Annotated in this window: 56 protein-coding genes (2 of these 56 cut by a window edge); 32 read left to right on the top strand and 24 right to left on the bottom strand. The window is 71.5% G+C overall.

Annotated elements, in window-relative coordinates; translation table 11 throughout:
* A protein-coding gene (locus HNR40_RS55060; protein WP_246509574.1) for a hypothetical protein crosses the window boundary here: on the bottom strand, positions 1 to 765 show its 5' portion. Its footprint begins 129 nt before the window's first position; 765 of the gene's 894 nt are visible here — the first part of the coding sequence; it begins with the start codon at positions 763 to 765; its stop codon lies beyond the left edge, outside the window.
* A 143-nt stretch (positions 766 to 908) separates the two neighbouring features.
* On the opposite strand from HNR40_RS55060, the gene hrcA reads away from it, so the two are divergent.
* Genes hrcA through HNR40_RS28365 form a run of 3 tightly spaced genes read left to right on the top strand, consistent with a single transcriptional unit; the run spans position 909 to position 3833 of the window.
* A complete protein-coding gene (gene hrcA, locus HNR40_RS28375; RefSeq protein WP_184966599.1) occupies positions 909 to 1922 on the top strand; it encodes a heat-inducible transcriptional repressor HrcA in 1014 nt (337 codons plus the stop codon).
* An 11-nt stretch (positions 1923 to 1933) separates the two neighbouring features.
* A complete protein-coding gene (gene dnaJ / locus HNR40_RS28370) occupies positions 1934 to 3073 on the top strand; it encodes a molecular chaperone DnaJ (protein ID WP_184966597.1) in 1140 nt (379 codons plus the stop codon).
* Between the two features lie 28 nt (positions 3074 to 3101).
* The gene (locus HNR40_RS28365; RefSeq protein ID WP_184966595.1) at positions 3102 to 3833 is read left to right on the top strand and encodes a 16S rRNA (uracil(1498)-N(3))-methyltransferase; all 732 of its coding nucleotides are present in this window, start codon (positions 3102 to 3104) and stop codon (positions 3831 to 3833) included.
* A 4-nt stretch (positions 3834 to 3837) separates the two neighbouring features.
* Here the strand turns inward: HNR40_RS28365 and HNR40_RS28360 are convergent, their stop codons facing one another.
* Both HNR40_RS28360 and HNR40_RS28355 read right to left on the bottom strand, forming a co-directional pair.
* Positions 3838 to 4482 carry a hypothetical protein gene (locus tag HNR40_RS28360; protein WP_184966594.1) on the bottom strand — a complete coding sequence of 215 codons (645 nt, stop codon included), beginning with the start codon at positions 4480 to 4482 and terminating at the stop codon, positions 3838 to 3840.
* Positions 4479 to 5024, bottom strand: a complete 546-nt coding sequence (locus HNR40_RS28355) for a SigE family RNA polymerase sigma factor (protein ID WP_184967323.1) — start codon at positions 5022 to 5024, stop codon at positions 4479 to 4481. The genes HNR40_RS28360 and HNR40_RS28355 overlap by 4 nt, the downstream gene beginning before the upstream one ends.
* 241 nt (positions 5025 to 5265) lie before the next feature.
* Here HNR40_RS28355 and HNR40_RS28350 point away from each other — a divergent pair, with 241 nt between their 5' ends.
* The 9 genes from HNR40_RS28350 (at position 5266) to HNR40_RS28310 (ending at position 12128) form a co-directional block, all read left to right on the top strand.
* The gene (locus HNR40_RS28350; RefSeq protein ID WP_184966593.1) at positions 5266 to 5610 is read left to right on the top strand and encodes a histidine triad nucleotide-binding protein; all 345 of its coding nucleotides are present in this window, start codon (positions 5266 to 5268) and stop codon (positions 5608 to 5610) included.
* 97 nt (positions 5611 to 5707) lie between these two features.
* On the top strand, positions 5708 to 6748 hold the full coding sequence (locus tag HNR40_RS28345) for a PhoH family protein (protein WP_184966592.1): 1041 nt from the start codon (positions 5708 to 5710) through the stop codon (positions 6746 to 6748).
* Between the two features lie 46 nt (positions 6749 to 6794).
* Complete coding sequence (ybeY, locus tag HNR40_RS28340; RefSeq protein ID WP_184966590.1) at positions 6795 to 7271, top strand: rRNA maturation RNase YbeY; 477 nt, start codon at positions 6795 to 6797, stop codon at positions 7269 to 7271.
* On the top strand, positions 7268 to 8557 hold the full coding sequence (locus tag HNR40_RS28335) for a hemolysin family protein (protein ID WP_184966588.1): 1290 nt from the start codon (positions 7268 to 7270) through the stop codon (positions 8555 to 8557). Before ybeY ends, HNR40_RS28335 begins: the two co-directional genes overlap by 4 nt.
* A 663-nt stretch (positions 8558 to 9220) precedes the next feature.
* Positions 9221 to 9853, top strand: a complete 633-nt coding sequence (locus HNR40_RS28330) for a hypothetical protein (protein WP_184966585.1) — start codon at positions 9221 to 9223, stop codon at positions 9851 to 9853.
* Positions 9854 to 9864: 11 nt separating this feature from the next.
* Entirely contained in the window at positions 9865 to 10182 is a 318-nt protein-coding gene (locus HNR40_RS28325; RefSeq protein ID WP_184966584.1) for a cytidine deaminase-like protein, read from the top strand.
* 1 nt (position 10183) lies between these two features.
* A complete protein-coding gene (locus HNR40_RS28320) occupies positions 10184 to 10663 on the top strand; it encodes an NUDIX domain-containing protein (RefSeq protein WP_184966582.1) in 480 nt (159 codons plus the stop codon).
* 18 nt (positions 10664 to 10681) lie between these two features.
* The gene (era, locus tag HNR40_RS28315) at positions 10682 to 11590 is read left to right on the top strand and encodes a GTPase Era (protein WP_312896539.1); all 909 of its coding nucleotides are present in this window, start codon (positions 10682 to 10684) and stop codon (positions 11588 to 11590) included.
* Between the two features lie 52 nt (positions 11591 to 11642).
* The gene (locus HNR40_RS28310; protein ID WP_184966581.1) at positions 11643 to 12128 is read left to right on the top strand and encodes a hypothetical protein; all 486 of its coding nucleotides are present in this window, start codon (positions 11643 to 11645) and stop codon (positions 12126 to 12128) included.
* A gap of 101 nt (positions 12129 to 12229) precedes the next feature.
* On the opposite strand, the gene HNR40_RS28305 is transcribed toward HNR40_RS28310, so the two are convergent.
* Together HNR40_RS28305 and HNR40_RS28300 are read right to left on the bottom strand one after the other, a co-directional pair.
* The gene (locus tag HNR40_RS28305) at positions 12230 to 13774 is read right to left on the bottom strand and encodes an endonuclease/exonuclease/phosphatase family protein (protein ID WP_184966580.1); all 1545 of its coding nucleotides are present in this window, start codon (positions 13772 to 13774) and stop codon (positions 12230 to 12232) included.
* Positions 13775 to 13863: 89 nt separating this feature from the next.
* Positions 13864 to 16413: an AfsR/SARP family transcriptional regulator gene (locus HNR40_RS28300; protein WP_184966578.1), complete on the bottom strand. Its 2550-nt coding sequence runs from the start codon at positions 16411 to 16413 to the stop codon at positions 13864 to 13866.
* Between the two features lie 58 nt (positions 16414 to 16471).
* Between HNR40_RS28300 and HNR40_RS28295 the strand changes: the two genes are divergently transcribed.
* A complete protein-coding gene (locus HNR40_RS28295) occupies positions 16472 to 19936 on the top strand; it encodes a serine/threonine-protein kinase (protein ID WP_184966577.1) in 3465 nt (1154 codons plus the stop codon).
* On the opposite strand, the gene HNR40_RS28290 is transcribed toward HNR40_RS28295, so the two are convergent.
* The gene (locus tag HNR40_RS28290; protein WP_184966574.1) at positions 19892 to 20644 is read right to left on the bottom strand and encodes a Mut7-C RNAse domain-containing protein; all 753 of its coding nucleotides are present in this window, start codon (positions 20642 to 20644) and stop codon (positions 19892 to 19894) included. The genes HNR40_RS28295 and HNR40_RS28290 overlap by 45 nt on opposite strands.
* Before the next feature lie 68 nt (positions 20645 to 20712).
* Between HNR40_RS28290 and HNR40_RS28285 the strand changes: the two genes are divergently transcribed.
* Positions 20713 to 21618: a TAXI family TRAP transporter solute-binding subunit gene (locus HNR40_RS28285; protein ID WP_312896538.1), complete on the top strand. Its 906-nt coding sequence runs from the start codon at positions 20713 to 20715 to the stop codon at positions 21616 to 21618.
* On the opposite strand, the gene HNR40_RS28280 is transcribed toward HNR40_RS28285, so the two are convergent.
* Positions 21615 to 21887: a TetR family transcriptional regulator C-terminal domain-containing protein gene (locus HNR40_RS28280; RefSeq protein WP_312896537.1), complete on the bottom strand. Its 273-nt coding sequence runs from the start codon at positions 21885 to 21887 to the stop codon at positions 21615 to 21617. The two genes, HNR40_RS28285 and HNR40_RS28280, sit on opposite strands and share 4 nt — an antisense overlap.
* On the opposite strand from HNR40_RS28280, the gene HNR40_RS28275 reads away from it, so the two are divergent.
* The gene (locus HNR40_RS28275; protein WP_184966572.1) at positions 21862 to 22194 is read left to right on the top strand and encodes a carboxylesterase family protein; all 333 of its coding nucleotides are present in this window, start codon (positions 21862 to 21864) and stop codon (positions 22192 to 22194) included. The genes HNR40_RS28280 and HNR40_RS28275 overlap by 26 nt on opposite strands.
* Positions 22195 to 22204: 10 nt before the next feature.
* Here HNR40_RS28275 and HNR40_RS28270 read toward each other — a convergent pair whose 3' ends face one another.
* From HNR40_RS28270 to HNR40_RS28250, 5 genes are all read right to left on the bottom strand, one after another.
* Positions 22205 to 23551 carry a sensor histidine kinase gene (locus HNR40_RS28270; protein WP_184966570.1) on the bottom strand — a complete coding sequence of 449 codons (1347 nt, stop codon included), beginning with the start codon at positions 23549 to 23551 and terminating at the stop codon, positions 22205 to 22207.
* Positions 23548 to 24213, bottom strand: coding sequence for a response regulator transcription factor (locus HNR40_RS28265; protein ID WP_184966568.1), 666 nt, complete (start codon positions 24211 to 24213; stop codon positions 23548 to 23550). The genes HNR40_RS28270 and HNR40_RS28265 overlap by 4 nt, the downstream gene beginning before the upstream one ends.
* 10 nt (positions 24214 to 24223) lie before the next feature.
* The gene (locus HNR40_RS28260) at positions 24224 to 25540 is read right to left on the bottom strand and encodes an MFS transporter (protein WP_221340943.1); all 1317 of its coding nucleotides are present in this window, start codon (positions 25538 to 25540) and stop codon (positions 24224 to 24226) included.
* A gap of 109 nt (positions 25541 to 25649) precedes the next feature.
* Positions 25650 to 26615: a GNAT family N-acetyltransferase gene (locus HNR40_RS28255; RefSeq protein WP_184966565.1), complete on the bottom strand. Its 966-nt coding sequence runs from the start codon at positions 26613 to 26615 to the stop codon at positions 25650 to 25652.
* Positions 26616 to 26657: 42 nt separating this feature from the next.
* The gene (locus HNR40_RS28250) at positions 26658 to 26903 is read right to left on the bottom strand and encodes a DUF2630 family protein (RefSeq protein WP_184966563.1); all 246 of its coding nucleotides are present in this window, start codon (positions 26901 to 26903) and stop codon (positions 26658 to 26660) included.
* 38 nt (positions 26904 to 26941) lie between these two features.
* On the opposite strand from HNR40_RS28250, the gene ddaH (HNR40_RS28245) reads away from it, so the two are divergent.
* From ddaH (HNR40_RS28245) to HNR40_RS28230, 4 genes are all read left to right on the top strand, one after another.
* A complete protein-coding gene (ddaH, locus tag HNR40_RS28245; protein ID WP_184966561.1) occupies positions 26942 to 27685 on the top strand; it encodes a dimethylargininase in 744 nt (247 codons plus the stop codon).
* 162 nt (positions 27686 to 27847) lie between these two features.
* Positions 27848 to 29554 (top strand): 2-isopropylmalate synthase, encoded by a 1707-nt coding sequence (leuA, locus tag HNR40_RS28240; RefSeq protein WP_184966559.1) that lies wholly within the window; start codon positions 27848 to 27850, stop codon positions 29552 to 29554.
* 109 nt (positions 29555 to 29663) lie between these two features.
* Positions 29664 to 31046 (top strand): MFS transporter, encoded by a 1383-nt coding sequence (locus HNR40_RS28235; protein ID WP_184966556.1) that lies wholly within the window; start codon positions 29664 to 29666, stop codon positions 31044 to 31046.
* A 9-nt stretch (positions 31047 to 31055) separates the two neighbouring features.
* Positions 31056 to 31652 (top strand): TetR/AcrR family transcriptional regulator, encoded by a 597-nt coding sequence (locus HNR40_RS28230; protein ID WP_184966555.1) that lies wholly within the window; start codon positions 31056 to 31058, stop codon positions 31650 to 31652.
* Here the strand turns inward: HNR40_RS28230 and HNR40_RS28225 are convergent.
* Positions 31618 to 32331, bottom strand: a complete 714-nt coding sequence (locus HNR40_RS28225; RefSeq protein WP_184966554.1) for a TetR/AcrR family transcriptional regulator — start codon at positions 32329 to 32331, stop codon at positions 31618 to 31620. The genes HNR40_RS28230 and HNR40_RS28225 overlap by 35 nt on opposite strands.
* Positions 32332 to 32470: 139 nt before the next feature.
* On the opposite strand from HNR40_RS28225, the gene HNR40_RS28220 reads away from it, so the two are divergent.
* The 3 genes from HNR40_RS28220 to HNR40_RS28210 are packed head-to-tail and all read left to right on the top strand — an operon-like array spanning position 32471 to position 34598.
* Positions 32471 to 32797, top strand: a complete 327-nt coding sequence (locus HNR40_RS28220) for a YrdB family protein (RefSeq protein ID WP_246509573.1) — start codon at positions 32471 to 32473, stop codon at positions 32795 to 32797.
* A gap of 2 nt (positions 32798 to 32799) precedes the next feature.
* Positions 32800 to 33711, top strand: coding sequence for an NAD-dependent epimerase/dehydratase family protein (locus tag HNR40_RS28215; protein ID WP_184966552.1), 912 nt, complete (start codon positions 32800 to 32802; stop codon positions 33709 to 33711).
* Positions 33708 to 34598, top strand: coding sequence for a Gfo/Idh/MocA family protein (locus HNR40_RS28210; RefSeq protein WP_184966551.1), 891 nt, complete (start codon positions 33708 to 33710; stop codon positions 34596 to 34598). The genes HNR40_RS28215 and HNR40_RS28210 overlap by 4 nt, the downstream gene beginning before the upstream one ends.
* On the opposite strand, the gene HNR40_RS28205 is transcribed toward HNR40_RS28210, so the two are convergent.
* From HNR40_RS28205 to HNR40_RS28195, 3 genes are read right to left on the bottom strand one after another with little or no spacing between them, the layout of a single operon-like run.
* The gene (locus HNR40_RS28205) at positions 34582 to 35370 is read right to left on the bottom strand and encodes a trypsin-like serine peptidase (RefSeq protein WP_184966549.1); all 789 of its coding nucleotides are present in this window, start codon (positions 35368 to 35370) and stop codon (positions 34582 to 34584) included. The two genes, HNR40_RS28210 and HNR40_RS28205, sit on opposite strands and share 17 nt — an antisense overlap.
* A gap of 53 nt (positions 35371 to 35423) precedes the next feature.
* Positions 35424 to 36434, bottom strand: a complete 1011-nt coding sequence (locus HNR40_RS28200; RefSeq protein WP_184966547.1) for an acetamidase/formamidase family protein — start codon at positions 36432 to 36434, stop codon at positions 35424 to 35426.
* Positions 36431 to 37810 (bottom strand): APC family permease, encoded by a 1380-nt coding sequence (locus tag HNR40_RS28195; RefSeq protein WP_184966545.1) that lies wholly within the window; start codon positions 37808 to 37810, stop codon positions 36431 to 36433. The genes HNR40_RS28200 and HNR40_RS28195 overlap by 4 nt, the downstream gene beginning before the upstream one ends.
* A 170-nt stretch (positions 37811 to 37980) precedes the next feature.
* Here HNR40_RS28195 and HNR40_RS28190 point away from each other — a divergent pair, with 170 nt between their 5' ends.
* The gene (locus HNR40_RS28190) at positions 37981 to 38352 is read left to right on the top strand and encodes a VOC family protein (protein ID WP_184966543.1); all 372 of its coding nucleotides are present in this window, start codon (positions 37981 to 37983) and stop codon (positions 38350 to 38352) included.
* Between the two features lie 3 nt (positions 38353 to 38355).
* On the opposite strand, the gene HNR40_RS28185 is transcribed toward HNR40_RS28190, so the two are convergent.
* The 3 genes from HNR40_RS28185 to HNR40_RS28175 form a co-directional block, all read right to left on the bottom strand.
* Positions 38356 to 38835, bottom strand: coding sequence for a cupin domain-containing protein (locus tag HNR40_RS28185; protein WP_184966541.1), 480 nt, complete (start codon positions 38833 to 38835; stop codon positions 38356 to 38358).
* 15 nt (positions 38836 to 38850) lie between these two features.
* A complete protein-coding gene (locus HNR40_RS28180) occupies positions 38851 to 39039 on the bottom strand; it encodes a hypothetical protein (protein ID WP_184966539.1) in 189 nt (62 codons plus the stop codon).
* Positions 39040 to 39114: 75 nt separating this feature from the next.
* The gene (locus tag HNR40_RS28175; protein ID WP_184966537.1) at positions 39115 to 40392 is read right to left on the bottom strand and encodes a Glu/Leu/Phe/Val family dehydrogenase; all 1278 of its coding nucleotides are present in this window, start codon (positions 40390 to 40392) and stop codon (positions 39115 to 39117) included.
* Positions 40393 to 40635: 243 nt separating this feature from the next.
* Here HNR40_RS28175 and HNR40_RS28170 point away from each other — a divergent pair, with 243 nt between their 5' ends.
* From HNR40_RS28170 to HNR40_RS28155, 4 genes are all read left to right on the top strand, one after another.
* On the top strand, positions 40636 to 42177 hold the full coding sequence (locus HNR40_RS28170; RefSeq protein ID WP_184966535.1) for an alkaline phosphatase D family protein: 1542 nt from the start codon (positions 40636 to 40638) through the stop codon (positions 42175 to 42177).
* 22 nt (positions 42178 to 42199) lie between these two features.
* Positions 42200 to 42913 carry a methyltransferase domain-containing protein gene (locus HNR40_RS56560; protein ID WP_184966533.1) on the top strand — a complete coding sequence of 238 codons (714 nt, stop codon included), beginning with the start codon at positions 42200 to 42202 and terminating at the stop codon, positions 42911 to 42913.
* A gap of 460 nt (positions 42914 to 43373) precedes the next feature.
* Positions 43374 to 43961 carry an RNA polymerase sigma factor gene (locus HNR40_RS28160; protein ID WP_184966531.1) on the top strand — a complete coding sequence of 196 codons (588 nt, stop codon included), beginning with the start codon at positions 43374 to 43376 and terminating at the stop codon, positions 43959 to 43961.
* Positions 43954 to 45051, top strand: a complete 1098-nt coding sequence (locus HNR40_RS28155; RefSeq protein WP_184966529.1) for a hypothetical protein — start codon at positions 43954 to 43956, stop codon at positions 45049 to 45051. The genes HNR40_RS28160 and HNR40_RS28155 overlap by 8 nt, the downstream gene beginning before the upstream one ends.
* A gap of 136 nt (positions 45052 to 45187) precedes the next feature.
* Here HNR40_RS28155 and rocD read toward each other — a convergent pair whose 3' ends face one another.
* The 3 genes from rocD to HNR40_RS28140 form a co-directional block, all read right to left on the bottom strand.
* Positions 45188 to 46399, bottom strand: a complete 1212-nt coding sequence (gene rocD / locus HNR40_RS28150; protein ID WP_184966527.1) for an ornithine--oxo-acid transaminase — start codon at positions 46397 to 46399, stop codon at positions 45188 to 45190.
* A 38-nt stretch (positions 46400 to 46437) separates the two neighbouring features.
* A complete protein-coding gene (ddaH, locus tag HNR40_RS28145; RefSeq protein WP_184966518.1) occupies positions 46438 to 47229 on the bottom strand; it encodes a dimethylargininase in 792 nt (263 codons plus the stop codon).
* A gap of 138 nt (positions 47230 to 47367) precedes the next feature.
* The gene (locus tag HNR40_RS28140) at positions 47368 to 47841 is read right to left on the bottom strand and encodes an Lrp/AsnC family transcriptional regulator (protein ID WP_184966517.1); all 474 of its coding nucleotides are present in this window, start codon (positions 47839 to 47841) and stop codon (positions 47368 to 47370) included.
* Between the two features lie 181 nt (positions 47842 to 48022).
* Between HNR40_RS28140 and HNR40_RS28135 the strand changes: the two genes are divergently transcribed.
* Both HNR40_RS28135 and HNR40_RS28130 read left to right on the top strand, forming a co-directional pair.
* A complete protein-coding gene (locus HNR40_RS28135; protein WP_184966516.1) occupies positions 48023 to 48835 on the top strand; it encodes a hypothetical protein in 813 nt (270 codons plus the stop codon).
* Positions 48832 to 49536: a hypothetical protein gene (locus HNR40_RS28130; RefSeq protein WP_184966514.1), complete on the top strand. Its 705-nt coding sequence runs from the start codon at positions 48832 to 48834 to the stop codon at positions 49534 to 49536. Before HNR40_RS28135 ends, HNR40_RS28130 begins: the two co-directional genes overlap by 4 nt.
* Here the strand turns inward: HNR40_RS28130 and HNR40_RS28125 are convergent.
* On the bottom strand, positions 49533 to 50480 hold the full coding sequence (locus HNR40_RS28125) for an isopenicillin N synthase family dioxygenase (RefSeq protein WP_221340941.1): 948 nt from the start codon (positions 50478 to 50480) through the stop codon (positions 49533 to 49535). The genes HNR40_RS28130 and HNR40_RS28125 overlap by 4 nt on opposite strands.
* A gap of 57 nt (positions 50481 to 50537) precedes the next feature.
* Between HNR40_RS28125 and HNR40_RS28120 the strand changes: the two genes are divergently transcribed.
* Entirely contained in the window at positions 50538 to 51698 is a 1161-nt protein-coding gene (locus HNR40_RS28120) for a hypothetical protein (RefSeq protein WP_184966510.1), read from the top strand.
* Here HNR40_RS28120 and HNR40_RS57395 read toward each other — a convergent pair.
* Positions 51682 to 53967, bottom strand: coding sequence for a GH1 family beta-glucosidase (locus HNR40_RS57395; RefSeq protein WP_184966509.1), 2286 nt, complete (start codon positions 53965 to 53967; stop codon positions 51682 to 51684). The two genes, HNR40_RS28120 and HNR40_RS57395, sit on opposite strands and share 17 nt — an antisense overlap.
* 48 nt (positions 53968 to 54015) lie before the next feature.
* Between HNR40_RS57395 and HNR40_RS28110 the strand changes: the two genes are divergently transcribed.
* Both HNR40_RS28110 and HNR40_RS28105 read left to right on the top strand, forming a co-directional pair.
* Complete coding sequence (locus HNR40_RS28110) at positions 54016 to 54576, top strand: mycothiol transferase (protein ID WP_184966508.1); 561 nt, start codon at positions 54016 to 54018, stop codon at positions 54574 to 54576.
* Between the two features lie 54 nt (positions 54577 to 54630).
* Positions 54631 to 55633, top strand: the 5' end (the start) of a protein-coding gene (locus HNR40_RS28105) for an nSTAND1 domain-containing NTPase (RefSeq protein ID WP_184966507.1). Its footprint extends 2642 nt past the window's final position; the window shows 1003 of its 3645 coding nt (coding positions 1–1003); it begins with the start codon at positions 54631 to 54633; its stop codon lies beyond the right edge, outside the window.

The raw sequence follows: 55633 nt of genomic DNA, 5'->3' as shown, positions 1-55633 counted from the left end.
GCCGGCCGCGGAGGCCAGGTCCTTGCCGACGCCGAAGCGGGTCTGCGCGTCGGGTTCGATCGTGCAGCTGATCTGGTAGTCACCCGCCGCCGGGGCGTTGACCAGCGCGATCAGCTCCCAGCTCGTGCCGTTGAGCTCGACCGTCTGGTTCACGGGAGTGGTGACGAGCTTGGCGTTGCCGTTGATCTGGCACTCCCAGCTGACCTGGGTGCCGCGCGACAGGTAGAGCGCGGGGCGGTCGGCCGGGTCGATGGTGACCGTGGCGGGCTGGCCGGGCTGGAACGTCTTGCTCGGGGCCGCGCCGCTCACGCCACTGGTCACGCCGCCCGCGAACAGGACGATGCCGGCGATCACGAACACCACGGCCACGCCCCAGGCCACCGCGATCTGCCACAAGGGCGGGCGCAGCCGCTTGCCGTCCACGGGCGGCGGGAACTGGGGAGCGCCGCCGTACGGGGGCTGGCCGAACTGCTGCTGCCCGTATGGGGGCTGGCCGAAGGGAGGCTGGCCGTACTGCGGTTGCTGGCCGTACTGCGGTCCGGACGGTTGCTGGCCGTACTGCGGGCCCGACGGCGGCTGGCCGTACTGGGGACCTGAGGGCTGGGGGCCGGACGGCTGCTGACCGTACGGCGGGCCGCCCGGAGGCCCGTACTGGGGACCGCTCTGCGGCGGGGGGCCGTACTGTGGTCCGCCCTGCGGCGGAGGCTCGTACGGAGGCTGCTGCGGTGGCTGCCATCCTCCACCCTGCCGGAAATCATCACTCATGCCTGCAAGTGTGGCCGTACCGGCTTGCCGTCCGCTAGCACGTGGGTTATCGCACCTTGTGGGCGAGAGCCGTACACTTGGCACTCGGGAACACCGAGTGCCAGACCTGGCGTTTCCCAAGGGAAGAGGTAGGAGGTGCACACGTGCTCGACGACAGGAAGCTCGCGGTCCTCCGCGCCATTGTCGAGGACTACGTGTCCACCAACGAACCGGTGGGCTCCAAGGCGCTGGCCGAGCGCCACAACCTCAAGGTCTCCCCGGCCACGGTGCGCAACGACATGGCCGCGCTGGAGGAGGAGGGCTACATCACCCAGCCGCACACCAGCGCGGGCCGGGTGCCGACGGACAAGGGCTACCGGCTCTTCGTCGACCGGCTCTCGCAGATCAAGCCGTTGTCCACGGCCGAACGCAGGGCCATCGAGACGTTCCTGGCGGGCGCGGTCGACCTCGACGACGTGGTCACCCGCACGGTGCGGCTGCTGGCGCAGCTGACCAGGCAGGTCGCGGTGGTGCAATATCCGACGCTGACGCGCTCCAGCGTGCGTCACGTCGAGCTCGTGCCGCTCAGCGAGCGGCGGATCATGCTCGTGCTGATCACCAACACGGGCCGGGTCGAGCAGCGCGTCGTCGAGCTGCCCGAGGTCATCGAGGATCCCCGGATCGCGCACCTGCGCGCCGTGCTCAACGCCTGTCTCGACGGGTGCGGGCTGGCCGACGTGCCCGACCTGGTGGCCGATCTGCCGGAACGGCTTCCGGTGGAGGACCGGCCGGTCGTCGCGACGATTCTGTCGGTCCTGCTGGAGACGCTCGTCGAACGGCACGACGAGAAGATTGTTTTCGCCGGCGCGGCCAACCTCGCCGGGGCCGACTTCACCATCGGCCTGCGCGACGTCCTCGAAGCGCTGGAGGAGCAGGTGGTGCTCATGCGCCTGCTCGGCGAGACGACAACGGACACCCCGACCGCGCTCACCGTGCGCATCGGAGCGGAAAACCCCTACCTCCACGGCACGTCCATCGTCGCCACCGGATACGGTTCTGGCGACAAGCAACTGGCCCGGCTGGGCGTCCTCGGCCCCACGAGGATGGATTACCCGGTGACCATGGGCGCCGTGCGCGCAGTGGCACGCTACGTCAGCCAGATCCTGGCTGCTTCTTAAGAGGTCGATAAGTGGCAAACAGCGACTACTACAGCACCCTCGGGGTGCGCCGTGACGCCAGTCAGGACGAGGTCAAGAAGGCCTACCGCCGGCTGGCCCGTGAGCTGCACCCGGACGTGAACCCCGATCCCGCGACGCAGGAGCGTTTCAAGGAGATCACGCAGGCGTACGAGGTGCTGTCGGACCCGCAGAAGCGCCAGATGTACGACCTGGGCGCCGACCCCTTCGCCACCGCGGGCGCGGGCGGCGGAGCCGCCGGTTTCGGGGCGGGCTTCCCCTTCAGCGACATCATGGACGCCTTCTTCGGTACGGCGGGCGGCGGGCGCGGCCCGCGCTCACGGGCCAGAAGGGGACGCAACGCCACCATCCGCGTCGAGCTGGACCTGCGCGAGACGGCGTTCGGCACCACGCGCGAGCTGGTCGTCGACACGGCCGTGGTCTGCGAGGTCTGCCAGGGCGCCGGAGCGGCCCCCGGCACCCACCCCGACACCTGTGACATGTGCGGCGGCAGGGGCGAGGTCTCCCAGGTCACCCGGTCCTTCCTGGGCCAGGTCATGACCTCGCGGCCGTGCCCGCAGTGCCAGGGCTTCGGCTCCATCATCCGCAATCCCTGCCAGGAGTGCGCGGGCGACGGCCGGGTGCGCACCCGCCGTACCATCAAGGTCCGCATCCCCGCGGGCGTCGAGGACGGCACCCACATCCAGCTGGCCGGTGAGGGCGAGGTCGGCCCCGGCGGCGGCCCGCCCGGAGACCTCTTCCTGGAGATCGTCGAGCGGCCGCACGAGATCTTCGAGCGGCGCGGAGACGACCTCCACTGCACCGTCCAGATCCCGATGACCGCCGCCGCCCTCGGCACCGTGCTGACGGTGGAGACGCTCGACGGCGCCGAGGAGGTCGACGTCCGCCCCGGCACGCAGTCCGGGCAGGTGATCTCCATGTACGGCCGCGGCGTGCAGCGGCTCAACGACTCCGGCCGCGGCGACCTGCTCATCCACGTCAACGTGGAGACGCCGGGCCGCCTCGACCCGGCCCAGGAAGAGTTGCTGCGCGAGCTGTCGAAGCTGCGCGGGGAGGAGCGCCCGCCCGGCAAGTTCGCGCCGGGCCAGCAGGGCTTCTTCTCCCGCCTGCGAGACGCGTTCAACGGCCGCTGACTTCCTTGTACGGCGAGCGGGGGCGGCCATGAGCGTTCCGGTGTTCCTGGCCGGGCGCGAGGCGTTCGGCGGCGATGAGACGGTGCTCGACGGCCCTGAGGGCCGCCACGCGGCGGCCGTCAGGCGGCTGCGGGCGGGTGAGCGGCTCGACCTCACCGACGGCGCCGGAGCGGTGGCCGAGTGCGTCGTGCGCGAGGCGCTCAAGGACCGGCTGCAGCTCGACGTGCTCAAGCGTTACGAGGTCCCGGCTCCCGCGCCGCGCGTGGTCGTCGTCCAGGGGCTGCCCAAGGGCGACAGGGGCGAGCTGGCCGTCGAGATGATGACCGAGGCCGGCGTCGACCGCATCGTGCCCTGGGCGGCCGCGCGCAGCATCACCCAGTGGAAGGGCGACAAGGTCGCCAAGGCGCTCGGCAAGTGGCGCGCCACCGCGCGGGAGGCGGGCAAGCAGGCGCGGCGCTTCCACCAGGCCGAGGTGGCCGATCTTGCCTCCACCGCTCAGGTGGAGGCGTTGCTCGGGCGGGCGGCGCTGGCGCTCGTGCTGCACGAGGAGGCGGTGGAGCCGCTTTCCCGGGTGAGCCTGCCCGCCGATGGGGAGATCGTGCTCGTGGTCGGGCCCGAGGGCGGGATCTCCGAAGGCGAGCTGGCCGGGTTCGTCGCGGCGGGAGCCGTACCGGCGCTGATGGGGTCTACGGTGCTGCGGACCTCGACCGCGGGAGTGGCCGCGGCGGCGGTGCTGATGGCGCGCACCGGGCGCTGGTGAGACCTCAGCTCACCTGGTTGGAGGTCAGCGGCGTCGTCAGTTCGGTGGGCGGCGCGGGCGGGTCGTCCGGCGGGCACTCCTCGGGCGGGCAACTGCCGGACGGGATGGGCGTGTCGGTGGGGCCGGTGGTGGGCGTGGGACTGGCCGACGCCGTGGGGCAGTCCTCGCGCGGCGCGGCCTCCTCTTCCTGAGTGGACGGGCAGGGCGTCGGCGTCGGGGTGACGCTGCTGCTCGGGGACGGCTTCGCCGTCGACTTGGCCGACTCGGTGGCCTGCCCGGGCGACGTGGGCGTCGGCGTCGGGTCGGCCGGCAGGATCGCCGGCTCCGACCTGCTCGGGCTGGGCTTTTCCAGAGGGCGGTTGGTGGAGGAGTTGTCCGGCGGGGCGTCGGTTTCGCGGACGTGCTCGACCTCCGTGGGCGTGATGACCCTTTCCCGCAGTGAGGGGACCACCATGACGACGGTGCCCGCGACCAGTACGGCACTGACCGTGGCGGCGCCGATGCGCCACCACAACACGCTGCGCACGCCCCGCCGCTCGATGCGGCCGCGGATGATCTCCAGACCTTCCGGAGACGGTACGACCGCGTCCGCCTCCGCGCGGAGCACGCGGCGCAGAATGTCGCCGTACTCGTCGGGCGGCTGGGTCATGACATCTTCTCCAGGACGGATCGCAAGGCGGCCATGCCACGGGCGGTGTGGCTCTTGACCGCGCCCTTGCTGATGCCCATGGCGTGGGCGATCTCAGCCTCGGACAGATCCCCGTAGTAGCGAAGGACAAGGGCCTCTCTCTGCCGGGTCGGCAGCGCGCGTAATGCCTCGATGACAGCGGAGCGCTCCAGCTCGCCGATGGCGCCGTTCTCGGCGCTCGGGGCGTCTGGAAGGCCCTTGGGTGCGTACTTTTCCACGACGGCTCGGTGACGCAGAACGGAACGGGACCGGTTGACGACAGACTGCCGCAGGTAGGCGAGTGCCTTGTCGGGGTCACGCAGTCTGCGCCAGGCGCCATGGATGGCGACGAACGCGTCCTGCACGACTTCCTCCGCGGTTGCTATGTCGCGCACGAGCAACACGGCGAGACGAACCAATGACCGGAAGTGCGCACTGTACAGCGCGGTAACGGCCACGTCGGCGTCCCATCCGACCGGCACCGCCCCCAGCGACCTGTCGGCCAGAAGGGTTTCGGTGGTCACATCAATGGGACGCTCGGCCTTCCCTGCGGGTTTACGCTCTTCCGGTTCTTGAGGTTTTCCCGGTTCCTTGGGGTGCATTACCCAGTCGTGTCCTCGCCAGGTGGCCTCGCCCGAGCCTGAATCGTCTTTTGTGCTGAAGTGTCGCACACACACCTTAACCGCGCGGATCTTCCGGCGCACGGTACGCGGGATTACCGATTGGCAACGGGCCGCATCAGTGGCGTATCGCTACAGTACTGCCGTGACCGACTGCCTCTTCTGCAAGATCGTGGCCAAGGAGATCCCGGCCGACGTGGTCCACGAGGGTGACCGCACTCTCGCCTTCCGTGACATCAATCCGCAGGCGCCCACCCACGTGCTCGTGATCCCCAAGGAGCACCACCCCGACGCCGCGGCGCTGGCCACGGCCGACGACGGGCTGGCCGACGACGTGCTGAAGGCCGCCCACGCGGTCGCCGTACAGGAAGGGGTGGCCGAAACCGGCTACCGCGTTGTGTTCAATACCGGAGCCGGTGCGGGGCAGACCGTCTTCCACGTGCACGCGCATGTTCTCGGCGGGCGCAACCTGACCTGGCCTCCCGGCTGATATTGACGCGAGCGCGCGGGCCACTCCCGGCTACGATGGGGCCAGAGAAGTACACCCGAATTAAGACCGGGAGGCATCAGGCCCGAGGGCCTGACCCATGTCCGAACTACACGAATCCCGACGCACGGCACCTCCCTCGCGCACTCAGGCCAAGGTGCTGATCCCGGACGAATACCCGATGGTCAGCCTCCTGGGCTCCCGTGACGAGCTGCTGCGCGTCATCGAGGGCGCCTTCCGGGCCGACATCCACGTCCGGGGCAACGAGATCACCATCACCGGGACCCCCGACGAGAGCGGCGCCGTCGTGCGCCTGTTCGAGGAGCTGGTCGAGGTGCTGCGCAACGGCGGCGAGCTCTCGCCCGACGCCGTCGAGCGGAGCATCGCGATGATGAAGATGACCTCCGAGCGGCCCGCAGAGGTGCTGTCGCTCGACATCCTGTCCTCCAGGGGGCGGACCATCCGCCCCAAGACGGCCAATCAGAAGCGCTACGTCGACGCCATCGACAAGCACACGGTCGTGTTCGGCATCGGCCCCGCCGGCACCGGCAAGACCTACCTGGCCATGGCCAAGGCGGTCCGCGCGCTTCAGGAGAAGAAGGTCAACCGGATCATCCTCACCCGGCCGGCGGTCGAGGCGGGGGAGCGGCTGGGCTTCCTGCCCGGCACGCTCTACGAGAAGATCGACCCCTATCTCCGGCCGCTCTACGACGCGCTGCACGACATGCTCGACCCCGAGACGATCCCCAAGCTCATGGCCGCGGGCACGATCGAGGTCGCGCCGCTGGCGTACATGCGCGGCCGTACTCTCAACGACGCCTTCATCATCCTCGACGAGGCGCAGAACACCTCGCCCGAGCAGATGAAGATGTTCCTCACCCGGCTGGGCTTCGGCTCCAAGATCGTGGTGACGGGCGACGTCACGCAGGTCGACCTCCCCTCCGGCACCGAGAGCGGCCTGCGCGTCGTGCAGGGCATCCTCTCGGACATCCGCGACATCCACTTCGCGACGCTGACCAGCGTCGACGTGGTGCGCCACCGGCTCGTCAGCGACATCGTCGACGCCTACGGCCGCTACGACGTGCTGAAGCAGCAGGAGCTGAAGTCGGTCAAGCAGCAGCAGCGGGGGCCCAGGCGATGAGAGAGCTACCGCATCTCGCGCTCACGCGCCCGGCGAAGGAGGGCGCGTGAGCATCGAGATCAACAACGAGTCGGGTGACGCGGTCGACGAGGAGACGCTCGTCGCCCTCGCCACCCACGTGCTCGGCGAGATGGGCATCCACCCGCTCGCCGAGCTGTCGCTCCTCATCGTGGACGAGAACACCATGGCCGACCTCCACGAGAAGTGGATGGGCGAGCCGGGCCCCACCGACGTGCTCGCCTTCCCGATGGACGAGCTGCGTCCCGGCGGCGGCGCCCGCGGCGACTCCGAGAGCCCGGCCGAGCCCGGCCTGCTCGGCGACGTCGTGCTGTGCCCGCCCGTCGCCGCCAGGCAGGCCGCCGAGGCCGGTCACAGCGCCGCCGACGAGCTGGAGCTGCTGTGCACCCACGGCATACTCCACCTGCTCGGCTACGACCACGCCGAGCCTGAGGAGCACAAGGAGATGTTCGGGCTGCAGGCCCAGCTTCTCGCGTCGTGGAAAGAGGTGCGCTCCCCGCGGTGAACGCCTGGTTGCCTCTGGCCATCCTGCTCGTGGTGATCGCCGGCCTGATCGCCAGTGCGGAGACGGCGCTGACCCGCATCTCCCGGGTGCGGGCTGAGGAGTTCGTGCGCGAGGGCAGGAGGGGCTCCAAGCGCCTGCAGGACATCGTCACCGACCCGTCCGGCTCGCTCAACCTGCTGCTCCTGCTCAGGCTGAGCTGCGAGCTGGTCGCCACGGTGATCGTGACGTTGCTGTTCATCGACGTTCAGGGCGATCAGGGCTGGGCGTACGTGAGCGCCGCCGCCGTCATGATCGTGGTCAGCTACGTGATCGTCGGCGTCTCTCCCCGTACGCTGGGCCGCCAGCACGCGGAGCCGATCGCGCTGGCCGGCGCCCCCGTCGTCTACGGCCTCACCAAGATCTTCGGTCCGCTGCCGAAGCTGCTCATCCTGCTCGGCAACGCGCTCACGCCCGGCAAGGGCTTCCGCGAGGGCCCGTTCACCTCCGAGGCCGAGCTGCGCGACCTGGTCGACCTGGCCGAGGAACGCCGGGTCATCGAGCCGGACGAGCGGGAGATGATCCACTCGGTCTTCGAGCTGGGTGACACGCTGGTGCGCGAGGTCATGGTGCCGCGCACCGACATGGTGTTCATCGAACGCGGCAAGACGCTCGACCAGGCGCTCTCGCTCCACCTGCGCAGCGGGTTCTCGCGCATCCCGGTCGTGGGGGAGAACGAGGACGACGTGATCGGCATCGCGTACCTCAAGGACATCACCCGGCGCGTGCACGAGAGCGGCGAGGGCACGGAGAAGGTCGAGTCCATCATGCGGCCGGCCACGTACGTGCCGGAGAGCAAGCCGATCGACCAGCTCCTGCGCGAGATGCAGGCGCGCCAGATCCACCTGGCCGTCGTCATCGACGAGTACGGCGGGACCGCCGGGCTGGTCACCATCGAGGACGTCCTGGAGGAGATCGTCGGCGAGATCACCGACGAATACGACCAGGAGGCGCCCCGGGTCGAGGCCATGCCCGACGGCGCGATGCGGGTGACGGCGCGGATGCCGGTGGACGAGCTGGGCGAGCTGTTCGACACCGAGATCGAGGTGGACGACGTCGAGACGGTGGGCGGGCTGCTGGCGCACGCGCTGGGCCGGGTTCCGATCGCCGGGTCGCAGGCGCGGGTGGCGGGGCTGGAACTGACCGCCGAAAGCCTGGCCGGCCGCCGCAACCGCATCAGCACGGTGGTGGTACGCCGCACCGGCCCCGGCTCCGACGAACCCATCCCCGCCTCCGCCGAACAGGATTGACCCCACCCCTCACATGCACGGGCTTCGGCCCGCCCGCCTGCCCTCGTGCTCCAGCCCCACCACCTGGCGCGGCGCCGACGGGTTGCGGCCTCTTGACGGACGCCGCCAGGAGGGGCGTGTGACCTGCCGGGTGTGTGGGCTCGCCGTGGGCCTGCCTCGGGGAGCCGTCCTGGTGTGGCCGACTCGGCAGCGCCTGCCTCGGCGGCTCAGCTCTCCGGGGGTTGGCCGGGCGGGGGGTGGCTCTCGGGGATCGGGGTGTGCCCTGGGGGTCGCGTGTTGCTGGGCTGGGGGTGGGTGCCCGGCGGGGGTTTGGTGGGGTTTTCGCAGGTGGGAGGCGGCGGGAAGTCGTACAAAGTCGTATTAAGTGTTCTACAAGCGAAATGCAAGCGACGTGCCGCAATCTATTCACAGACGCCCAGTGCGGTGGGTGTCGCAGAGGGGTGATCCGGACTCCGGGTGGGGTTCGCGGCGCGAGGTAGCCCCTGGGGGGACGGCAACGTCTCGGTCAGCTGATCGCGACGTTGCTCGGCGTAAAGGGTGTTCTCGTCCGATAAACCGGGCGAGAGCACCCTTAAGCGTTTCCATAGGCATCTGACCGGTTGTTGGCTTCTCCGGTGGATTGCCGCATTCGCGTTCCGGGGAGATCGCACTCCGGGGGGAACCATGGAACGCGGAGTGTGGATCATCGTCGGCGCGCTGCTCATGGCGGGGCTGACCGCGTGCGCGGGCGAGAACGTCGACGCGCAGCTCGACCTGCGGGCGCAGGAGCGGCTCAGGGAGATCCTGAACAAGGATCCCAAGCTGCCCGACGGATTCTCGCCACGGCCGCAGGAGGCGTGGAAGGTGCCGTTCGCCGCCCGTGACCGGAACTGCCGTGCCGTACTCGATCCTGCGGCCGGGAAGGCGCCGCGGCGGGCGCTCACCGCGCAGGCGGCGGCCAGCTATCCCGGCCACGCGCTGGGGGAGACGGCCGGGGTGGCGCTGGCGCGGTATGCCGGGACCGAGGCGGAGTGGCACATCGACGACCTCGGCAAGGCGCTGCGCGAGTGCCAGGCGGTCAATGCCGGCGCCGGGACCGATCTGCGGCTGCGTACGCTCCCGGTCGGCGGCATGGGCGACGAGGCGGTGGCGGCGGAGCTGGCGGGGCGGCTCAACGGGTATCCGTACGCGCTGCACGTGTTGCTTGTCCGTGAAGGGGACACTTTGGTGTCCCTGGTGCACACCGGGTTCAAGCGGGTCGATCAGAAGCGAACGGAGCTTCTCGCACGGTCGGTGCTCGGGATGGCCAGGGCCTAACCTAGTCTTCCGTGACTCTCGATCCCGAAGACAGCAAGATCATCACGCTGGCCCGGTCGGCCAGGGCGCGCAACGGCTCGCGGGAAGGCGCCGCCGTACGCGATGAGACCGGGCGCACCTACTCGGCCACCAACGTCGCGCTCGACGCGCTCACGCTCTCGGCCGTGCAGGTCGCCGCGGCCATGGCGATCTCCAGCGGCGCGCGGAGTCTGGAGGCCGCCGCGCTGGTCACCGAGGGCGAGGGCCCGAGTGAGGCGGACGCCGCGGTGGTCGGCGAGCTGGGCGGCAAGCTGCTCGTGGCCGGTCCCGACGGCCGGTTGAGGGGCTGACATGGCGATGTCGCCGTTCCTGGCCGAGCTCAGGGCCGTGGTGGGCGGGCGGTTGCTGGTGCTGCCCTCGGTGACGGCGTGCGTGTTCGACGCGGAGGGGCGGCTGCTGCTCGCGCGCCACGGCGACGTCGGGAAGTGGGCGGCGCCCGGCGGCGGCGTCGACCCCGACGAGCGCCCGGAAGACGCCGTCGTGCGCGAGCTGCGCGAGGAACTGTCCGTGGAGGCTTCGGTGCGCGGCCTGATCGGCGTGTACGGCGGGCCGGACTTCCGCACCCACTACCCCAACGGCCACGAGGTCGCCTACGTCATCGCCGCCTACGCCTGCGTGCTCACCGGAGCCGCCACGCCCACCCCGGACGGCGAGGAGATCAACGACTTCACCTGGGCCGCGCCCGAGGATATGGCCGCGCTCGACATGACCTCGTGGTCGCCGCACGTGCTGCCCGACGCGTATGCCTGGTGGCGGCAGCATGGTGCCTGATGGGCCACAATCGACTATGTGACTTCGCCAGACAATCATCGCGCCGGTTTCGCCTGCTTCGTGGGGAGGCCGAACGTCGGCAAGTCCACGCTGATGAACGCCCTGGTCGGCACCAAGGTGGCCATCACCTCGTCCAAGCCGCAGACCACCCGGCGCGTCATCCGGGGCATCGTCCACCGGCCCGACGCCCAGTTGATCATCGTTGACACGCCGGGCCTGCACCGCCCGCGCACCCTGCTCGGCGAGCGCCTCGACAGCCTGGTGCTGTCCACGCTCACCGAGGTGGACGTCATCGGCTTCTGCGTGCCCGCCGGTGACGCGATCGGCAAGGGCGACCGTTTCATCGCCGAGAAGCTCGCCGCGGTGAAGAAGACGCCCGTCGTGGCCGTGGTCACCAAGTGCGACCTGGCCTCCAAGGAGCAGATCGCCGAGCAGCTGCTGGCCGTCTCGGAGCTGGGGGAGTTCGCCGACATCGTCCCGGTCTCCGCGACCTCCGGCGACAACCTCGGCACGCTGGCCGACGTGCTCGTCCGGCACATGCCCGAGTCGCCGCCGCTGTATGAGGACGGCCGCCTCACCGACGAGCCCGAGCAGGTCCTGGTCGGCGAGCTGATCAGGGAGGCGGCGCTGGAGGGGGTACGCGACGAGCTGCCCCACTCGATCGCCGTCGTGGTCGACGAGATGCTGCCCCGCGAGGGCCGCGACGACCTGCTGGACATCTACGCGCACCTGTTCGTGGAGCGCCCCTCGCAGAAGGCCATCATCATCGGGCACAAGGGTGAACGGCTGCGAGACGTGGGCACCAGGGCCCGCAAGCAGATCGAGGCGCTGCTCGGCACCCGCGTCTACCTCGACCTGCGCATCAGCGTCGCCAAGGACTGGCAGCGCGACCCGAAGCAGCTGCGCAGGCTGGGCTTCTTCGACTGACCTCACCGGCGGGGTTGTGGTGCGCGACGCCGGGCGGGCTTATGGTGATCGGGTGGGCGACTACCTTTCGCCGCGGGTGTCGGGCCGGCCGGAACGCAAGACACGCAGGGGCTACGCGCTCGCCGTCGTCGCGGCCGGGGCGCTGCTGGTGGTCTGCGCGATCCTGCCCTGGGCGGGGCTCTCGGCGCGCAGCGACCTGATCGGCGCGGGCGTCGTCAGGACGGTGCGCGGCATCGACGACGGCTTCGGCGTCTACACCCTGATCGCCGGGCTGGTCGCGGGCGCGTTCGGGGTGGCCGGGCTGATGACGGGACGCCGGCCGTGGGCCGGGCTGGCGGCGATCCCCGGCGGGGTGGCCGCGGCCGTTTTGGTGCTGTTCGTGGCCGACCCTCGGGGCGCGGGCGATCGGATCTCGGTTGACCTGGGCGGTTTCCTGGCCATCGAGCCGGTGCTGCAGTACGGGTGGTTCGCCGCCCTGGGCAGCGCGCTGGCCGTCGTGGTCTTCGCCGTCCTGTCCCTGCTCCCACGCCGCAACTAAGACCGAAGAGCCGCAGGCCGGAGCCTAGAAGGCTGTAGCGCCGGTGAGCCGCATGCCCGGACCCCTGGGGACAGCGGGTGCCGGGCATGACGGCCATTCGGTCAGGAGACGGTGAACGTGGTCAGGACGGCGGCGTGGTCGGAGGTCCACTCGTTGCCGCCGTGGCCGGGGTGCGGGGCCGGGGTCCCGGCGACGACCGCGTCGGAGGACTCGACGCTCAGCCCGCCCGCGTAGTGGACGAAGTCGATGCGGTCCTGCGGCTCGGGGTCGCCGATGCGGTGGTCGTAGCCGTAGCCGCCGGTGAAGGTCTTGTAGACGGGCGACCACGTGTTGCCGGGCGCGGTGACCGGGTTGGGGCGGGCGACGCGGTAGGAGTCCTTGAGCCCGGCCTGCTCGGGGACCTTCGAGGTCGGCCACGGGATGCCGGAGCGCCCGCAGTGCGACGACGCCGCCGCGGTGGTGTAGTCGAGGTGCGAGGGGGCGTTGAAGTCGCCGGTCAGGAGCACGGGGTGGGTCCCGGCGGCCTGCAGGTGGCCGCCCATGGCCTGGACGATCGCCTGGATCTGGCCGGTGCGGCCGGAGTCCGCCTCGCGGGTGAGCAACTGCTGGGTGGTGCGGTTGGAGAAGCAGCCGTCGTAGGGGCCGTAGGGGGTGTAGCCGAGGTGGGCGTTCCACAGGACCAGTTCGCGGCCGGTGCGCTCGTCGAGGCGGACGCGGGCGTAGATGCCGGCCAGGCCGGACTGCGACGGCAGCGGGCCGCGCGCGGTGATCGGGTAGCGGCTGATGATGCCCAGGTCGGCGCCGGCCTGGAAGTGGTCCCAGCCGAGCGCCTGGGCGAGCTCCTGCGCCGAGGTCGAGGACGTCTCCTGCAGCCCGACCACGTCCACGTCGCGGTCCAGCAGGAAGCGCAGTTGCTTCTCCCGGCCGCCGGAGATCTGGCTGCCGCCGTGCCACAGGTTCCAGCTCATCGCCTTCAGCCGGGGCACCAGCGTCTCGCTCGCGCCGCGTACCCGGATCGAGACCGAGGCCGTGCTCGTCTGCCCGGCCGTGTTGCGCGCCTCGACGGTGAGCGCGGAGGTTCCGGCAGCGGTGGGGGTGCCGCTGATCCGGCCGTCGGCGGCGACGGCGATCCACGCCGCGCCCGCCTTCTTGGTGAAGGTCAGTCCGCTCGTGTCGCCTTTCACCAGTCCTGTGACGCTCGCACCGTACGGCGTGCCGGCCCGTCCGTTGCGCAGCGTGAAGGGCGAGGTGACGAAGCGCAGGGCGGTGGAGCTGACCAGCCTGAGCCGGGCGGGCCGGGCCAGCCAGGCGTAGCCGTCCTGGGCGAGGTAGTAGACGACGTACTCGCCGGGCTCCAGGCCCTGGGTGGGCAGGGTGGCGGTGCCGTTGGCGCTGGGGGTGTAGACCCACTTGAGCGACGGGCCGACGAACTGCTCGGCGACGGGGCCGTTGCCGGGTTCGGTGTAGAGGCCGACCCAGTTGGTGGCGTTCGGGCGGGGCGTGGAGTAGGAGAGCCTGATCGGCTCGCCGGCCCGCACGGCGCTCGATTCGAGGGCGAGCGTGCCGTCGGGTACGGCGGCGTGGGCGGGCACGGTCACGGCGGTCATCGCGAGGAGGGCGGCGGCTAACAGGGGGAGTAGACGCATCGGGGCTCCTTGTGGCTGGCTGTCCGAAGAGAGCATCCACTGGCAAAGTAAAGCTCAGATGTACGCAGTCTGACGAGTATCCACCCTGGTCAAGGGTGGACAAGTGGAGCACCTGTCTGGACAAGCTCGCTCAGGATGTGACGGGCCTGGGCGGTCAGCTCGGCCGCGCGGCCGGTGGCGCCCTCGGCCGTGTTGACCTCGGCCAGGGCCGTCAGCGCCGCGGCGTCGAGCAGGCGGTCGCCGAGTCGCAGGGCGATGCTCCTGGCCTCTTCCGCGGCGTCGCGGGCGGACGGGACGTCGTGCTGCGCCAGCCGTACCGAGGAGAGGGCGAGCAGCGCGTCGGTGCGGCGGTGGCGGTCGCCGAGGCCGGCGAGGTGTTCGGCGGCGGCGGTCAGGTGTGCGGCGGCCTCCTCCGGGCGGCCCGCGCGGCGCAGCACCTCGCCGAGGACGAGCAGGGTGTCGGCGCGCTCGCGCTCGTCCTCGGCCGCCTCCAGGCAGGTGGTCAGCAGGCGTTCGGCGTCCTGCGGGCGGTCCAGTTCCAGGTGGGCGCGGGCCAGGCGGCGGCGGGTGTGGTGGGCGTCGCGCACCGAGCCCGTGCGGTGGAACAGGCCCAGGGCCAGGCGGAGGCGTTCGTGCGCCTCCTGCCACCGGTGCTCGGCGAGGAGCAGGTCGCCCTCGTCGCGCAGGATCAGGGCCTCGGCCCGCGGGTCGCCGGTGGCCTGGGCGGCGGGCAGGGCGTGGGCCAGGATGGTACGCCAGTCGTCCAGATGGCGGTGGCGTTCCAGGAACGGCGTCAGCAGGTGCGCGAGCCGCCAGCAGTCGGCGTCCAGCCCGGCCCGCCACAGGTCGCCGGTCAGGGCGACGAGGAAGCCGCGTTCGGCGGCCAGCCACCGCACCGACTCCTTGATCTCGCGGGTGGCGAAGGCGGCCGCGGGATCGCCGGAGACCAGCGGGAAGCGGGAGACCCGCACCCTGGCCAGCGCCAGCGTGACCAGCGCGGACAGCCCCGGCGGGTCCGGCTGCTCGCGGGCGAACAGCCGGACCAGCTCGTGCGTGCGGTAGCGGACCTGCCCGGCCACGTCCACCGTGTAAGCCTCCAGCAGGCCCGCCTCCACCAGCGCCTCGGCCTGGCCGCCGAAGACCTCGGCCACCCAGTCGCCGACGTCGGGCGCCGACAGCGCGCCGAGCCCGCGCAGCGTCCGCCGGGCCTCCTCCGGCAGGCTGTCGTAGCCGATGGCGAAGGCGCTGCGCACGGTCTGGTCGCCGGCGTGCAGGCCGTCGAGCCGCCGGTGCTCGTCCTCCAGCAGGCCGACGAGGTAGTCGGCGGTCCAGGCGGGCCGGGCGGCCAGCCGGGATCCGGCCACGCGCAGCGCGAGCGGCAGCCCGCCGCAGAAGCGGGCCAGCCGGACCAGCGCCTCGCCGGGCTCGCGGCCCGAGCTTCTGGTCAGCAGTTCCAGCGACTCCTCGGCGCCGAGCACGCCGACCGGCAGCCGCCTGGCGCCGGGCAGGCCGGCCAGCGCCGACCGGCTGGTGATGATCGTGGGGGAGGAGGTCAGCAGCGGGCGTACCTGCTCCTCGTCGGTGGCGTTGTCGAGCAGGACCAGCAGGCGGCGGCCGGCCGCGTAGGCGCGCAGCAGCCGCTCGCGGCTCTCCGGCGAGTCGGGGACGGCCTGGGCGGGGCAGCCGAGCCAGCGCAGGAAGTCCTCCAGCACCGCGGCGGGGTCGCCGTTCTCGCGCAGGTCGGCGTAGAGGATGCCGTCGGGGAAGCTGGCGCGCTGCTGCCATGCCGCGTGCACGGCCAGCGCCGACTTGCCCGTCCCCGCCTGGCCGTGGACGACCACCTGGTCCCCGACCACCTCTTCCAGCAGTTCGCCCCGGCCGGTGAAGTCGGCCACGTCGCGCGGCAGCAGCACCGGCGGCCCGGCGGAGACGTGCAGGGAGACGTCGTCGTGCAGCATGCGGTGGTAGAGCAGCTGCAGGTCGGGGTCGGGTTCGATGGCGTGGCCGCCGTCGAGCTCATCGCGCAGCGCCGCGTAGGCGGCCAGGGCGTCCACGCGCCGGCCGCTGCGGTAGAGGGCCAGCATGTACTGCCCGCGGAAGCGCTGCCAGAGCGGGTGCCTGGTGACCAGGCCGCGTAGTTCGGCGAGGATGTCCCGGTGCCGTCCGGCGTCGAGGGCCCGCTGGGTTCTGCGCTCGATGGCCAGCAGGCGCAGCTCCTCCAGCTCCTCGCGCAGCCGTCCGGTCTCCAGCCAGCGCGAGCCGTCGGGGTCGACGTCCTCCAGCGCCTGGCCGCGCCACAGCGTCAGCGCCTCGTCGTAGCCGCCCTGCTCGACCAGGCTCCTGAACCGGTTGACGTCGAGCTGCTCCTCCTCCACGGCCAGCGTGTAGGTGCCGGAGACCGTGGTGATCACGTCCTTGCCGAGGAGCTGGCGCAGGTGGCCGATGTAGCCGCGGACCAGCGAGTCGGAGCGGTCGTCGCCCTCGCGGGGCCATAACAGGTGGCGCAGCCGTCCGAGGCTCAGCGGGCGGCGGGCGTTGAGCACGAACATGGTCAGCAGGTCGCGGTGCTTGGGCGCGGTGGGGGTGCGGTCCTCCCCGTCGTGACGCACCTCTAGCGGCCCCATGATCCGAAATTCCACGCTATTTCCCGCAATCCAGGCGTCTGTGATCTTTTATGGGCACAGAATTTCATATCTGATGGCGGCGCTGACTCCTTCTGACCCACACCGGCTCGGCGGCTACTGGCTGGCGGGCCGGCTCGGCGCGGGCGGGCAGGGGGTGGTCTACGACGCCTACGGGCCCGACGGAGAGCGGGTCGCCATCAAGGTACCGCGAGCCGACTCGCCCGAGTCCCGCCGGCGGCTGGGCAAGGAGGCGGACGCGGCGCGGCGGGTGGCGGCCTTCTGCACCGCCCGGGTGGTCGAGGTGGATCTCGGCGTGCCGTACGTCGTCAGCGAGTTCGTGCCGGGTCGGACGCTGCGGGAGGTGGTCGCGGAGGTCGGCCCGTACGCGGGGGAGGGGCTGCACCGGCTGGCCGTCGGCGTGGCGACCGCGCTGGCCGCCATCCACCGGGCCGGCGTCGTGCACCGCGACCTCAAGCCGGACAACATCATCCTGGGGCCGGACGGGCCGAGGGTGATCGACTTCGGGGTGGCGCGGGAGGCCGGGCCCACCACGACCGGGCCGGTGATGGGGACGCCGAACTACATGGCGCCCGAGCTGTTCTCCGGGCGCGGGGCCGGCGCGGCGGCCGACCTGTGGTCGTGGGGGCTGGTCGTGCTGTTCGCGGCGCGCGGGGCGGACGCGGTCGAGCCGGGCGATCCGGTCGCGGTGGTGTCGGAGGTGCTCGGGTACCGGGCCGACGTGGAGGGGCTGCCGGAGCCGCTCGGGCCGCTGGTGGCCGCGGCGCTGGCCCAGGAACCGGGGCGGCGGCCGGGGGCGCGGGCCGTACTGCTGGCACTGCTGGGGTTGCCGGACGGTGACGACGCGGGCGAGGGGGACGCGGCGCTCGCCCGCGGCGGGGCGCTCGCCGCCACGCTCGCCGGTCCCGCCGCCGAGCCCGGCCTGGGCGCGGCCGCCGAGGAGCTGTACGGCGAGCTGTCGGAACGCGAACGGGCAGCCGCGCCCGAGGTGTTCCTGCGCATGGCCGACGGCGAGAGCGTCAGGGAGGTCACCCGCGCCGAACTGCCCGAGGAGGAGGCGGTCGACGGCCTGCTCGCGCTGTTCACCGCGTCGGGACTGGTCTCAGCGCCCGGCGCGGACACCTACGCGCTGGCCAGGCCAGGACTCGTGCAGGCCTGGCCCAGGCTGCGCGATTGGGTGGCCGACAACCGCGAGGGTCTGCCCGTGCAGCGCCGGCTGGCCGAGGCGGCGCTCTTCTGGGACGGCCACGGCAGGAAGCCCGCCGACCTCCTGCACGGCTCCCACCTGGACCGCACCCTGCGCTGGGCGGCGGCCGAGCGCAAGGACCTGACGCTGGTGCGGCTGGAACGCGAGTTCCTGGACGCCGCCACCGCCCGCTCCCGCCGCCGGGTACGGCTGCGCGCGATGCTGGCCGGCGCGATGGCCGTGCTCCTCGTCCTGGCCCTGGGCGGTCTGGCCCTTGCCGAGTACCGCAGGACGGAGGTCGCGGCCCAGCGCGACGCCGCCACCGCCCGCGCGCTGGCCCTGCGCGCCGCCGGGCTGCGGGTGAACGACCCGAAGCTGGCCATGCTGCTGAGCGTGGCGGCGTACCGGCTGGATCCCGGCATCCCGGAGACCAGGGTCGCGCTGATCGACTCGCGCTCGCAGCGGTTCACCGACACCTTCACCGACCCCGACGCCGCGCCCGACGTGGTGTACGCGACAAGCCGGGACGGCCGCCTGCTCGTCGCGGTGCAGAGCGGGCAGGCGCGGTTGTGGGACGTGCGGGCACACCGTCAGCTCAGGCAGTTCACCGGCGTCGGGGCCGCCGGGAAGGCCGCGATCACGGCCGACGGGAAAATCCTGGCGCTCCAGGACGACCGTGCGGTGAGGCTGTGGGACGTCGCGTCCGGCCGGCCGATCGGCGCCGCGTTCGCGACGGGGCTGGACGCCACAGACCCGGGCGAGCTGGCCTTCGACGCCGGCGGGCGGCTGCTCGCCGTACCCGACGCCGAGGGCGGGCGGCGCTGGTGGACGGTGAAGGACAGGAAGGCGCTGCGCGCGGACCTGTACGCGGTCGACGACCAGGGCGACCGCGGGGTGGTGACACCGCGGCGTGGCAAGGTCGAGCTCTGGGACCTGCGCGCGAACCGTCGGATCGGCCTGCCGGGCCTGCCGCGGGCGGAAGACGTCGAGAGCGTCGAGATCAGCGGGGACGGCCGGTGGCTGGCGTACGCGCAGGAGCTGTCGAAGGGCGCCGAACGCCGGCTTGAGGTGCGCGACCTCAAGTCGGGCGGCACGCGCCGCAGCGTGATCCCCGATGGGGTCGCCCGCACGCTCACCTTCGGCTTCGGCGACGAGCTGATCGCCCACTGGGACCTTCTGGGCGACACGGTGGTGCAGCGGCGCTCGGACGGTCAGCAGATCCTCCGGATGGAGATGTCATCGGACCTGGAGTCCGTCCGCCCCGACCCGGGCGACCGGGCCATCCGCCTGGTGATGAACGGTGGCGTGATCCACACGGTCGGCCTGGCCGCCCTCCTCGACAAGCCCGTCGTCAGCGGAGACTCGCTGGGCACCGGCGAGTTCGCCCCGGGCGGCCGCCTGCTCGCCACCTTCGCGCGGGGTGAGGTGCGGCTGTGGGACGTGGCACGCGGTCGCCCGGTGGGCGTCCCCATCGCCTGGGGCGACCCCATGCTCCAGGGCAAACTGGCCTTCGACCCCACCGGCCGCCGCCTGGCCGTGGGCACGGACGACGGCGTGCTGCTGATCGACACCGGCACGGGGACGAAGCTCACCTCCTTCCGGCCCGCGAACCCGAAGGCGAGCTCGATCTACGGCCTGGAGTTCAGCCCCGACGACCGGACCCTCGCCATCGCCACCGGCGGGATCGACGGGGCGCTGCCCCTTGAGCTGCGCGACCTCCGGAGCGGCTCGTCCCGAGCCGCGGACGTCGAGAGCGAGGGCGTCACCGCCTGGCGTCCCGACGGGCGCGTCCTGATGACCGCCACGGCACTGATCGACCCGGTCAAGGGAGCACGGCTGGCCCGCCCGAGAATGCTGGGCACGTCGCTGCAGGTCTACGACTTCAGCCCGGACGGACGGTACCTGGCCGTCTGGATGGCCGGCCGCCTCGTGCTGTGGGACGCCCGGCTGACGGCCAGGATCGACGACCTGCCGGTGCCGCCGGGCTTCGAGGCCACCCGTCTGGCCTGGTCGCGGGACGGCACCATGCTCGCCGCCTACGGCTTCGGCGACCAGATCCGGCTGTGGGACATCGGTTCCCGGCAGGCGCTCGGGACCGTGTTCGACGGGATGACCGAGTACGGGTTCATGGAGGGCGCGGCGATCGCGTTCGCCGAGGACGGCAGGACACTCCTCAGCGCCACGCCCGAGGGAGTGCTGCGCACCCATCCACTCGACCCGGTACGTCTCGCGAAGTCAGCCTGCCAAGCCGCCGGAAGGGCGCTCACCAGCCAGGAATGGAGCCACTACCTACCCGAGGCGGAACCCTTCCCCGTGTGCCCCGATGCCGGTTAGGGCGTCCTGCGCACGCGTGACGATCCGCTCCAGGTGGTCGCTGTGCGCGCCGCGCCAGTACACCTGGCCGCACTCGCGGCACCGGCCGTACGCGTCGTAGCTGCGCCGGGTGCCGTCACGCAGGGCGCTGGCCACCTCGCTCTTCGGCACCTCGGCCAGCACGCCGTTGCAGGCGGTGCACCGGGTCCAGGGACGCAGCGGCGGGGCGAAGCGATCCAGGAGGTCGCTGAGCTGGAGGTCGGCCTTGGCGCCCCGCACGTACGCGCCCAGCCACAGCGCCCGGCGGCGCAGCAGCCCGCGATCCTGGGTGAGGAGCACGCGGCGCTCGGCGTTGGCCTGGACCACCAGCGCCGGGTCGTCCATGTCGTTGTGGTACGCGGTGTCGATGCCGAGCAGCCGCAGCCGTCTGGCCAGCGTGCCCAGGTGGACGTCGAGGAGGAAGCGCGGCTCCGCCGACAGCGGCTGGGGCCTGGGGACCGGGGCCACGTCCACGACGTCGCCGCCGCACGGCTGGTAGGCGGGGCCCACGCCGGCGCCGGCCACCGTCATCGGGCCCACTTCGGTCAGCGGGATGCCCAGGGACTCCACCACGTGGCCCAGCGTGGACGTGCGGTCCGCCTGGGCCCGCTGACACTCCTGGCGGCGGCTCGCGGGCAGGAAGAGCCGCAGCTCGGGGGCGATGCGCAGGCGTATGTCCGTCTCGTCCACACGGTCAGGATGCCACGCGGGTCATCGGGGGATCACCCCCATTTCGGCCGGGCGGATACCTTGATGGGGTGAGTCTGCCGCGCCGTTCCTTCCTCGCCCTCGCCGGTCTGGCGCTGGCGGGGTGCGTCGCGGGCGAGTGGGAGGGCGGGCGGATCCGGCTGGCGACGGGGTCGGCGGGCGGGCCGTACGAGCAGCTGGGGGATCGGTTCGCGGCGGAGTTGCGGCGGGTCGGCTTCGACGTCGGCGTGCTCAAGACCGCCGCCAGCGTCGAGAACCTGGCGATGCTCAGCGACGGCCGGGCCGACGCCGCGTTCGCGCTGGCCGACAGCGCCGACCACGCGGTGCGCGTGCGCAGGCAGCCGGTGGCCGCGCTGGCCCGCATGTACATGAACTACGTGCACCTGGTCGTGCGCGCCGGCTCGGCGGTCATGGCGCCGCGGGACCTGGCCGGACGGTCGGTCTCGCTCGGCGCGGAGGGGTCGGGCACGGCCGTCACCGCCGAGCGGGTGCTGCGCGCGGCGGGCCTGACCGGCACCCGTCCGGTCAAGCTGGGGCTGGACGAGTCGATCAAGGCGCTGCACGACGGCAGGGTCGACGCCTTCTTCTGGTCGGGCGGCGTGCCCACGCCCGCGCTGGCCGTCCTCGACGACGTGCGGCTGCTCGCGCTGGACACGATGGTGCCGATCCTGCGCCGCGCGCACGGCCCGCTGTACGAGCACGCCGCGTTCCCGGCCGGCGTTTACGGCTCCGCCGAGCCGGTGGCCACGGTGGGCACGCCCAGCTACCTGGTCTGCCGTCGCGACCTGGACGTGGAGCTGGCCAGGGAGCTGACCGCGACCCTGTTCGCCAGCCGCGACCGCCTCCAGGCCCCCGACGCCCCGGGCGGCCGCCTCGACCGCCGTTACGCCATCGGCACCGGCGCCGTCCCCCTCCACCCCGGCGCCGCCCGCTACTACCGCTCGGTCTACGGCTAGCGGAAGATCCGCCCGAGCTGGTGGTCGATCAGGGCCACGGCCCGCTCGGGCGTGTGCTGGCCGAGCAGCACACCGGCCTGCAGCCCCTCGGCCCCGGCCAGCAGGAACGCGACCTCCGCCGGGATGTCCACCTCCGGCCCAACCTGCCCGAGCTCGCGCCCCTGGCCGAGCATGTCGCACAGCAGCCGTTGCAGGCCGGGCGGCGTCTCCCGGACCGTCGCGGCCAGCGCGGGGTCGGCGAGCATGTGCGCGAAGTACGCGACGAACACCAGGTGCCGCTCCCGGCGTGCCTACCTGTTCACCGACCCCACCGCGCCCGCGGTCGCCGGGCCGCTGGCCCCGCACACGGGCGAGGTCACCGCGCACGGGGCCGAGACGTTCGCCCTGTTCGACTTCGTGGACGCGCCGGACAAGAGCGCCGGGCAGCGGGCGCTGGCCGAGCGGGTGGTGGGCTACTGGGCGCGGTTGGTGCGCACCGGGGACCCGAACGGGGGCGGCGGCCCGCGCTGGCCGCGCCTCGACGGGACGGACCGGGCGCTGGAGCCGGCCCAGGGGCGGCGCGGCCGTACGACATGAAGGGCGGGCATCACTGCGGGCTCTGGTTCTGACGGCCGGAGCTCAGCCCCACCTCGACGACCAGGCCGTGCGGGTGGGCGGGCAGCAGGCTCAGCGTCGCCCCGCACGCCCTGGCCAGCTCGGCGGCGATGGCCAGGCCCAGGCCGCTGCCCGGCACGTTGGCGTGGGAGCCGGAGCGCCAGAACCGGCCCTGCGCCTCGGCACGCTCCTCCTCTCCGAGCCCGGGGCCGTCGTCGGCGATCCTGAGCACGCCGTCGTCGAGGGTCACCGCGACCTTGCCTCCGGCCGGGACGAACTTCTGGGCGTTGTCCAGCGCGATGTCGGCGATGCGGGCCACCGGCTCGGGCACCGACGCGCCCGCCGGGATCGTGACGTCCAGGGTCAGGCCGCGCGCGGTGTACACCTCGCGCCAGCCCGTCAGGCGCGGCGCGAGATCGGTGTCCGCGGTGGCCGCCACGGCGCCCGCCTCGACCCTGGCCAGCGCCAGCAGGTCCTCGACCAGCAGCGCGAGGCGGTCCAGCTCGGCCAGCGTCTCCTCGTACTCGGCCGAGCCCTCCTCGCGCAGGTGCGGCTCCAGGTTCTCCAGCCGCAGCGACAGCACGGTCAGCGGGGTGCGCAGCTCGTGCGAGGCGTCGGCCACGAACGCCCGCTGGCGCTCCAGCGCGCCGGAGACGGCGTCGGCCATCGCGTTGAAGCGCTCCTCCAGGCGGCGCAGCTCCGACGGGCCGTTGCCCGGGTGGGCGCGGGCGTCGAGGTGGCCCTCGGCGATCGCCCGCGTGGTGCGGTCCAGCTCGGTGACCGGGCGCAGGATCCAGCGGGCCAGGCGGCGCGCGGCCAGCACCGAGTAGGCCAGCGCGATCAGCGCGCCCACCGCCAGCGCGCCCCAGACCAGCGCCACGTCCGTGCGGGCGTTGTCGGTGCGGACCTGCAACAGCACCACGCCGGACAGCTGGGCGTCGCGGCCCGCCGGCTCGGCCAGCAGCACCGTCCGCGGGCCGAGCGGGCCGATGACCGGCAGATCCTCGGTGGTGCGGCCGGACAGGGCCAGCCTGGTCGCCGCTCCCGTGTCGGCGGTCATCCGCCCGGCCTCGGCCAGCACCTTCCTGTCGCGGCCGAGGACGCGGACGGCGGCGCCGTACAGCTCGCTGTAGCGCTCGATCTCCGCGCTCAGCGCGGAGTGGTCGGCGTCGCGCGCCGACTGGTCGGCCAGCTCGGCGAAACGGGTGGCGTCCGCGCGGCGGTCGAGCAGCAGCCGGTTGGTGCGGTGCGAGGCGTAGAAGAGCCCGAGCGGCACGGCCAGCGCCGCGATGAGGAAGACGATCAGCGTGGTGAAGGTCACCACCAGCCGGGAGTTCACGCGGTCGAACCCAGGCGGTAGCCGGTGCCGCGCAGGGTCTCGACCAGGCCGGGCCGGCCCGTCTTGGCGCGCAGGCCCGCCACGTGCACGTCGAGCGAGCGGGAGGCCGACAGCAGCGGGTCGCCCCAGACCTCGTCGAGGATCTCCTCGCGGCTGCGCACCACGCCGGGACTGCGGGCCAGCAGCGCCAGCACGTCGAACTCGCGCCTGGTCAGCGTGATCTGCTCACCGGCCACGTGCACCTGCCGGGCGTCCAGGTCGATCCGCACGTCCCCGACGGTCACCACCTCGTCGCGCACCGGCAGCGGGCGGGTGCCGCGCCGCAGCACGGCCTCCATGCGCGCCATCAGCTCCGCCGTGCGGAACGGCTTGACGAGGTAGTCGTCGGCGCCGGAGCGCAGCCCGCGCAGCACCTCGCGCTCCTCGATCCGCGCCGTCACCACGATCAGCGGCACCGCGGAGCTGCGGCGCAACCGGCGCAGCACGTCGAGTCCGTCCATGTCGGGCAGCGTGAGGTCGAGCAGGACGAAGTCGACGCCCCCCGCCAGGCGGAGGGCGTCCACGGCCAGCGCGGCACGGACGACCTCGTGCCCGTGCCGCGACAGTGCCGTGGTGAGTGCCGCCGCGAGCCGGTCGTCATCCTCGACCAGGAGAACTCGCATGCCGACCAGGTTAGACGCGCTCGGGAACCGCCTCGGCCACGCCGCGCTCACTGCGCGTCAGGGCCGCATCGCGGGTCTCGCGCATGGTGAAGTACACGACGAGGGAGACGGCGGCGCACCCGGCCACATACCAGTAGAAGCCGGGCTCCATGCCCGCGTCCTTGAACCACAGCGCCACGTACTGGGCGGTGCCGCCGAACAGCGCGTTGGCGATCGCGTACGGCAGCGCCACCCCGAGCGCCCGGACATTGGTCGGGAACAGCTCGGCCTTCACCACCGCGTTGATCGAGGTGTAGCCGGTGATGATGAGCAGGCCGACCAGTGAAAGCAGCAGCGCGCTCCAGAAGCCGCTGACCGACGACAGCGCGTACATGAGCGGCACGGTGCCGAGTGTCGAGCCGACGCCGAAGGTGATGAGCAGCGGCCGCCGTCCGATCCGGTCCGACAGCGCTCCGGCCGCCGGCTGAATGCACATGAAGATGAACAGCGCGCAGAAGCTCACGGTCGAGGCGGTCGCCTTCGACAGCCCGGCGGTGTTGGACAGGTACGTGGTCAGGTAGGTGGTGTAGGTGTAGTACGCGACGGTGCCGCCCATGGTCAGGGCGATGACCAGCAGAAACTCCTTCTTGTGCGCGAAGAGCGCCTTGAGCGTGCCGCGGTCCTTCGCGTCGTGCGCGCCCGCGGACTCCTCGCCGTACGCCTCGGTCTCCATCAGGCTGCGCCGCAGGTAGAACACGACCGCGGCGGCCAGGGCGCCGATGATGAACGGGATGCGCCAGCCCCAGGACTTCAGGGCCTCGTCGGTCATGGAGTTCTGCAGGATGATCTGCAGGCCGAGGCCGACGAGCTGGCCGGCGGTCATCGAGACGTACTGGAAGCTGGAGGCGAAGCCGCGCCGGCCGGGCGGGGTGGCCTCGGTGAGGAAGGTGGCGCTGGCCGCGTACTCGCCGCCGACCGAGATGCCCTGGAGCAGCCGGGCCACGAGCAGGACCACCGCGGCGGCGCCGCCGATCATGTCGTACGTGGGCGCGATCGCGATCAGCAGGGCGCTGGCCGACATCAGCGTGACCGTCATGGTCATGGCGGCCTTGCGGCCCTTGCGGTCGGCGTAGCGCCCGAGCAGCCAGCCGCCGATCGGGCGCATGAAGAAGCCGACGGCGAAGATGCCGAAGGTGTTCAGCAACTGGGCGGTGGGATCACCCTTGGGGAAGAAGGACGCCGCGAAGTAGGTGGCGAAGCTCGCGTAGACGAACCAGTCGTACCATTCGACGAGGTTGCCGACGGAACCGCCGATGACGTTCTTCCACGGCATGCGTGCCTTGCTCAACGGGATACCTCCAGGGGGGCGTCTGTGCTGGCCAGAGCCTCTCCACCGAAGGTTCTTCGGGCAAGGGGAGCGGGCGCATATCTAACCTGCGCTTAACATCGGCGAAACGTCAGACGTCCGTTTGCCAGGTGTTCCACTCGTCGAGCAGTTCGAAGCCCATCGCCTCGTTGATCGCCAGCATGTGCCGGTTGGAGGTGGCGTTCCAGGTGACGACCTGTTGCACCTGCGGCTCGCTCTCGCGTAGCCACAACAGGTTGGAGACCTTCAGCAGCAGCCCCAGCTTGCGGCCGCGATGGGCGGCGAGCACGGTCGTGTCGGCCTGGCGGGCCCAGCCGTCGGCGCGGTCGGCCTCGATGTAGATGCGCGTGTAGCCCGCGGGGGCGCCGTCGGAGGTACGGCGGGCGATCATGGCGTAGGAGTCGCCGCCACTGGGCACGATCGACGCCTCGAACTCCCGCATCCGGTCGGTGTCGAAGTGCATCTCCTCGATGTCCGCGCCGCGCGGCGCGTCGTTCATGCCACCGATGAGCTGAGCCAGATCGGCGAGAAGCTCCTCGGGCGCGGGGCCGGTGAAGCGCTCCAGATGGTAGCCGTCGGCCTGCGGCAGCATCGCCTCGATCGCAGCCCAGTCGGCCTTGCGCAGATCCAGAGTACGGCGGGCCTCCGGCAACACGACCTGGCCGCCCATCGCGGCGACGAACGCGGCCCCGCTGCCCACGGCCTCGGTCTCGCCGACCAGCAGCCTCCTGCCCTCGGCCCTGACGCGGTCCTTCGTGTGCTCGTACAGGGCCTTGCCGACGCCCCGCCGCCGGTGGCCCGGCACGACGAACGCCTCGAACACCTCGACGAGATGCGTGTTGTCGAGCAGCGGGTATTGCAGGCCGACGCCGCCGACGACCTGGCCGTCCTCGACCACGGCCCACGCCTCGACGCGGGAGCCGGGCTCGCCCTTGCGCATCAGCCACTCGAAGTGGCGCCGGGAGATGACCGGGCCAGGACGGTGGCCGGTGGCCGTGCGATAGGCGGTGTACACCTCGTCCAGGGGGCCGTCGAGATCTACTTGCTGGATCCTCATGCCGTCAGGCAAACGTACCCCCGCCCTCTCCCGCCACCGGTTTTACTGCTGGTAGCTCTCGACCTCGCTGACGGGGCGGGCGGCGGCCTCGTCGGGGTTCTCGCCGATGCCCCGGCGCGCCCGGCGCTGCCTGAGCAGGTCCCAGCACTGGTCGAGCGCGACTTCCAGCTCCTTGACCCGCGCGTTCTCCTCCTCCGAGGTCACCTCGCCGGTGGCGAGGCGGCTGCGCAGCTCGTGCTCCTCGGCGACGAGGGAGCTGATCCTGGTGAGAATCTCGTTATCCTGCATGATCCTGACTCTAACCGGCGCGTGATAGAACACGCCCTATGCGGGGTATCGCGGTGGTAAGGGAACCTGGTCCGCGCCTGGCCGAGGGCATCGTCACCCATCTCGAACGGCGGGCGGTCGACTACGAGCTCGCCCTGGAGCAGCACGCGGCCTATGTCGGCGCGCTGGAGGAGGCGGGCTGGAGGCCGGTCCACGTGCCTCGGGCCGACGACCTGCCGGACGCGGTGTTCGTGGAGGACACCGTGGTGGTGTGCGGGCGGCTGGCCGTACTCACGCGGCCCGGTGCGCCGGAACGGCGGCCCGAGGTCGCGGCGGTGGCGGAGGCCCTGCGGGGCCAGGGGTTGCGTGACGTGGCCGTGGAGGCGCCCGGCACGCTCGACGGCGGCGACGTCCTTCAGATCGGCGCGACCGTCTATGTCGGGCGCTCGGCCCGCACCAACGACGAGGGGATCGCCCAGCTCGCCCGGCACCTGCTGGACCGACGGGTGGTCCCAGTGGAGCTGCGCGGGGTGCTGCATCTGAAGTCGGCCGTGACCGCGCTGCCGGACGGCACGCTGATCGGCGACCCTTCCCTGGTGGAGCTGCCGGGATTGCTGGAGCCGCTGGAGGAGGCGGGCTCGCACGTGGTCGTCCTGGACGAGGAGACCGTGCTGATGGCGGCCTCCGCCCCGGAAACTGCCCGCATGCTGCGAAATAGGGGACTTGTCGTAGTGAGCGTGGATATTTCGGAATTTGAGAAGCTGGAGGGCTGTGTGACCTGTCTTTCGGTTCTCATCAGGTGAGATCGGGGAGGGCCCACGGCGAGACGTCTGCTAACGTGAATCGCATGCTGCGCGGGCTGCTTCTTAGCTGCCGCGGCGAGGGCCTCTAAAAGCAGGCCGGCTCCCTCGTCGCGGAGCGAGCCATGCGCGTCGGCCGTTCGGACCGACTTTGAGGACACCTCGATGACCGCTCAGCAGCCCACCTCCATGCCCGTCCAGCGCTATCAGGCGTTCGAGCCCGTCCGGCTCGCCGACCGCACCTGGCCCGGCAAGGTGATCACCAAGGCGCCCCGATGGTGCGCGGTAGACCTGCGCGACGGCAACCAGGCGCTGATCGACCCGATGGACTCCCACCGCAAGCTCCAGATGTTCGACCTGCTGGTCAAGATGGGCTACAAGGAGATCGAGGTCGGCTTCCCCGCCGCCAGCCAGACCGACTTCGACTTCGTCCGCCAGATCATCGACGAGGGGCGCGTCCCCGACGACGTGGTGATCCAGGTGCTGACCCAGGCCAGGCCCGAGCTGATCGAGCGCACCTTCGAGTCCATCCAGGGCGCCAGGCAGGCGATCGTCCACCTCTACAACTCGACCTCCACGCTCCAGCGCCGCGTCGTGTTCGGCCAGGACCGCGAGGGCATCACCGCCATCGCCGTCGAGGGCGCCAAGCTCGTCCGCAAGCTCGCCGAGGCCAGCGACGTCGACGTCTACTACCAGTACTCGCCCGAGTCGTTCACCGGGACCGAGCTCGACTACGCCGTCGAGGTGTGCGACGCGGTCACCGAGGTGTGGCAGCCCACCCCCGACCGCAAGGTCATCATCAACCTGCCCGCCACCGTCGAGATGGCCACGCCCAACATCTACGCCGACCAGATCGAGTGGATGCACCGCAACCTGAGCAGGCGCGCCTCGATCGTGCTGTCGCTGCACCCCCACAACGACCGCGGCACCGCCGTCGCCGCCGCCGAACTGGGCTACATGGCCGGCGCCGACCGCATCGAGGGCTGCCTGTTCGGCAACGGCGAGCGCACCGGCAACGTCTGCCTGGTGACCCTGGGCATGAACCTGTTCTCGCAGGGCGTCGACCCCGAGATCGACTTCAGTGACATCGACGAGATCCGCCGCGTCACCGAATACTGCAACCAGCTGCCCGTGCACCCGCGCCACCCGTGGGGCGGCGAGCTGGTCTACACCGCCTTCTCCGGCTCCCACCAGGACGCCATCAAGAAGGGCTTCGAGCACCTGGCCGCCGACGCCGCCGCGGCGGGCGTGCCGGTCGACTCCTTCACGTGGGCGGTGCCGTACCTGCCGATAGACCCCAAGGACATCGGGCGCAGCTACGAGGCGGTCATCCGCGTCAACAGCCAGTCCGGCAAGGGCGGCGTCGCCTTCATCATGAAGGCCGACCACCAGCTCGACCTGCCGCGCCGCCTGCAGATCGAGTTCTCCAAGGTCGTGCAGGCCCGCACCGACGCCGAGGGCGGCGAGGTCACGCCGGCCGAGATGTTCGAGATCTTCCAGGACGAGTACCTGCCCACGCCGGGCAACCGCTGGGGCCGCCTCAGCCTCATGGCCCACCGCCACGAGTCGACCGTGGACGACCAGGACCGCATCGGCGCCGACATCCGCCTCGACGGGGAGATCCGCGAGATCGAGGGCAACGGCAACGGCCCCATCTCGGCCTTCATCGACGCGATCGCCGGGATCGGCATCCAGGTGCGCGTGCTCGACTACGTGGAGCACGCGATGAGCGCGGGCACCGACGCCAAGGCCGCCTCGTACCTGGAGTGCGAGGTGGACGGCCGGATCCTGTGGGGCGTGGGCATCGACGCCAACACCACGACCGCCTCGCTCAAGGCGATCATCTCCGCGGTCAACCGCGCCTCCCGCTAGGAACCGCCCGCACGGAGCGCTCCGCCGGCCCCGGCGGAGCGCTCTTCTCATTCACCGGGACTTCATCTACTCTTCTTAGAGAACGATACGTTCTCTAAGGAGGTGCGGCATGGGGCTCACGCTGACCGGGCTCATGCTCGCGATGCTGCTGGGCGCGCTGGACCAGACGATCATGGCGCCCGCCCTGCCCGCCGTGGCCGCGAGCCTCGGCGGACTGGACCAGATGCCCGCCGTCGTCACCGCCTACCTGGTCGCGGCCACGGTCGTGATGCCCGTGTACGGCAAGCTGGGCGACCGCTACGGCCGCAAGCCCCTCATGCAGGCCGCCATCGTGATCTTCGTGACCGGCGCCGTCCTGTGCTCGGTCGCCGGATCGATGCCGCAGTTCGTGGCCTTCCGCGCGCTCCAGGGCGTCGGCGGCGGCGGGCTGATGATCGGCGCCCAGGCCATCATCGGCGAGCTCGTCAGCCCCCGCGAACGCGGCCGCTACCTCAGCCTCATCGGCGCCGCCTACATCGTGGCCGCCGTCGGCGGACCGCTGGTCGGCGGGCTGTTCATCGACACCGTGGGCTGGCGGTGGATCTTCGCGATCTACCCGCCGCTCGGGCTGCTGGCGCTGGTGGTGCTCAGCCGTACGCTCCACCTGCCCAGGCCGGGCGCGCGGGCCCCGCTGGACGTGGCGGGCGCGCTCACGCTGGCCGTGGCGGTGGTCGGGATGGTGCTGCTCGGGCAGACGGGAGAGCCGGTCTACCTCGCGGTCGCGGCCGTGGGCGCGGGCGCGTGGCTGTTCACGGCGCGGCGGGCGGCCGATCCCATCCTGCCGCTGCGGCTGTTCCGGGACCGGGGCTTCGCGGTGCCGGTGGCGATCAGCTTTCTGATCGGGTTCGCGCTGTTCGGCACCATCACCTACATGCCCGCCTACCTGCAGATCGCGCTCGGGTCCACGGCCACCCAGGCCGGGCTGCTGGTCACCGCGCTGATGGGCGGCGTGCTGGCCACCACGATCGTCTCCGGCCGCCTGATCACCAGGACCGGGCTCTACAAGCCGTACCCCGTCGTGGGGGCTCTTCTGGCCGCGCTCGGCCTCGGGCTGCTGGCTGTCGCGGAGGGCGCGGCCGCGATCGCCGCCGTGATGCTGCTGACCGGGCTCGGCGTCGGGCTCGTCATGCAGGTCATGGTGCTGGTCGCGCAGAACACCGTCGCCCACGCCGACCTCGGCACGGCGACCTCGGCGGTGACGTTCCTGCGGCAGATCGGGGCGTCGGCGGGGGTGGCGGTGGTCGGGGCCCTGATCACGCTGCGGCTGGCCGGAGCCGGGTTCGCCGAGGCCGTGCCGCCCGTCTTCGCCATGATGGCGCCGCTGCTCGGGGTGGCGTTCCTGCTGGCGCTCGCACTGCCGGTACGCCCGCTGCGTACCCGGGCCCATATCGCTCGCCAGGGTGGCAAGGCCATCGTGGCCGGAGACGCGGGCACGGTCGGCGAGGCTCCATAGGATGCATCCATGGTCACCGACCACCGCAAACAGCCCCGCCGCCGGGGCGAGGCGCTGCACGCCGCCATCTTCGAGGCCACGCTCGACGAGCTGGCCGAGGTCGGCTACGCCAAGCTGACCATGGAACGGGTCGCCGAGCGGGCCAGGACCGGCAAGGCGTCGCTGTATCGCCGCTGGCCGTCCCGGCTGGAGCTGGTGATGGCGGCGGTCTACTCCGTCCTGCCCGACCCCGCCGACGTGGCCGACACCGGCAGCCTGCGCGGCGACCTGCTGGCCCTGCTCCGCCATACCTCGGCCGCGCTGGACGGAGCGCCCGGCGAGGCCATGCGGGGGCTGCTGAGCGAGGCGCTCGGCGACCGCGGCCAGGCCGCCACGCTGCGCGAGAACTCTCAGGGCGCGGGGCGCAGGATGATGCACGAGGTGGTACGCCGCGCGGTCGAGCGTGGCGAGGTCGAGGCCGGTGCGGTCACCCCGAGGCGGCTGGACGTGGGTCAGGCGATGATCAGGCAGCACTTCCTGTTCAACGGGCCGCCGATCCCCGACACGCTCATCGTCGAGGTGGTCGACGAGATCATCGTGCCGCTTCTGGGATGCCCAGCCCCATGAGCGCGGCGTTGTTGAGCATGCAGTGCTCGAAGGCGGTCCTGCGGTTGTCCAGCGTGTTGTTGAACTGGCCGAACAGCTCGAAGCTGACCCAGCCGAACAGTCCGGTCCAGGCGTTGATCGCGCGGAAGACGCCCAGGTCGGAGATCCCCGGCATGAGGGAGCGCACCAGCGCGGCGTCCTCGGCCAGCGACGGCGGGGGAGCGGGCGCGATGCCCGGGGGATCGAGGGCGCCCGCCTCGTTGGCGTCGGACAGGATGCGGCCGAAGACGACCGTGTCGCGGATCGCCGCCTCCACGGTGTCCATCGGCGCCTGGTAGCCGGGCACGGGCGAGCCGTACAACAGGGCGTACTCGTGGGGGTTGGCCAGCGCCCAGTCGCGTACGGCGTGGCAGACCGCCAGCCAGCGGCCCAGATGATCGCCCCGGTCGGTGGCGGCGTCGGCCCGCTCCACGCACTCCCCGATCGCGTTGTAGCCGTCGATGATCAGGGCGGTCAGCAGGTCGTCCCGGCTGGGAAAGTAGCGGTAGATGGCGGAGGAGACCATGCCCATCTCGCGGGCCACGGCGCGCAACGACAGCCCGCCCGCCCCTTCCGTGGCGAGCTGGCGCCGGGCGATGTCGGCGATCTCCTTGGTGAGTTCGGCTCTGACACGTTCTCTCGCGGTCCTGCTAGCGGTCATACACGGCACGTTACCAGAGCGGTGAGAATAAACGAGAGCACCGCTCTTGACGACTGGTGCTCTTTTGAGAGAGCATTGCTCTCGTAAGCGAACGGCAGGTACGACGAGTGGAGCCCCCGAGATGTTGAAGAACGCGAATATGCTGCTGATGTTCCTCCTGGAACTCGGCGTCATCGCCGCCGTCGGATACTGGGGTTTCACCGTAAGCTCGAACTGGATCATCAACACGCTCGCCGGGCTCGGCGCGCCGGCCCTCTTCATCACCGCCTGGGCACTGTTCGGCGCCGGTGGCGGCGTCAACGCCACCTTCCCGGCCACCGGGATCTGGCGGGGCGTCCTGGAGATCCTCTGGTTCGGCGGCGGGGCCGCCGCACTCTACGCCGCGGGCGCGGCCACTCCGGCCGCCGTCTTCGCGATCCTCTTCGCCGTCAACGCGGCTCTCCGCCTCATCTGGAAGCAGGCCTGATCATGGGTAAGCACGTCATCGTCGGTTCCGGCCAGGTCGGGACCCACCTCGCCGTCAAGCTCCGCGACCTCGGCCAGGACGTCACGGTCGTCACCCGCTCGGGCAGCGGCCCGGAAGGCGTCACCAAGGTGGCCGCCGACGTGGCCGACGCCGCCCGGCTGACCGAGGCGGCCAAGGGCGCCGACGCCCTCTACAACTGCGTCAACCCGAAGTACCACCGCTGGCTCACCGACTGGCCGCCGATGTCGGCGGCGTTCCTGGCCGCCGCCGAGTCCACCGGCGCGGTGCTGGCCATCCTCGGCAACCTCTACCCCTACGGCCCCGTCACCGGCCCCATGACCGAGGACCTCCCGCTGGCCTCGCGCAGCCCCAAGGCCATGGTCAGGGCCAAGATGTGGCAGGACGCGCTGGCCCTGCACGAGGCCAGCCGCATCCGGGTGACCGAGGTACGCGGCTCCGACTTCTTCGGCCCCGGCGCCACCGACCAGTCGTACCTGGGCTCGCGCTTCATCGACCCGCTCAAGGCGGGCAAGACCATCCAGCTCGTCTGGCCGGCCGACGTGCCGCACAGCTGGACCTACCTGCCCGACGTCGCCGACGCGCTCATCACCGCCGCCAACGACGAGCGGGCCTGGGGCAGGGCCTGGCACGTGCCCACGAACGAGCCGATGACCTTCCGGCAGATCGGCGCCGGCATGGCCGCCGTCCTCGGCCGCCCCGAGCCCAAGATGAGCGTGCTGCCGTGGCCCGTCCTGCGGGTCGCCGGGCTGTTCAATCCGCTGATCGGCGAGTTCCGCCACATCCGCTACCAGTTCGTCGCGCCCTTCGTGCTCGACTCCAGCGCCTTCCAGCGCACCTTCGACGTCGCGCCCACGCCGGTCGACGAGGCGCTGAAGGCTAGCCTGGCCGGATGAAGATTGCCATGATCGGCCTGGGCGACATCGCGGAGAAGGCCTACCTCCCCGTGCTGGCCGCCCAGCCCGGCCTCGACCTCCACCTCTGCACCCGCAACACCGAAACGCTCGACCGCCTGGGCGGAGCGCACCGGATCGCCAAGCGCTTCACCTCCGCCGAGCAGGTGGTCGAGGAGGGGCTCGACGCGGCGTTCGTCCACGCCGCCACGAGCGCGCACCCCGGGATCGTGGACACCCTCCTGCGCGCGGGCGTGCACGTCTACGTGGACAAGCCGATCGCCGACAACCTCGCCGACTGCGAGCGGCTGGTCGGCTTGGCGCGCGAGGCGGGACGCTCGCTGATGGTCGGCTTCAACCGCAGGTACGCCCCCGGCTACGCCGGCCTCGCCGAGCTGCCCAGGCACCTGGTGATCATGGAGAAGAACCGCGAGAACCTGCCCGACGCGCCCCGCCCGGTCGTCTTCGACGACTTCATCCACGTCGTGGACACCCTGCGCTTCCTGGTCCCCGGCGAGGTGAGCGGCACCCGCGTCCGCACCCGGGTCCGCGCCGGCCGGGTCGAGCACGTGATGCTGGAGCTGTCCGGCGACGGCTTCACCGCCATCGGCGTCATGAACCGGGTCAGCGGCGCCTCGGAGGAGAGCTGCGAGGTCATGGGCGACGGCGTCAAGCGCCGCGTGGTCAACCTCGGCGACGTCGTCGACTACACCGGGTCTGGCGAGGTCCTGCGCCGCCGTCCCGACTGGGTGCCGGTCGCCCGGCAGCGTGGCATCGAGCAGGTCACGCTGGACTTCCTGGGCGCCGTGCGCGAGGGCCGCGTCCTGGACGCCGGTGACGCGCTGGTCAGCCACGCGATCTGCGAGGAGATCGTCAGCCACGCCGCATGACGCGGTCGGCCCTGCTCAGCATCCGGGCGAAGGGCCGCGAGTCCAGCGGCGCCAGCACGGTGAAACCGGCCGGGTCCGACAGCGGGCTGGAGGAGGAGACCACGCCCGCCACCGCCCCGCCGTACAGGGCGGGGCCGCCGCTCCCGCCGCCGGACGCGTGGCAGTTGTGCGTGACGAGCACTCCCCGGTACGGCGCCGCCTGCCCCAGGCAGTGATAGAGCCGCGTGCCCGGATAGCGCCGCCCGGCCGGATACCCGAGCAGGTCCAGGGCCCGGCCGCGCGACATCGTCCCGCGCGCCACCGGCCGCAGCCCGCGCCCGGCCACCGACTCCAGGCTCGAACGCCCTTTCCCGGCGACGCCGACCAGCGCCAGGTCATAGGGCAGCCGGGCGGGGGAGTCCGGCTGGTCACGCCACCCCGAAGGCACCCAGCTCTGCACGGCCGGCCAGATGCCCAGCGGCGCCCGACCCCCGTGGTAGCCGGGCATGAACACCAGCCCGCGTAGCCGCCTGCCCCGGTGGTAGAGGCAGTGCGCCGCGGTCAGGACCAGGCTCCTGCTCCGCGACCTCAGCACGGCGCCGCCGCACATCACGGCCGTCCCCGCCACCGGGTCGTGGCCGATCAGCACGCCGGTGTCGGACCGGGCGCGGCCGGCCGGGGCGTACCCCAGCCGGTCGCCGCCCGGGGTGAGCACGTGGGCGGCAGGAACGGCGTCGAGGGGTGGCTCGGCCGTCGGGTTGAGCAGGGTCATGGACAGCAGCAGCCGGAGCACGCCTCCACTGTAGATCGAAGGTGATCATTACCCTGACCTGCGACACTCGCCTTTCAGCGGGAAGAAAGATACTCCGCGCCGAGGGCGCGCAGCCGGGCGTGGGCGCTGCCGTAGGCGGCCGGATCCCGCAGGTGGGCCTTGGCGACCTTGGCGACCATCGTGTAGTTCGTGTCGCACACGTTGCCGACCGGCGCCTGGCCCGCCTGGCTGATGAGCTGGTAGGCGTCGAGCGTCTCCAGCCCGGTCAGCCCGGCCGACCAGGTGACCAGGTCGTGCTGGCTGATCCGGTAGGCGTCCTCCAGCGGGCGGGCCGAGCCCGTGGACATCAGGTGCAGGTCGTCCTCCATACGCGGCCAGGGCGTGCCCACGCCCTTGATCAGGTCCACCGCGACGACGGTGTTCATCGCGGCCTCCAGCGCGGTGCCGCACACCTCGCCGTGGCCCTGCCGACCGTGCCCGTCGCCGATGGCGAACAGCCCGCCCTCGACGTTGACGCCCAGGTAGACGGTGACGCCGGCGCGCAGCTCCGGGGTGTCCATGTTGCCGCCGTGCGCGTCGGGCGTGATCGTCATCCTGACCTCACCGGCCGCCGGGGCGACGCCGACGGTGCCGTGCATGGGGTCCAGGGGCAGCTCGACGGTGAAGTCGCTCTTCCTGGCCCGGTAGACGGCCACGCCGCGCTCCAGGTCCAGGTCGTACCGCCAGACCCGCTCCTCCAGCGCCTGATGCAGCATCGCGGTCGTGTGGGTGGCCGTCAGCGCCCCGAAGTGCGGGAACGTCGTGGACATCGCCCAGTCGCGGGCCGGGGTGATCGAGACGAAGTGCAGCGCGATCGTGTCGCCCGGCTCGGCGCCCACCACGTGGAAGGGGCCGGTCACCGGGTTGAGATAGGGGAACTCGCACACCTGTGACGGCAGGTCGTCCACGGTCCGCACCCGGCCGCCGAAGCAGTCCTCGGTGTAGAGCTCCAGGATCGTGCCGGGCCGTACCTCGCCGACCGGAGCCCGGCCGCCGAAGGTGTAGCTCAGCTCGTCCGGCTCGGGGCGGTAGGGCTGGATGTTCACGCGACCTCTTCCGGCAGGCGCGGGCGGCGGCCCGCGACGTAGGTGACGGCCAGGACCACCAGTCCCAGCCCGAGCCAGGCGAACCCCAGCCGCTGCGCGGCCACGTTCGCGTTGACGACGACGAAGACCAGGATCCCGAACCCCAGCAACGGGACCAGGAGGTGGGCGATCAGGTTGGAGCTGCGTTGCCGTAGCAAATAGTGGACCACGACGGCGACGTGCAGCAGCAGGAAGGCGCTCATCGCACCGAAGTTGACCAGCGAGCTCATCAGCGGGATGCCGTCCGCGCGGGTGCTCATGTAGACGCCCAGCGCCAGCGAGAGCGCGGCGACCACGAGCGTGGCGTTGACCGGGACCTTGTGGCGGGGGTGGACGCGCGCCAGGAACGCGGGCAGCTGGCGGTCGCGGGCCATCGCGAACAGCAGCCGGGACGTGGCCGCCTGGGCGACCAGCGAGTTGGCGAAGCCCCAGGCGATCGCGGTGGCGACGGCGGTGAGCGTGGCCAGCCAGGGGCCGCCGGCGAAGGCCGCGGTGTCGTAGAAGGCGCTGCCGGCCGGGTCGCCCTTCTGCAGCAGCGTGGCCCGGTTGGGCGTGAGCAGCGCCGCCACCCAGGTCTGCGCCACGAACAGCACGGCCGCCAGCGCGAGCGCGGCCACCATGGAACGGCCCAGCCGCCTGCCGTCCTCGCGGCTCTCCTCGGCCAGCGTCGAAATGCCGTCGAAGCCGAGGAAGGACAGCACGGCCACCGACGCGGCGCCGAACACCAGCGGCAGCGTGAACGTCGAGGAGTCGAAGAGCGGGGTCAGCGCGCCCGTCTGCGCCTTGCCCTGGGCCAGCGCGACCACGCCGACCACCAGGAAGATCGCGAGCACGATCAGCTCGGCGACCAGCATGATCCGGGTGATGCGCACGGTCATCTGGATGCCCAGGTAGTTGACCACGGTGTTGAGCGCCACGAAGACCACCACCCATCCCCAGACCGGGACGACGGGCACGAAGGAGTTCATGGCGACGCCGGCGACCAGGTACAACAAGCCGGGCACCAGCAGGTAGTCGAGCAGAATCGCCCATCCGGCGATGAACCCGACGGGGGCGGCGATGCCCCGGCCGGCGTAGGTGTAGACCGATCCGGCCATCGGGAAGGCCTTGGCCATCTGGGCGTACGACAGCGCCGTGAACGCCATCGCGACCAGGCCGACGACGTAGGCCAGGGCGACCATGCCGCCGGAGGCCGCGAAGACGCTGCCGAAGATGCCGAACGGCGCGATCGGCACCATGAAGATGAGCCCGTAGATCATCAGATCCGCGAAGCCCAGGGTTCTCTGGAGCTCTTGGCGGTAGCCGAACTGCTCCACGGTTTTGGGGGGTGTGGGCATGTTGCCGGGTCCTCTCACGCAGCCCCTGTGGGGGCTTGATGATCGCGAGTATCCACCGGCGGTGCTCCCATGCGAAAGGGGCAATTCTGGATATATGGGGCTGGTGGGCCGATGTGCTGCGACGCCCGGCCGCCTGGCATCGCGGCCGGGCCGGGCATAGCTTGGCTGGTATGGCAGTCGACCTGAACCACACCATTGTGCAGAGCCGGAACAAGCGTGCCTCCGCCGAGTTCCTGGGCGGGATCCTCGGCCTCCCGGTGGGCAAGGACTGGGGGCCGTTCACGCCGCTGGAGACCTCCAACGGCGTCACGCTCGACTACATGGAAGCCACGTCGATCCAGCCGAACCACTACTGCTTCATCGTCAGCGAACCGGAGTTCGACGCGATCTTCGCCCGGATTCAGGAGGCTGGCCTGGAGTTCTGGGCCGATCCAGGCCACCACACCTCCGGTGAGATCAACCACCTGTACGGCGGCCGCGGCGTCTACTTCGACGACCCCGACGGCCACAACATGGAGGTCATCACCGCCCCCTACGCCTGACCCCTACAGCCAGTAGTTGTCATGGCGCAGGTAGAACGCGGCACGCTCCTCGTCGGTCATGTCCGCCGACTCCACCAGGCCCTCGAAGTACCCCTCGCGGGGCGCGCCGGGGGAGAAGTGCAGGAGCATCTCCGCGGGTTCGCCGGACTCGTTCCTGAAGCCGTGGATGCCCCCGGCCGGGACGTGCACCCAGTCGCCCGGCTCGGTCTCCAGCCACTCGTCGCCGTTGAAGATGCGGATCGTGCCGCGCAGCACGTAGAACGACTCGGTGATCGTCTTGTGGAAGTGGGGGCCGGGTCCGCTGGGCGTCGGCCCCATGACCCAGCGGTAGAGGCCGAACAGGCCCCCGGTCGAGGCGCCGGTGGCGATGTAGTGAACCTCGTTGCCGTTGGGGTAGACGAGCTCGGGCGCGTGGCCCGCCGGGCGGTGCAGGGCGCTCTTCTCGCCCTGGTCGCCGTGGTAGATCGGATCCGGATAAGTCATGGTCAGAGCGTACGGCTAGCTCTTCTTCTTGGCCGACTCACCCCACATGACCAGGCCTGCCCCCACCAGCCCGATGGCCAGGTAGCCCCAGTTCGGGACCTCGGCGACGCGGTGCAGCAGACCCCACTTGGAGTCGAAGAACGTGAGGCCGACGAAGCCGGCCACCCCTTGGATGAGGAGGATGAACCCCACGATTGCTCTCATGGGGCTCAGCCTCGCAGCCGCCCCGGGAGCGGAACATCGGTCCCAGGGCGGTCACGCCACCTACTTAAGTCGCGCTCACGGGTAGAGGCCGCGCATCTGGTGCGCCTCGGCCACCCGGCCCACGCCGATGACGTGGGCGGCCTGGCGCAGCGTCAGGCTCTTCTCCGCGGCCAGCGACTTCACCTCGCCGTACGCGCTGCGCATCAGGTCGCGCAGCTTCATCTCGACCTCGGCGGCGCTCCAGGAGAAGGCCTGCATGTTCTGCACCCACTCCAGGTACGACACGATCACGCCGCCCGCGTTGGCCAGGATGTCCGGCACGACGGTGGTGCCGGAGGCGGCCAGGATCTCGTCGGCCTCCGGGGTGGTCGGGCCGTTGGCCCCCTCGACGATGAGGCGGGCACGGATCCTCGGCGCGTTCTCCTCGGTGATCACACCTTCGAGCGCCGCCGGGACCAGCAGGTCCACGTCCAGCTCGAACAGCTCGGCGTGGCCCAGGGCGTCGGCGTGGCGGTAGCCGTACACGCTGCCGGTCTCGGCGCTGTAGGCGCGCAGGTCGGCGACGTCCAGGCCGGACGGCGCGCAGACCGCGCCGCGCACGTCGGAGACGGCCACGACCTTGCAGCCCACGTCGGCGAGGTACTGCGCGGCCAGCGCGCCCACCTTGCCGAAGCCCTGCACGGCCACGGTCACGCCCTCGGGCGAGCGGCCGAGCGCGGCCAGGGCCGCGATCTGCACGCCGCGCGAGGTCGCCCCGGCGCGGCCCAGGGAGCCGCCCAGCGTCATCGGCTTGCCGGTGACGACGCCGGGCACCGAGTAGCCGGCGTTGACGCTGTAGGTGTCCATGATCCACGCCATGGTCTGCTCGTCGGTGCCGACGTCAGGGGCGGGGATGTCCTTCTCCGGGCCGATGAGCGGCAAAATCTCGTTGACGTAGCGGCGGGTGAGCCGCTCCAGTTCGCGGGTGGTCAGCGCGGCCGGGTCGACGGACACACCGCCCTTGGCGCCGCCGTACGGGATGCCGACGAGCGCGCACTTCCAGGTCATCCACATCGCCAGCGCGGTGACCTCGTGGATGTCGGTATGGGGATGAAAGCGGATGCCGCCCTTGGCGGGGCCGCGCGATACGTTGTGCTGGACACGGAAGCCCTGGACCACGTCCATGCGGCCGTCCTCGCGGCGGACCGGCACGGAGACGGTCAGCGAACGGCGTGGCGTGGCCAGCATCGTGCGCAGCCCGTCGTCGAGACCGAGGTGCTCGGCCGCGTGGCCGAGCTGGTGGAGAGCGGAGTCGAGAGCCTGTTGTCCCGGGGTGATCAGGGCCGGCGTCTTTGACGGCACCATGATGCTCATGGAAGGAAATCCTCCTGTTATGTACGCCCAAGTCAGTGGATTAAGCGCCGTTGCTCGATCCATTTGGACGTTCTTGTCGCGATCAGCCTATATCGAGTGGTTTTGAATTGTGTAGGGATTCTGTCCAGATTCGGAGCCGATCCGTTGTGTACAAATCCAAGCGTGTGATCGTCACTCAGGGAACGTGCCACACTGGCAGGCTGGGTAGAAGCTCTTCGCCGAACTGTCACATGAGGGGGTGGGATGCCCGGGTTGGTGATCGGTCCCATGCTGCGCTACGTCGATGAGACCAGCGCGTCCATATGGGTAGAAACCGACGAGCCATGCCAGGTCACGGTCTCGACACGCGACGGCGAGCACTCCTCGCCGACGTTCACCGTGCACGGCCACCACTACGCCATCGTCGATCTCACCGAGCTGACACGGGACGTGCCGGAGTACCGGGTCGAGCTGGACGGCACCTCCGTCTGGCCGCTGGAGGGCCGCGCGCCCAGCCGGATCCGGTTGATCCCGCCCGAGGGGCCGCGCCGGCTGGCGTTCGGCTCCTGCCGCACCAGCGTGCCCCATGACGCGGCGCACGTACGCACGCACGGACCCGACGTGCTGCGCGCCTTCGGCGACCACCTCGAGACCGCCGACGACCCCGACTGGCCCGACCTGCTGCTGCTTCTCGGCGACCAGGTCTACGCCGACAACCCCTCGCCCGAGATGCTGGAGTTCATCCACGCCCGGCGCACCACCGCGCCGCAGGACGAGATCGCCGACTTCGAGGAATACGCCGAGCTCTACCGGCTGGCCTGGACCGAACCGGAGCTGCGCTGGCTCCTGTCCACGGTGCCGACCGCCATGATCTTCGACGACCACGACGTGCGCGACGACTGGAACACCTCCCAGACCTGGCGCGAGACCATGGCCAAGGTGTTCTGGTGGAAGCACCGGGTGATCTCCGGGCTCGGCGCGTACTGGGTCTACCAGCACCTGGGCAACCTCTCACCGGCGGAGCGGGCGTCCGACCCGCTGCTGCAGGACCTCATGAAGGGCGCGGGCTCCGAGCGCCTGGACGCCTTCGCCGAACGGGCCGACGCCGAGCCGAGCAGCAACCGGTGGAGTTACGCCCGCGACCTCGGCCACACCCGGCTGCTCATCGTCGACACCCGCTGCGCCCGCCAGCTCACGCCGGGCGACCGGCGCATGCTCGACGCCGTCGAGTGGGCCTGGCTGGAGGAGCAGGTCGCGCTTCCGGCCGAGCGGCTGATCATCGGCTCGTCGATCCCGTTCATGCTGCCCGAGGGCGTGCATTCCGTGCAGAACTGGAACGAGGCCCTGTGCGACGGCAAGTGGGGCAAGCTGGTCGCCCGGCTCTCGGAGATGTTCCGGCAGGCGTTCGACCTGGAGCACTGGGCGGCGTTCCGGCGTTCGTTCGACTCGCTGGCCAAGCTCCTGCTGAAGACGGGCGTGCCGGTGATGATCCTGTCCGGCGACGTCCACTACTCCTACGTCGCCAAGTCCCGCAACATCACCCAGCTCGTCTGCTCGCCCATCCGCAACCCGCTCAGCAGGCTGCTGCGGCTGGCCAACGTGTTCACCCAGTTCGGCATCGCCACGATGATCGGGGGGACGCTGGCCAAGCTGGCCCGCATCCCGCGCCCGCCGATCCGGTGGCGGGTGACGCACGGGCCGTGGTTCCAGAACGCGCTGGCCGTAATGACCTTTCCGAACTCGGTCACCTGGTACGAGGCCACCGACAACACGGTCAAACCCATCGAGACTGTACATCTAACATGAAAACCATTATCGTTCGGGTCTTGTGACTCAGGACGCCTACACCCGCACCGCACCCTTCTACGACCTGTGGCACGAGGACGGCCACGTCCCCGAGATCAGGAAGCTCCTGCCGCCCCTCCTCGACGGCGTCACCGGCGGCGTCCTGGAGATCGGCGCCGGTACCGGCCTCATCACGCAGGTCATCGGCGACACCGTGGCCGGCGAGATCTTCGCGGTCGAGCCGTCGCTCGGCATGCGCGCCATCCTGCTCTCCCGCCTGTCCGACCGGCCCGCCCTGCGCGAGCGGGTGACCGTCCTGCCCTACGGAGCGCTCGACGCCGACCTCGACGAACCCGTCGAGGCCGTCGTGATGATCTCCGTCCTGTACGGCTTCGCGCCTGAGGAGCGCCCGAAGCTGTGGGAGACGCTGGCCAGGCAGCTCCGGCCGGGCGGCCGGCTGATCTTCAACTGGCGGCAGCGGCCCGTGGGCGTACCCGGGCCGCCGGAGGTCATGGGGTCGTACCGGGTGGGGCGGCACACGTACGAGATCGCCGGACAGGTCGTGTCGGCCACACCCGAGAAGGCCACCTCGCGCTTCTCCTACCGGATCCTGCAGCGGGGAGTCGTCATCAGCGAGGACATCGTGGAGACCGACGGCTACCGGCCCACCCTGGACGAGCTGACCACCGAACTCACCGCCGCCGGCTTCACCCCCACCCCCGCCCCCGACGGCCTCCTCACCTGGCACCACCCCTAACCCCCACAGGCACGGACTTCCACCTCGGCGCGCTTCGCGCGTGTGGGTTCCAGGCGTTTCTCCAGTCGAGCTGAAGCTCGGGCGTTCTTCTCGAGCTTCCACCCGTTACCCGGCTAGGTGGTAGCCCGGTTGGAGCCCGCCCTGGTCAACGGTCCTCGCTCCGCTCGGGCGCATCGACCGTGCACGCCTTCGGCGCGCGGCCTGCGCGTGCGGTGAGACAGGACGGCTGAGTCTTGGCTGAGACGCCTGATCGCTGCGTCACCCGCGGCGGGACTCTCCACATGAAGGTGTCTCGGGTTCAAATCCATAGTCCGACCAGGGCGTTCTCTCTTCCGAGCGTTGCTCGGCGGGGTGTTGGGTGCGTCCGGCGGGGGGTGTTCATGATGGTGGGAAAGAAAGGTGGAACCGGGGTTTCGGGTGCGGTCAACAACAGGGTGACCGCACACGAGAGGACCGGAACGTGGTGGGTGTTCAAGAACGGCTGGACGACGCGGCGCTGATCGGGCGTTCACTGGGCGACCCCGAGAGCTTCGCCGCGCTGTTCGACCGGCACGCCGAGGAGATCCACCGGTACGCCGCCCGCAGGCTGGGCGCCGAGCTCGCCGAGGACGTGACCGGCGAGGTGTTCCTCGTCGCCTTCCGTGCCCGCGCCCGCTACGACCTGGCCCGCCCCGACGCCAGACCCTGGCTGTACGGCATCGCCACCAACGTCGTGGCCCAGCACCGCAGGGCCGAGCGCCGCCGCAACCAGGCCATGGCCAAGGTGAGCGCCGACCGCCCGGACGGCTTCGACGAGCGCAGCGCCGACCGGGTCAGCGCCGAACTGCTCCAGCCCAGGCTGGCGCGGGCGCTCACCAAGCTGACCGCGGCGGAACGCGACCTGCTGCTCCTGCTCGCCTGGGCCGACCTCACCTACGAGGACGCGGCCCTGGCGCTGGGCATCCCGGTCGGCACCGTCCGCTCGCGGCTGCATCGGCTGCGGGTGAAGGTGCGCAGGGCTCTCGGCGGTGCCGATCCGTTCGCTGCCGAGGAGGCCCACCGTGGATGACGAGATCAGGACGTTCGCAGAAGGCCGTCCGGCGGCTCCGCCGTACCCGGAAGGGGCTCGCTCGCGGGCGCGGGAGGAGCTGGTACGTGCGGCGCGCGGGGGGCGGGGCGGGTTCAGGCTCCCGCGGCTGGGCTGGCAGTCGGTGGCGGCGTTCGGAGTGACCGTGCTGCTGGTCGGGGGAGTGGCGGGGGCGCTCGCCCGCGAGGAGCCGGGCATGGTGGCCTCGCCGGGTGGGCTCGATCCTCAGCCCGGCCAGTACATCGTGGTCGAGTCGCAGGGGACCGAGGGCGGCCTGTCCCAGGTCTGGTCCGGCGTGGAGGGCGCCGTCATGAAGCAGGTGAAACGGCAGGTGTGGCTGACGGCGTCGGGGACCGAGCCGGTGTACGTCCGGATCGAGACGCAGCCGTCCCAGTCGTCGCCGGCGCCTGAGGAGCCGGGCACCAGATGGCTGCGGCTGGGCGGGTGCCCCGAGTCGCCGCCCACCCCGTCCTCCGACCCGGCGGCGCTGCGGGCACAGCTCGCCGAGCCGGACGGCAACCCGGAACCGGACCCGGCCGCCGCCGCGTTCGACCGGGCGCGGGGGATGATCGTCGAGCGGTATCTGACCAAGGAGCGGCTGGACGCGCTGATCGCGGCGCTCAAGGAGATCCCGGGCGTGCGGGTGGCCGACGGGGTCGCGGACATGACCGGCCGCACGGGGATCGGGATCGGGCTGGTGTACGACGGGGTGCTCCAGCAGCTCATCTTCGACCCGGTGACCAGCCAGTACATGGGCCTGCGGCACACGGTCGTGGACGAGAAGGAGGCGGAGGCGCCCGAGGGCAGCGTCCTGGCGCTGACGGCTCAGCTCGGCATGCGGGTGGCCGACACCCTGCCCGAGGTGGACGGCCAGCTGCTCGCCTCCTGCTCGCAGGACAAGCCCGCGGCTTCGGCCAGTCCCACCCTTCCCCCTCCGCCCGAGGCCACCCCCGCGAACTCGCCCCCGCCGACGGCCACGCCCACAGCTGAGACGCTCGCCCCGACGCCGGACCCCTCCAGCGTGGACCTGGAGGCGAGCTTGGAGCCGACTCCGATCCCGACGGGAAGCTGACGGAAAGGCGGCTCGCCAGGAGGATCACTCCTGGTGAGCCGCCTTCCTGAACCGAGGCGCCTCTGGTGAGCGGCGCCCGGAGAGCTGTTCCGGACACAGGACCCCCGGGCGGGCGGATCTTCCGGAGGAGGTCGTGTTACTGGAAGGAGGCGATGGCGTCGGCGAGCAGGTCGACGGCCCGGAGGAGGTCCTCCTCGGAGATGACGATCGGCGGGGCCAGCCGGATCGTCGACCCGTGGGTGTCCTTGGCCAGGACGCCGCGGGCCATCAGGGCCTTGGAGACCTCGCGGCCGGTGGCCAGCGACGGGTCGATGTCGACGCCTGCCCACAACCCGCGTCCGCGTACCGTGACGACGCCCTTGCCGATCAGTTCGTTCAGGCGGGCGTGGAGTACCTCGCCGAGCTGGGTGGCCCTGGCCTGGTACTCGCCGGTGTTGAGGATCTCGATGACGGCGTTGCCGACGGCGCAGGCCAGCGGGTTGCCGCCGAACGTGGAGCCGTGCTGGCCGGGCTTGATGACGCCGAGGACGTCCTGGTCGGCCGCGATGGCGCTGACCGGGACGACGCCGCCGCCGAGGGCCTTGCCCATGATGTAGATGTCGGGCACGACGCCTTCGTGGTCGCAGGCGAACGTCTTGCCGGTACGGCCGAGGCCGGACTGGATCTCGTCGGCGATCATGAGAACGTTGTTCTCGGTGCAGATCTCGCGCAGCTGGGTGAGGTAGCCGTCCGGCGGCACCAGGACTCCGGCCTCGCCCTGGATGGGTTCGACCAGGACGGCGACGGTGTTGGTGTCGATGGCCTCGCGGACGGCCTCGGCGGAGCCGTACTTCACGATCTTGAAGCCGGGCGTGTACGGGCCGAAGTTGTCGTGCGCGTCGGGGTCGGTGGAGAAGCTGATGATCGTGGTGGTACGCCCGTGGAAGTTGTCCTCCATCACGATGATGTTGGCCTGCTCCGGCGCGACGCCCTTGACTTCATAGCCCCACTTGCGGGAGACCTTGATCGCGGTCTCGACCGCCTCGGCGCCGGTGTTCATCGGCAGGATCATGTCCTTGCCGGTCAGGTCGCCCAGTCCGGTGCAGAACGCGGCGAACTGGTCGTGGTAGAAGGCACGGCTGGTGAGCGTGAGGTTCTGGAGCTGGGCCTGCGCCGCCTCGATGATCTTCGGGTTGCCGTGGCCGAAGTTCAGGCTGGAGTAGCCGGACAGGAAGTCCAGGTAGCGCTTGCCCTCGACGTCGGTCACCCAGGCGCCGTGCGCCTCGTGGATCACGATGGGAAGCGGGTGGTAGTTGTGCGCGCTGCGCCGCTCGCTGATCTCAATCAGCTCTTCTGTGGTGCTGGTCATTATCTCCCCCTATTTCATGTTATGTCCGGGATTTTCTGTTATGCCCGGATTTCGAGCGTGCAGCACTTCGGCCCGCCACCGGCCTTGCGCAGCTCGGCCAGCTCGACGGGGATCACTTCGTAGCCGCGCCGCTTGAGCTCCAGCTGGAGCTCGCCCGCCTCGGAGTTGATGACGATGTGCTCGCCGTCGCTGACCGCGTTGAGACCGAGAACCTCGGCATCGGCCGCCGTGGCCAGGACCGCTTCGGGAAACAGCCGCTTCAGCACCTCCTGGCTGCCTTCGGAGAAGGCGCCGGGGTAGTAGGCGACATTGCGTCCGTCGAGTGAGAATAGCGCCGTGTCGAGGTGGTAGAAACGCGGGTCGACCAGCGACAACGAGATCACCGGGCGGCCGAGGAACTCCTGGGCCTCCTGGTGCGCCCGCACGTCGGTGCGGAAACCCGTGCCCGCGAGGACGAACTCGTCGAGCGTCAGGAAGTCGCCCTCGCCCTCGTTCACGTGCTCGGGGTTCTTCACCTGGTAGCCGCGCTCCTCGAACCAGCGCAGGTAGGCCGGGCCCTCCGGGCCGCGCTGGGGGAAGGCGAACCGCGCGCCGTACACACGACCGCCGACCACCGTGGCGCCGTTGGCGGCGAACACCATGTCCGGCAGGCCCTCGACCGGGTCGATCAGGCTGACCTGGTGGCCGAGGGTCTCATAAGCGGCCTTCAGCCCTTCCCATTGCCGCACGGCGACTTCGCGATCGGCGCCCGCCTCGGGGTCCATCCAGGGGTTGATCGCGTACTCCACCGTGAAGTGCTCGGGGCGGCACATCAGGAAGTGCTTGGGCATGCGGGTCTCCGTCATCTTCGTCGGGGGATCCCCTCCGGGCCACCAGGGGCATCTCGGGGGACGGAGACAGCCTAAGAATGCATGATTATGCAGGCCAAGCGGCCGATATTGCGCGTTGGCGCGGGTCTGTTGCGAGTCTTACCCGGTGATGGGCGATCCGTTGCGTGCGGTGGGCACGGCGGTGTCGACCAGCCGCGACAGCACGATCGAACTCTTCGTCCGCACCACGAACGGCATGGCCGCGATGCGCTCGATGACCCGCTCCACGTGGCCCACGTCGGTCGCACGGATATGCAGGAGGGCGTCGGCCTCGCCGGTGATCGTGGCTGCCGCCACGACCTCGGGAAACCGTGCCACGGCCAGTGCGATGTCGGAGGGTTTCGTCTTGCCCTGGCAGAAGAGCTCCACGTACGCCTCGGTCGTCCATCCCAGTGCCTGCGGAGCCACCACGGCGCTGAAGCCCGTGATCGTCCCCGCCTCACGCAACCGATCCACGCGCCGCTTCACCGCCGACGCCGACAGACCCACTTGCTGGCCTATTTCCGCATATGTCGCCCGGGCGTCCTCCATGAGCGCCCCGATGATGTCGCGGTCCAGCCGATCCAGTTCCACGCGACCTGTATACAGGCTCGCCACCCGCCCGGACCCGTCCGCACCCCCCGCATTCCAGGAACGCTCCCACCTCCTGTCCTCCACGGCCGTCATGATCACGAATCCGTTTCGAGGGAGAAGACGCTTTCGGGATGGGTTGGGCGATTAGTGTGGAGATTCCAGGGACACTCGGGAGACGCGGATGGCGTTCTTGGCGCGGCTGTTCAAGCGGAGCACAGGGCTGGACCAAGAGCGGGACGACGCTCACCAGCAGGGTGTGCGCGACGCCCGCCAGCACGCGCTGCACGAGTTCACCGACCCCGACTGTCAGCCCGCCTACCTGGGCGAGGTCCGGGCCATGGCGCGCGAGCGGATCGCCCGGCTGGACCGCGAACTGGCCGAGGTGCGGACCGCCCTGTTGCGGGATGCGGGCGAGGCGCGGCAGGCCGTACTGCGGATGACGGTGGACTCTCCCCGGCTCGCGTCGCCCAACGGGACGCACGCCGCCAACGGCCGGGGCGACGACGAGTTCATCACGATCGCCGAGGCAAGGCGGCGGCGGGCGGAGCGGCGGCGGGCCGCCGAGGTCAAGGACTCCGCCGAGCGGGTGTTCGGGGCGCGGGCCCAGCTGGAACGGCTGGCGCGCGAGTGGGACGGCGCGGTGCTGCGGCGCAACCACGACGTGGAGCAGGTGCACGCGTGGGCCCAGCGGATGATCGCGGCCTACCGGAGCGGGGTCATGCGGGCCCATCCACGGCGCGAGGAGATCCCGCCGCTGTGGAAGGGCGAGGTGATCGCCATGGACACCGCCGCCCCGGTCGCCGGGAGCGAGGAGATGGGCGGGCTGCTGGAGGAGGTGGAGCGGCGGGTGGAGCTCTGGCAGGCCGAGGTGCACGGGCGGCGCGAGCTGCCCACCCCTCGGGCCCCCGAACTCGCCGGGCCGCCGAAAGCCGTACCGGAGAAAGAGGTTGTCCAGGACGAAAAGGCCTTATCTGACGAGAAGGGGGACGTGTGAGGCGGCTGGCGGGGGTCGTGGTCGTCGTGCTGGTCGGCGCGGGGGTGAGCGGGTGCGGGACGGACGCGCGCGCCCTATGCGGGACGATCGTGGACTCCACCTCCTACGCCGAGCCCGCCACCTCCAGGAGCGACGTGTCGGCCAAGCTGCCGGAGTTCACCGGCGGCTGCGACTGGATGGGCTTCGCCGCCGTCACCGGCGCCTCGGAGAGCAGCACGTGCCGCGAGACCCCGGTCAAGATCGCCGCGTCGCGGCAGGAGAACCCGAACGACAACCCGGTGGTAGGCGAGCGCATCAGGAAGCACCGTCTGGGCCAGGTGCTGCCGAAGGCGCTCAAGCTGTTCGACTGCCCGGAGGAGGGCAAGGGCTCGGACGTGATCGGCGCGCTGCGCTACCTGGTCAAGCAGATGAACGCGCAGCGCATGCCGGACAGCGCGCACCGGATCGCCGTCTTCAGCGACCTGATCAACAACCGCGGCGACCTCGACGTCAACAAGCTCGACCTGAGCGACGCGGGCAGGAAGCGCAAGATCGAGGAGCTGCGCCAGGCCCGCCTGCTGCCCGACCTGACCGGGTACGAGGTGGTGGTGCATGGTTTCCTGCGCGCCAAGACCTCGAACCCGGACCGGTTCCCGCTGCTGGAGACCTTCTGGCGGGAGGCGTTCGAGGCCTCCGGCGCCGTCTCCTCCGACCTGCTCTAGTCCAGGACGTCCGCGCGCAGTTGCGGGAAGACCTTGGAGACCTTGCCGAGCAGGTAATCGCCGTAGGTCCCGGTGAAGGCCCGCAGATCCTGCCCGTCCCACCGAGCCCGCCCGCCTTCGCTGTACGGCAGCGGCGGCACCTCGCTGTCCCACCCGGGATCGAAGAAGAAGGGGAAGCTGAGCCGCTCGTTCCCGCTCAAATTGCGCACCCGGTGCGGCGTCGAGCGGTAGAGGCCGCCGGTGAGCTTGTCCAGCATGTCCCCGATGTTGCACACGAACGTGCCCGGCACCGGCGGCGCGGAGATCCAGCCGCCGGGCGTGTGGACCTGGAGCCCGCCGTTGGCGTCCTGGAGCAGCAGCGTGAGCAGCCCGTAGTCGGTGTGCTCGCCGACGCCCCATCCGTCCGTGTCCGGCTCCGACGGCGGGTAGTGGAAGATCCGGAACAGCACGGTCGGGTCGGCGGTGTACCCGGCGCTGAAGTAGTCGCCGGGCAGGCCCAGGCTGAGCGCGATGCCCCGCATGACGGCCTGGCCGAGCCCGGTCATCGCCTCGATGTAGGCGAGCACCGCCGCACGCAGGGCCGGGACCTGGTCGGGGAACAGGTTCGGTCCGTGCAGGGGGATCCGGCTCGGCGGCCGCTCGGCGCCGAAGTAGACGCCTTCCTTGAGGTCGGGGCGGCCCGAGGTGAGCTCGCCGCCGACCGGGAAGAAGCCGCGCCAGGCCCGGCCGCCGCGCTCCATGGAGATCTCGTTCTTGACCTCCGTCGGCAGCTCGAAGAACGCGCGCGCCGCCGCGTCCAGCCGCTCGATCAGCGCGGGCGGCACGCCGTGCCCCGTGACGTAGAAGAAGCCGCTGGTACGGCAGGCCGCCCCGATCTGGTCGGGGACGTCGCCGGCCGTACCGGAGAGGAGGGGCGCGATATCGATAACCGGCAATTCGCTCACGCCAGCCATTCTCCGTGAATTTCGGCGATTAGCATCGAAGCAGAAGCTGGAGGGGCGATGCGTTTACGCAAACGGCACAAGGACCTTCCCGACGAGCCCTCGCAGGTCGCACGGATCACCCCCGCGATCGCCTATGACGGGGACCTGTACCACCTGCCCGACTGGCGGCGGCGCCGCGCCGAGGAACGCGAGCTGGGCCGGAGCCACGCCGCCGAAGGGCAGATCGACACGCTCACGCTGGAGACCGGCAGCGTCCCGCGCTTCCACGAGCTGGAGGACGAACGGCTGGCCGAGCTGGCCCGCGTCGAGGAGTGCGCCGAGCGCGAGGCGCAGCAGGCCAGGGCCGAGTTCGAGGCGCAGAAGATCAGGCTGGCCGAGTCGCAGCGCACCTTCTCCGACCTGCGCAAGACGCTCGACGAGTCCCAGCGCCACGTCGCCGAGCTGGAACAGCCCAGCAGACGCCCCGGCGACGGACGCCCCAGCTCGATCGCGCTGTCGGGCAGCCGCTGGCCGGCGATCCGGCGCTGGCTGCCCGGCGCGCTCCTGCTGCTGCTCCTGCTGATCGTCGAGGTGCCCATCCTCTACCAGGTCATCCTGAACTGGGGCGACAGCGTCGCCATGACCGCCCTCCTCGCCACCGGCGCCGCGCTGATCATGCTGGTCGCGCCGCACATGTACGGCAGGGCGTTCCGCGCCTGGCAGGAGAACGGCAGCCCGGCCCGCGGACGCTGGCTGCTGGCCGCCGTGGCGCTGGTGTGGCTCGGCCTGATCGTCGCCGTGGCCGTCCTGCGCCGCGACGCCCTGGTCAAGCCGCTGGTCGTGGACGGCCAGGAGATCGGCCCCACCTCCCAGGGCGTCGGCGAACTACCCACGATGGTGTTGCTGCTCGCGCTGCTGATCGCCACCGCGCTCATCGCCGCCGACCTCGGCCGCCGCATGCACAACCCCAACGACCGGCGGCTGCGCGAACTGCGCGCCAAACGCGACCACGACGCCGCGGCCTGCGCACGCGCCCAGGCCGCCTACCAGCACGGCGCCGGGTACGCCGAGAGCATCGGCCAGCACCTCCAGGGCGCCGACCGGCGGCGGGCCGGCCGCGTCCGCCAGCTCGACAACGGCTTCCACAGCCTGGCCACGGCCTACCTGGGCGGCGTGGTGGAGGGCCTGAAGGATCCGGAGGCGGCCAGCTGGGCCGAGCGCATCATCGCCCGCCGCTGACCGTGCTCCCCCTGACCATCAGGTGGACGGGCAGGACGCTCGGCGCGACGGGCTGACCGTCCAGCGCGGACAGCAGCGATCTGGCCAGGGCCAGCGCCAGTTCGGTCACCGGGACGGCCACGGTCGTGAGCGCGGGCAGCGTGTGCCGCCCGGCCTCGCCGTCCCCGAACCCGGCCACCGCGAGGTCCTCGGGAACCCGCAGGCCCGCCGCCCGCGCCGCCCCGAGCACCTCCAGCGCCAGCGGGTCGGTCACGGCGAACACCGCGTCGGTGCGTCCTGTGAGCAGGCTCCCGGCGTCGTCGGAGACCTCGGCCCTCGGGAACACCTCCAGGAAGCCGCGCGCCCGCTCCCCGGCCGCCGCGCCCGGACCGGTCAGGACAGCGGGGCGGGTGCGGCCGAGCTCGCGCAAGTGGCGGGCCACCGCCGCACCGCCGCCCGCCTCGTCCACGGCCACCACCGGGCCGCCGAGCAGCACCAGCGGCACGTCCGTCTTGGCCAGCCGCTCCGCCAGCGGGTCCTGACGGTCGGGCGGCAGCAGGATCATGCCGTCCACGTGCCGTCCCTCCGCCTCGGCAAGGACGCGGCGATGGCTCCGCTCGGAGTCGGCCAGCATGAGCCGCACCTGGTGGCCGCTCGCCTCCAGGACGCTGGTCGCGTACTGGACCACCGCCGAGACCAGGGCGGCGTTGTCGTGGCGCGGCCCGGACAGCACCAGCGCCACCGTGCCGGTGCGCCGCGTGACCAGGCTGCGGGCCGCCTGGTTCGGCACGTAGCCGAGCTCCTCGACCGCCGCCTGGACCCTGGCCCTGACCTCCGGCCGGACGGACGCCTCGCCGTTCACCACGCGTGAGACCGTCGCCCTGGAGACTCCGGCGCGCGCCGCCACGGTCTCCAGCGTCGGCCGGGGCGCGGCGGGCAGGCCGTTGCGCGCGATCACCTCGCGGAACCAGCGCGCGCTGTCCCGCTCGGTCCGCCGCTGGGTGGCGAAGTCGACGTGGACCAGGCCGAACTTGCGCCGGTAGCCGTCGGCCCACTCGAAGTTGTCCATCAGCGTCCAGGCGAGGAAGCCGCGCAGCCGTACCCCGTCGGAGATCGCGGCGTGGGCGGCGCGCACGTGCGCCTGGATGAACGCGACCCGGTCGGCGTCGTGCGCGCCGTCGCCGAAGTCCGCCCCGTTCTCGGTGACCATGAGGTCGAGCCCGGGATGGTCGGCGGCCAGCCTGCGCAGCAGGACGGTCAGCCCGCTCGGCACGATCGGCCAGCCCATCGCCGTGGCCGGGCCGGGCGTGGCGGCGAACAGCACGCCCTCGCTGCCCGGGAAGGCGGGCTCGCCGGGCTGGCTGGGCTGCGCCTGGACGACGTGTGGCGCGTAGTAGTTGACGCCGAGCACGTCGATCGGGCGCGCGATGAGGTCGAGGTCGCCGTCGCGCACGTGATCGAGGCCGGCATGGCGCTCCACCACCTCCAGCAGTTCCGGCGGGTAGGAGCCGCGCAGCATCGGGTCCAGGAACTGGCGGTTGAGCAGCGCGTCGATCCTGGACACCGCGCCGGCGTCCTCGGGCGTCAGCTCCTGGTCCTGGTCGCCGAGCTGGCCCGGGGTGAGCACGGGCGACAGGTTGAGCGCCACGCCGATCCGCCGCGCGCCCGCTTCCCGCAGCGCCCCGGCGGCCAGCCCGTGGGCCAGCAGCATGTGGTGCGCGCTCCTGAACGCCTCGGCCGCCGAGCGCCGCCCCGGCGCGTGCGTGCCGGCCGCGTAGCCGAGGAAGGCGGCCACCCACGGCTCGTTGATCGTGAACCAGGTGTCGACCCGGCCACCGAGCCGCTCGTGCACGGCCGCCGCGTAGTCGGCGAAGCGCTCGGCGGTGTCGCGGCTCGGCCAGCCGCCCCGGTCCTCCAGCGCCTGGGGGAGGTCCCAGTGGTAGAGGGTGGCGTACGGGGCGATGCCCTGGCCGAGCAGCTCGTCGGTCAGCCGTTCGTAGAAGTCGAGCCCGGCCGCGTTGACCTTGCCCGCCCCGTCCGGCATCACCCTGGACCAGCTCACCGAGAACCGGTAGGCCCGCACCCCGAGCCCCTTCATCAGCCCGACGTCCTCGACGTGGCGGTGGTAGTGGTCGCACGCCTGGTCGCCGGTGCCGCCGTCGGCGATCCGGCCGGGGGCGTGGGAGAAGGTGTCCCAGATCGACGGCCCCCTGCCGTCCTCGGCCGCCGCGCCCTCGATCTGATAGGCCGACGTGGAGACGCCCCACACGAAGCCATCGGGAAATCGCATGACCTCATTGTGCCGAGACTGTCGGAGGCGGCGGTTACGGTGTCGGCCATGAGCGACAGCGACACCCCTTGGGAACCACCCCTCGCCGGTTCCGAGACCGAGCACCTGATCGGCGCGCTCGACCGGCTGCGCGCGACGTTCCGGTGGAAGGCCGACGACCTTGACGCCGACCAGCTGCGGACCAGGATCGGCGCGTCCGACCTGACCATGGGCGGTCTGCTCAAGCATCTGGCCCTCGTCGAGGACCACATGTTCACGGCCAAGCTGAGGGGCGAGCCCGTCGGCCCGCCGTGGGACACCATCGACCGCAGCGGCGGCGAATGGCAGTTCGCCACCACCGGTCACACCCCCGAGCAGCTCTACACCCTGTGGGACGGCGCGGTGGAGCGTTCCCGCACGCGGCTCGGCGCGGCCCTGGCCGACGGCGGCCTCGACCAGCTCGCGCACATCAGCGACCCCGACGGCAACCACGCCAGCCTGCGCAGGCTGGTCTGCGACCTCATCGAGGAATACGGCAGGCACACCGGGCACGCCGACCTGCTGCGCGAGTCCATCGACGGCCGGGTCGGCGAGGATCCCCCGCCCGGCTGGCTGCCGAAGTCGGGCTGACGCCGCGTACCATCGCGGTGACCCGCCGTCGCCACGTGTCGAATCGAGACTGAGATGTCCGGTAGCTCGCACGCGATCGACCTGATCCACACCCGCCAGGACTTCGCCCGCGAGCTGACCGCGTTGCGCGAGCGCGCCGGCCTCACCGTCCGCCAGGTGGCCGCGGCGACGGGGGTGCACGGCGCGCACAGCACGGTCGGCGACTGGTTCGCCGGCCGGGGGCTGCCCGCGACGGGCTCGCGCGACCTGCTCGACCGCGTCCTGCGGGCGTGCGGGGTCGACGAGGCCGCCGAGCTGGAGCGCTGGGTGGAAGCCTGGCGGCGGGTACGCCGCGCCCCCGGCCCCAGGCCGGCCGGGCCGGAACCCTACCGGGGGCTGGCCGGATTCCAGGTCGAGGACGCCGAGTGGTTCTTCGGCCGCCGGGCGCTGACCGAGGAGCTGGTGGAGCGCGTCACCCGAGCGCCCGGCCTCCACCTGGTGGTGGGCGCGTCGGGCTCGGGCAAGTCCTCGCTGCTGCGCGCCGGGCTGATCCCCGCGCTGGGCGAGCGGCCCGCGCTGCTGTTCACACCCAGCACCCGCCCGCCCGGCGAGCTGACCGCGTTCGTGGTCGTGGACCAGTTCGAGGAGGTCTTCACCACGAGCTCGCCCGGCGAGGCGCTCATCGCCGAGCTGGCCGAGGCGGCGGACGGCGGCGCGACGGTCGTCCTGGGCCTGCGCGCCGACTTCTACGCCCACGCCCTGCGCCACCCGCCGCTGCTGGCCGCGGCCAGGGACGGCCAGTTCGCGGTGGGCCCGATGAGCGAGCCGGAGCTGCGCGAGGCCATCGTCGAACCGGCCCGCAAGGCCCGCGTGGAGCTGGGGGAGGGGTTGGTCGACCTCCTGCTGCGCGAGGTGGCCCCGCGCGCGGGCGCCCACGAGGCCGGGGTGCTGCCGCTGTTGTCGCACGCCCTTTACGCCACCTGGAGGCAGGGCGGCGGACGGCGCCTGACCATCGCCGACTACCGGGCGGTGGGCGGCATCGAGGGCGCGGTCGCGGCCAGCGCCACCCAGGTCTACA

Source organism: Nonomuraea endophytica (assembly GCF_014203235.1).
GTDB classification, from domain to species: Bacteria; Actinomycetota; Actinomycetes; order Streptosporangiales; family Streptosporangiaceae; genus Nonomuraea; species Nonomuraea endophytica.
Note: the sequence above shows the minus strand (reverse complement) of the source record. Positions and strands in the feature narration are given on the sequence as shown.

Coding starts and splice junctions, on each gene's coding strand:
- HNR40_RS28365 (WP_184966595.1), top strand. CDS start 3,102: ATGAGCGTTCCGGTGTTCCTGGCCGGGCGCGAGGCGTTCGGCGGCGAT.
- HNR40_RS28360 (WP_184966594.1), bottom strand. CDS start 4,482: ATGACCCAGCCGCCCGACGAGTACGGCGACATTCTGCGCCGCGTGCTC.
- HNR40_RS28345 (WP_184966592.1), top strand. CDS start 5,708: ATGTCCGAACTACACGAATCCCGACGCACGGCACCTCCCTCGCGCACT.
- HNR40_RS28330 (WP_184966585.1), top strand. CDS start 9,221: ATGGAACGCGGAGTGTGGATCATCGTCGGCGCGCTGCTCATGGCGGGG.
- HNR40_RS28320 (WP_184966582.1), top strand. CDS start 10,184: ATGGCGATGTCGCCGTTCCTGGCCGAGCTCAGGGCCGTGGTGGGCGGG.
- HNR40_RS28305 (WP_184966580.1), bottom strand. CDS start 13,774: ATGCGTCTACTCCCCCTGTTAGCCGCCGCCCTCCTCGCGATGACCGCC.
- HNR40_RS28295 (WP_184966577.1), top strand. CDS start 16,472: ATGGCGGCGCTGACTCCTTCTGACCCACACCGGCTCGGCGGCTACTGG.
- HNR40_RS28275 (WP_184966572.1), top strand. CDS start 21,862: ATGTGCGCGAAGTACGCGACGAACACCAGGTGCCGCTCCCGGCGTGCC.
- HNR40_RS28265 (WP_184966568.1), bottom strand. CDS start 24,213: ATGCGAGTTCTCCTGGTCGAGGATGACGACCGGCTCGCGGCGGCACTC.
- HNR40_RS28255 (WP_184966565.1), bottom strand. CDS start 26,615: ATGAGGATCCAGCAAGTAGATCTCGACGGCCCCCTGGACGAGGTGTAC.
- HNR40_RS28250 (WP_184966563.1), bottom strand. CDS start 26,903: ATGCAGGATAACGAGATTCTCACCAGGATCAGCTCCCTCGTCGCCGAG.
- ddaH (WP_184966561.1), top strand. CDS start 26,942: ATGCGGGGTATCGCGGTGGTAAGGGAACCTGGTCCGCGCCTGGCCGAG.
- leuA (WP_184966559.1), top strand. CDS start 27,848: ATGACCGCTCAGCAGCCCACCTCCATGCCCGTCCAGCGCTATCAGGCG.
- HNR40_RS28235 (WP_184966556.1), top strand. CDS start 29,664: ATGGGGCTCACGCTGACCGGGCTCATGCTCGCGATGCTGCTGGGCGCG.
- HNR40_RS28230 (WP_184966555.1), top strand. CDS start 31,056: ATGGTCACCGACCACCGCAAACAGCCCCGCCGCCGGGGCGAGGCGCTG.
- HNR40_RS28225 (WP_184966554.1), bottom strand. CDS start 32,331: ATGACCGCTAGCAGGACCGCGAGAGAACGTGTCAGAGCCGAACTCACC.
- HNR40_RS28220 (WP_246509573.1), top strand. CDS start 32,471: ATGCTGCTGATGTTCCTCCTGGAACTCGGCGTCATCGCCGCCGTCGGA.
- HNR40_RS28215 (WP_184966552.1), top strand. CDS start 32,800: ATGGGTAAGCACGTCATCGTCGGTTCCGGCCAGGTCGGGACCCACCTC.
- HNR40_RS28210 (WP_184966551.1), top strand. CDS start 33,708: ATGAAGATTGCCATGATCGGCCTGGGCGACATCGCGGAGAAGGCCTAC.
- HNR40_RS28195 (WP_184966545.1), bottom strand. CDS start 37,810: ATGCCCACACCCCCCAAAACCGTGGAGCAGTTCGGCTACCGCCAAGAG.
- HNR40_RS28190 (WP_184966543.1), top strand. CDS start 37,981: ATGGCAGTCGACCTGAACCACACCATTGTGCAGAGCCGGAACAAGCGT.
- HNR40_RS28185 (WP_184966541.1), bottom strand. CDS start 38,835: ATGACTTATCCGGATCCGATCTACCACGGCGACCAGGGCGAGAAGAGC.
- HNR40_RS28180 (WP_184966539.1), bottom strand. CDS start 39,039: ATGAGAGCAATCGTGGGGTTCATCCTCCTCATCCAAGGGGTGGCCGGC.
- HNR40_RS28175 (WP_184966537.1), bottom strand. CDS start 40,392: ATGAGCATCATGGTGCCGTCAAAGACGCCGGCCCTGATCACCCCGGGA.
- HNR40_RS28170 (WP_184966535.1), top strand. CDS start 40,636: ATGCCCGGGTTGGTGATCGGTCCCATGCTGCGCTACGTCGATGAGACC.
- rocD (WP_184966527.1), bottom strand. CDS start 46,399: ATGACCAGCACCACAGAAGAGCTGATTGAGATCAGCGAGCGGCGCAGC.
- ddaH (WP_184966518.1), bottom strand. CDS start 47,229: ATGCCCAAGCACTTCCTGATGTGCCGCCCCGAGCACTTCACGGTGGAG.
- HNR40_RS28135 (WP_184966516.1), top strand. CDS start 48,023: ATGGCGTTCTTGGCGCGGCTGTTCAAGCGGAGCACAGGGCTGGACCAA.
- HNR40_RS28120 (WP_184966510.1), top strand. CDS start 50,538: ATGCGTTTACGCAAACGGCACAAGGACCTTCCCGACGAGCCCTCGCAG.
- HNR40_RS57395 (WP_184966509.1), bottom strand. CDS start 53,967: ATGCGATTTCCCGATGGCTTCGTGTGGGGCGTCTCCACGTCGGCCTAT.
- HNR40_RS28110 (WP_184966508.1), top strand. CDS start 54,016: ATGAGCGACAGCGACACCCCTTGGGAACCACCCCTCGCCGGTTCCGAG.